The organism is Streptomyces saintjeani, from assembly GCF_055409605.1.
Map to the genome: position 1 here is coordinate 7,024,373 of NZ_CP189624.1, position 57,671 is coordinate 7,082,043.

The 57,671-nt window shown below is 67.8% G+C and carries 46 protein-coding genes and 2 CRISPR repeat arrays (1 of these 48 cut by a window edge); of the genes, 10 read left to right on the forward strand and 36 right to left on the reverse strand.

Annotated features, from left to right (window positions below):
• Positions 1 to 38: 38 nt before the first annotated feature.
• Positions 39 to 485: a hypothetical protein gene (locus ACQCO7_RS31995; RefSeq protein ID WP_464075050.1), complete on the forward strand. Its 447-nt coding sequence runs from the start codon at positions 39 to 41 to the stop codon at positions 483 to 485.
• 651 nt (positions 486 to 1,136) lie between these two features.
• Here ACQCO7_RS31995 and ACQCO7_RS32000 read toward each other — a convergent pair.
• From ACQCO7_RS32000 to ACQCO7_RS32055, 12 genes are all read right to left on the reverse strand, one after another.
• On the reverse strand, positions 1,137 to 1,703 hold the full coding sequence (locus ACQCO7_RS32000; RefSeq protein ID WP_464075051.1) for an ATP-binding protein: 567 nt from the start codon (positions 1,701 to 1,703) through the stop codon (positions 1,137 to 1,139).
• Between the two features lie 202 nt (positions 1,704 to 1,905).
• Positions 1,906 to 2,367, reverse strand: a complete 462-nt coding sequence (locus ACQCO7_RS32005) for a hypothetical protein (RefSeq protein ID WP_464075052.1) — start codon at positions 2,365 to 2,367, stop codon at positions 1,906 to 1,908.
• The gene (locus ACQCO7_RS32010; protein WP_464075053.1) at positions 2,364 to 3,803 is read right to left on the reverse strand and encodes a type IV secretory system conjugative DNA transfer family protein; all 1,440 of its coding nucleotides are present in this window, start codon (positions 3,801 to 3,803) and stop codon (positions 2,364 to 2,366) included. The genes ACQCO7_RS32005 and ACQCO7_RS32010 overlap by 4 nt, the downstream gene beginning before the upstream one ends.
• 19 nt (positions 3,804 to 3,822) lie before the next feature.
• Entirely contained in the window at positions 3,823 to 4,017 is a 195-nt protein-coding gene (locus ACQCO7_RS32015) for a hypothetical protein (protein ID WP_464075054.1), read from the reverse strand.
• A complete protein-coding gene (locus tag ACQCO7_RS32020) occupies positions 4,014 to 4,289 on the reverse strand; it encodes a DUF6238 family protein (RefSeq protein WP_464075055.1) in 276 nt (91 codons plus the stop codon). Before ACQCO7_RS32020 ends, ACQCO7_RS32015 begins: the two co-directional genes overlap by 4 nt.
• Entirely contained in the window at positions 4,286 to 5,695 is a 1,410-nt protein-coding gene (locus ACQCO7_RS32025) for an ATP/GTP-binding protein (RefSeq protein WP_464075056.1), read from the reverse strand. The genes ACQCO7_RS32020 and ACQCO7_RS32025 overlap by 4 nt, the downstream gene beginning before the upstream one ends.
• On the reverse strand, positions 5,692 to 7,215 hold the full coding sequence (locus ACQCO7_RS32030; RefSeq protein WP_464075057.1) for an SCO6880 family protein: 1,524 nt from the start codon (positions 7,213 to 7,215) through the stop codon (positions 5,692 to 5,694). The genes ACQCO7_RS32025 and ACQCO7_RS32030 overlap by 4 nt, the downstream gene beginning before the upstream one ends.
• Before the next feature lie 3 nt (positions 7,216 to 7,218).
• Positions 7,219 to 8,652 (reverse strand): hypothetical protein, encoded by a 1,434-nt coding sequence (locus ACQCO7_RS32035; protein WP_464075058.1) that lies wholly within the window; start codon positions 8,650 to 8,652, stop codon positions 7,219 to 7,221.
• A 79-nt stretch (positions 8,653 to 8,731) separates the two neighbouring features.
• Positions 8,732 to 9,985 carry a DUF8175 domain-containg protein gene (locus tag ACQCO7_RS32040; RefSeq protein ID WP_464075059.1) on the reverse strand — a complete coding sequence of 418 codons (1,254 nt, stop codon included), beginning with the start codon at positions 9,983 to 9,985 and terminating at the stop codon, positions 8,732 to 8,734.
• A complete protein-coding gene (locus ACQCO7_RS32045) occupies positions 9,982 to 10,323 on the reverse strand; it encodes a hypothetical protein (RefSeq protein WP_464075060.1) in 342 nt (113 codons plus the stop codon). The genes ACQCO7_RS32040 and ACQCO7_RS32045 overlap by 4 nt, the downstream gene beginning before the upstream one ends.
• A 51-nt stretch (positions 10,324 to 10,374) precedes the next feature.
• Positions 10,375 to 11,352, reverse strand: coding sequence for a C40 family peptidase (locus ACQCO7_RS32050; RefSeq protein ID WP_464075061.1), 978 nt, complete (start codon positions 11,350 to 11,352; stop codon positions 10,375 to 10,377).
• Between the two features lie 6 nt (positions 11,353 to 11,358).
• Positions 11,359 to 11,946, reverse strand: coding sequence for a hypothetical protein (locus tag ACQCO7_RS32055; protein ID WP_464075062.1), 588 nt, complete (start codon positions 11,944 to 11,946; stop codon positions 11,359 to 11,361).
• A 1,452-nt stretch (positions 11,947 to 13,398) separates the two neighbouring features.
• On the opposite strand from ACQCO7_RS32055, the gene ACQCO7_RS32060 reads away from it, so the two are divergent.
• Positions 13,399 to 18,186 (forward strand): DUF6531 domain-containing protein, encoded by a 4,788-nt coding sequence (locus ACQCO7_RS32060; RefSeq protein WP_464077336.1) that lies wholly within the window; start codon positions 13,399 to 13,401, stop codon positions 18,184 to 18,186.
• An 84-nt stretch (positions 18,187 to 18,270) separates the two neighbouring features.
• On the forward strand, positions 18,271 to 18,570 hold the full coding sequence (locus ACQCO7_RS32065; protein ID WP_464075063.1) for a hypothetical protein: 300 nt from the start codon (positions 18,271 to 18,273) through the stop codon (positions 18,568 to 18,570).
• Between the two features lie 106 nt (positions 18,571 to 18,676).
• Here the strand turns inward: ACQCO7_RS32065 and ACQCO7_RS32070 are convergent, their stop codons facing one another.
• From ACQCO7_RS32070 to ACQCO7_RS32110, 9 genes are read right to left on the reverse strand one after another with little or no spacing between them, the layout of a single operon-like run.
• Entirely contained in the window at positions 18,677 to 19,234 is a 558-nt protein-coding gene (locus ACQCO7_RS32070) for a hypothetical protein (RefSeq protein WP_464075064.1), read from the reverse strand.
• A gap of 49 nt (positions 19,235 to 19,283) precedes the next feature.
• Positions 19,284 to 20,378: a DUF2637 domain-containing protein gene (locus tag ACQCO7_RS32075; RefSeq protein WP_464075065.1), complete on the reverse strand. Its 1,095-nt coding sequence runs from the start codon at positions 20,376 to 20,378 to the stop codon at positions 19,284 to 19,286.
• Positions 20,375 to 20,788, reverse strand: a complete 414-nt coding sequence (locus ACQCO7_RS32080) for a DUF6195 family protein (protein WP_464075066.1) — start codon at positions 20,786 to 20,788, stop codon at positions 20,375 to 20,377. Before ACQCO7_RS32080 ends, ACQCO7_RS32075 begins: the two co-directional genes overlap by 4 nt.
• A 35-nt stretch (positions 20,789 to 20,823) precedes the next feature.
• The gene (locus ACQCO7_RS32085; protein ID WP_464075067.1) at positions 20,824 to 21,549 is read right to left on the reverse strand and encodes an ATP-binding protein; all 726 of its coding nucleotides are present in this window, start codon (positions 21,547 to 21,549) and stop codon (positions 20,824 to 20,826) included.
• A gap of 2 nt (positions 21,550 to 21,551) precedes the next feature.
• Positions 21,552 to 22,340 (reverse strand): hypothetical protein, encoded by a 789-nt coding sequence (locus ACQCO7_RS32090; protein WP_464075068.1) that lies wholly within the window; start codon positions 22,338 to 22,340, stop codon positions 21,552 to 21,554.
• 8 nt (positions 22,341 to 22,348) lie between these two features.
• Complete coding sequence (locus ACQCO7_RS32095) at positions 22,349 to 22,684, reverse strand: hypothetical protein (RefSeq protein WP_464075069.1); 336 nt, start codon at positions 22,682 to 22,684, stop codon at positions 22,349 to 22,351.
• Positions 22,685 to 22,722: 38 nt separating this feature from the next.
• Positions 22,723 to 23,295, reverse strand: coding sequence for a WhiB family transcriptional regulator (locus tag ACQCO7_RS32100; protein WP_464075070.1), 573 nt, complete (start codon positions 23,293 to 23,295; stop codon positions 22,723 to 22,725).
• Positions 23,296 to 23,314: 19 nt separating this feature from the next.
• Entirely contained in the window at positions 23,315 to 23,647 is a 333-nt protein-coding gene (locus ACQCO7_RS32105) for a hypothetical protein (protein WP_464075071.1), read from the reverse strand.
• Positions 23,644 to 23,961 carry a transcriptional regulator gene (locus ACQCO7_RS32110; RefSeq protein WP_464075072.1) on the reverse strand — a complete coding sequence of 106 codons (318 nt, stop codon included), beginning with the start codon at positions 23,959 to 23,961 and terminating at the stop codon, positions 23,644 to 23,646. Before ACQCO7_RS32110 ends, ACQCO7_RS32105 begins: the two co-directional genes overlap by 4 nt.
• Before the next feature lie 324 nt (positions 23,962 to 24,285).
• Here ACQCO7_RS32110 and ACQCO7_RS32115 point away from each other — a divergent pair, with 324 nt between their 5' ends.
• The gene (locus ACQCO7_RS32115) at positions 24,286 to 25,179 is read left to right on the forward strand and encodes a helix-turn-helix domain-containing protein (protein WP_464075073.1); all 894 of its coding nucleotides are present in this window, start codon (positions 24,286 to 24,288) and stop codon (positions 25,177 to 25,179) included.
• Positions 25,180 to 25,186: 7 nt separating this feature from the next.
• On the opposite strand, the gene ACQCO7_RS32120 is transcribed toward ACQCO7_RS32115, so the two are convergent.
• From ACQCO7_RS32120 to ACQCO7_RS32130, 3 genes are read right to left on the reverse strand one after another with little or no spacing between them, the layout of a single operon-like run.
• The gene (locus ACQCO7_RS32120) at positions 25,187 to 25,633 is read right to left on the reverse strand and encodes an NUDIX domain-containing protein (RefSeq protein WP_464075074.1); all 447 of its coding nucleotides are present in this window, start codon (positions 25,631 to 25,633) and stop codon (positions 25,187 to 25,189) included.
• A gap of 5 nt (positions 25,634 to 25,638) precedes the next feature.
• Positions 25,639 to 26,892: an MAB_1171c family putative transporter gene (locus tag ACQCO7_RS32125; protein ID WP_464075075.1), complete on the reverse strand. Its 1,254-nt coding sequence runs from the start codon at positions 26,890 to 26,892 to the stop codon at positions 25,639 to 25,641.
• Positions 26,879 to 27,538: a hypothetical protein gene (locus ACQCO7_RS32130; protein WP_464075076.1), complete on the reverse strand. Its 660-nt coding sequence runs from the start codon at positions 27,536 to 27,538 to the stop codon at positions 26,879 to 26,881. Before ACQCO7_RS32130 ends, ACQCO7_RS32125 begins: the two co-directional genes overlap by 14 nt.
• Positions 27,539 to 27,963: 425 nt before the next feature.
• On the opposite strand from ACQCO7_RS32130, the gene ACQCO7_RS32135 reads away from it, so the two are divergent.
• Positions 27,964 to 28,788, forward strand: coding sequence for an MmyB family transcriptional regulator (locus ACQCO7_RS32135; RefSeq protein ID WP_464075077.1), 825 nt, complete (start codon positions 27,964 to 27,966; stop codon positions 28,786 to 28,788).
• Positions 28,789 to 28,858: 70 nt separating this feature from the next.
• A CRISPR array of direct repeats spans positions 28,859 to 31,332; the repeat unit is 29 nt; unit sequence GGGAACACCCCCGCGTGCGCGGGGACCAC.
• A gap of 104 nt (positions 31,333 to 31,436) precedes the next feature.
• Here ACQCO7_RS32135 and cas2e read toward each other — a convergent pair.
• From cas2e to ACQCO7_RS32190, 11 genes are all read right to left on the reverse strand, one after another.
• Positions 31,437 to 31,799: a type I-E CRISPR-associated endoribonuclease Cas2e gene (gene cas2e / locus ACQCO7_RS32140; RefSeq protein ID WP_464075078.1), complete on the reverse strand. Its 363-nt coding sequence runs from the start codon at positions 31,797 to 31,799 to the stop codon at positions 31,437 to 31,439.
• The gene (gene cas1e / locus ACQCO7_RS32145) at positions 31,796 to 32,800 is read right to left on the reverse strand and encodes a type I-E CRISPR-associated endonuclease Cas1e (RefSeq protein ID WP_464075079.1); all 1,005 of its coding nucleotides are present in this window, start codon (positions 32,798 to 32,800) and stop codon (positions 31,796 to 31,798) included. The genes cas2e and cas1e overlap by 4 nt, the downstream gene beginning before the upstream one ends.
• On the reverse strand, positions 32,797 to 33,519 hold the full coding sequence (gene cas6e, locus ACQCO7_RS32150; RefSeq protein WP_464075080.1) for a type I-E CRISPR-associated protein Cas6/Cse3/CasE: 723 nt from the start codon (positions 33,517 to 33,519) through the stop codon (positions 32,797 to 32,799). Before cas6e ends, cas1e begins: the two co-directional genes overlap by 4 nt.
• Positions 33,519 to 34,241 (reverse strand): type I-E CRISPR-associated protein Cas5/CasD, encoded by a 723-nt coding sequence (cas5e, locus tag ACQCO7_RS32155; RefSeq protein WP_464075081.1) that lies wholly within the window; start codon positions 34,239 to 34,241, stop codon positions 33,519 to 33,521. Before cas5e ends, cas6e begins: the two co-directional genes overlap by 1 nt.
• Complete coding sequence (cas7e, locus tag ACQCO7_RS32160) at positions 34,238 to 35,434, reverse strand: type I-E CRISPR-associated protein Cas7/Cse4/CasC (RefSeq protein ID WP_464075082.1); 1,197 nt, start codon at positions 35,432 to 35,434, stop codon at positions 34,238 to 34,240. The genes cas5e and cas7e overlap by 4 nt, the downstream gene beginning before the upstream one ends.
• Before the next feature lie 32 nt (positions 35,435 to 35,466).
• Positions 35,467 to 36,249, reverse strand: a complete 783-nt coding sequence (gene casB, locus ACQCO7_RS32165) for a type I-E CRISPR-associated protein Cse2/CasB (protein ID WP_464075083.1) — start codon at positions 36,247 to 36,249, stop codon at positions 35,467 to 35,469.
• Positions 36,246 to 40,925, reverse strand: coding sequence for a type I-E CRISPR-associated protein Cse1/CasA (gene casA / locus ACQCO7_RS32170; RefSeq protein WP_464075084.1), 4,680 nt, complete (start codon positions 40,923 to 40,925; stop codon positions 36,246 to 36,248). Before casA ends, casB begins: the two co-directional genes overlap by 4 nt.
• A 1,519-nt stretch (positions 40,926 to 42,444) precedes the next feature.
• Complete coding sequence (locus tag ACQCO7_RS32175) at positions 42,445 to 43,203, reverse strand: hypothetical protein (RefSeq protein ID WP_464075085.1); 759 nt, start codon at positions 43,201 to 43,203, stop codon at positions 42,445 to 42,447.
• A gap of 7 nt (positions 43,204 to 43,210) precedes the next feature.
• Positions 43,211 to 47,971 carry a putative T7SS-secreted protein gene (locus tag ACQCO7_RS32180; RefSeq protein ID WP_464075086.1) on the reverse strand — a complete coding sequence of 1,587 codons (4,761 nt, stop codon included), beginning with the start codon at positions 47,969 to 47,971 and terminating at the stop codon, positions 43,211 to 43,213.
• 2 nt (positions 47,972 to 47,973) lie between these two features.
• Positions 47,974 to 48,636: a hypothetical protein gene (locus ACQCO7_RS32185; protein ID WP_464075087.1), complete on the reverse strand. Its 663-nt coding sequence runs from the start codon at positions 48,634 to 48,636 to the stop codon at positions 47,974 to 47,976.
• Positions 48,633 to 48,965 (reverse strand): SseB family protein, encoded by a 333-nt coding sequence (locus ACQCO7_RS32190; RefSeq protein ID WP_464075088.1) that lies wholly within the window; start codon positions 48,963 to 48,965, stop codon positions 48,633 to 48,635. The genes ACQCO7_RS32185 and ACQCO7_RS32190 overlap by 4 nt, the downstream gene beginning before the upstream one ends.
• Before the next feature lie 332 nt (positions 48,966 to 49,297).
• Positions 49,298 to 51,157: a CRISPR direct-repeat array (repeat unit 29 nt; unit sequence GGGAACACCCCCGCGTGCGCGGGGACCAC).
• 767 nt (positions 51,158 to 51,924) lie between these two features.
• Between ACQCO7_RS32190 and ACQCO7_RS32195 the strand changes: the two genes are divergently transcribed.
• On the forward strand, positions 51,925 to 52,458 hold the full coding sequence (locus ACQCO7_RS32195) for a hypothetical protein (protein ID WP_464075089.1): 534 nt from the start codon (positions 51,925 to 51,927) through the stop codon (positions 52,456 to 52,458).
• Between the two features lie 448 nt (positions 52,459 to 52,906).
• On the opposite strand, the gene ACQCO7_RS32200 is transcribed toward ACQCO7_RS32195, so the two are convergent.
• On the reverse strand, positions 52,907 to 53,191 hold the full coding sequence (locus ACQCO7_RS32200) for a helix-turn-helix transcriptional regulator (RefSeq protein ID WP_464075090.1): 285 nt from the start codon (positions 53,189 to 53,191) through the stop codon (positions 52,907 to 52,909).
• 271 nt (positions 53,192 to 53,462) lie between these two features.
• On the opposite strand from ACQCO7_RS32200, the gene ACQCO7_RS32205 reads away from it, so the two are divergent.
• The 4 genes from ACQCO7_RS32205 to recA all read left to right on the forward strand — a co-directional run.
• Positions 53,463 to 54,716 (forward strand): tyrosine-type recombinase/integrase, encoded by a 1,254-nt coding sequence (locus ACQCO7_RS32205; protein WP_464075091.1) that lies wholly within the window; start codon positions 53,463 to 53,465, stop codon positions 54,714 to 54,716.
• A 63-nt stretch (positions 54,717 to 54,779) separates the two neighbouring features.
• Positions 54,780 to 54,974, forward strand: coding sequence for a DUF3046 domain-containing protein (locus ACQCO7_RS32210; RefSeq protein ID WP_055725352.1), 195 nt, complete (start codon positions 54,780 to 54,782; stop codon positions 54,972 to 54,974).
• A gap of 60 nt (positions 54,975 to 55,034) precedes the next feature.
• Entirely contained in the window at positions 55,035 to 56,288 is a 1,254-nt protein-coding gene (locus ACQCO7_RS32215) for an AI-2E family transporter (RefSeq protein ID WP_464075092.1), read from the forward strand.
• 324 nt (positions 56,289 to 56,612) lie between these two features.
• Positions 56,613 to 57,671, forward strand: the 5' portion of a protein-coding gene (gene recA, locus ACQCO7_RS32220) for a recombinase RecA (protein ID WP_464075093.1). 78 nt of this gene lie beyond the right edge of the window; the window shows 1,059 of its 1,137 coding nt (coding positions 1-1,059); it begins with the start codon at positions 56,613 to 56,615; its stop codon lies off the right edge, out of view.

Sequence of the window (57,671 nt, forward strand, 5' to 3'; positions counted from 1 at the left end):
GGAGCGCTACAGCGACGGCGTGGCGGTTGTCCTCCGGGATGACCGAGGACCTCAACCGTGCCAAGGGTGTCACCAGCGACCCGGCGATCGGCGTGGCGGTCATCCTGCGCGGCGACCGAGGTTCGCAACGAGTCGATCGTGCTGCACGGTGTGGCCTACACCCCGGGTGGCGGTCGCTCTTCGGGGTGACCGAGGATCGCAACTACGAACACGGCTACCACCAGCAGCAGGACTGGTACGAGTGGCGGTCGTCCTCCGGGGTGCCCGAGGATCGCAACGACGCGTCCTGGATCCTGTGCATGGGTGCCGAGTGGTGGCGGTCGTCCTTCAGGACTGCCGAGGATCGCAACTCCAGGAACTCCTTGTATGCCTTGGTACACCACACGGCGTGGCGGTCGTCCTCTGGGACGACCGAGGATCGCAACGCGTCTGACTTGTTGACGCTGCGGGGATTGCCCCCGCGTGGCGGTCGTCCTTCGGGGTGACCGAGGATCGCAACGCCTGAGCTATCAGGAGAAACAGCCGTGGAACACGGGTGGCGGTCGTCCTCTAGGACGACCAAGGATCGCAACCCGACGTCCGGCGCCGTGACCCGCGCGACGACCTGGTGGCGGTTGTCCTCCAAGCCGATCGAGGATCGCAACCTGGAGGCGGAGTGCCTAGCGCCACAAGCTACGCGCGTGGTGGTCGTCCTCTGGGACGACCGAGGATCGCAACGGCACGTACGCTTTGCTCGAACACGGTGGCGACCACGGTGGCGGTCGTCTTCCGGGATGACCGAGGATCGCAACGGGCGCTGCCAGTTCGCGACGCGCAGCTCGTCGATCGGTGGCGGTCGTCCTTCGGGACGATCGAGGATCGCAACATCGTCGGCACCGTCTACAACCGCGGCATTGTCGGCGGTGGCGGTTGTCCTTCGGGACGACCGAGGATCGCAACTACTGCACCGCCAGGGAACCGGACAGCCAACTCAGCGGTGGCGGTCGTCCTCCGGGACGATCGAGGATCGCAACGATGTGGAACTGTGCGCCAACCTGTCCGGCGGCCACATGCAGCAGTCGGCTTCTGAGTGATCGATCTACTGGCGATCGGAAATAAGCCGCACCGGCAGCATATTCGTTGTCCGGAGGTGAATATCAGGCGGATTGTTTCTGCTCTTTTGCGGTTCTTGGCAGCGGCGATCGCCGCACGCTTGCTGGTGATGTTGTGTTGCCCTGTGGGTTGGAGCGTTTCGCTAGATGCGTGCACGGAGACGTGGTGGGTGCTGTGTCGGGGGAACTGTCCCCCGTTGAGATGAGCGGAGCCGGTGGCAGGATTTCGAACCACGTCGTCTTTCCCGGTGGGTTCGTCTGAGTTCCCCAGATGTCGGCAAGTGTGTCTACGAGGAGGAGGCCGCGGCCTCCTTCGTCATCCGGTCCGGCTTCAGTGACGGTTGGCAACAAGGGGATCGTGTCGGTGACTTCGACACGGAGAGCCTTCGGAGTGCGTGTCACGGCGATGCCGCACGGGGCGCCCGAGTAGAGGACGGCGTTGGCGATGACCTCACTGGCCAGCAGTTCGACGGTGTCCAGGAGGTCGTCCGACAGAGCGAGGCCGAACTGTCTGGTCAGTGCGACGACGCGGCGGCGTGCAGCCGGGACCGCTTCGATGGTGGCCGGGATCGTGAATTCGTACGTCGGATGTTCGGGATCGCGACGTGTCATGACGGCATCCTCACCTCGGGGGCGGCTTTGGAGGAAAGAAGAATTCCACCGGGCAAGGGTTGTGTGAGGACAGATTGTCCACAGACAGTCGGTCCGAACTCCCTTGACCACCAGGCGAGATGTGGTACAGGTACCGGCCTTCCGCTGTTCGGATGGCAGCGGGACTACGTACTTTCTGAACCGTACCCCGCGAGTTGGCGGATCACGTCGGCTCACCGGCTCTGTTCTCCGTGGGCCAGGCGGAGAGCGCGAAGCGTGCCGGGCGTGGTTCGTGGCGTCCTACGCGGCAGTCGTCGCCAGCCTTGCCGAGGGTGTTGTTCATCCGGGTGGTGAAGCGGTCGTACTGCTCGTGCCAGATGATCGCCGCGCCGGGGTCGGTGGTGGTGTCGATGCGGGTGAAGGCGAACGCGGCGATCTCGTACGCCAGTTGTTCGTGCTGTTGCCAGCAGGGTGGGAGGACCTGGTGGGGTTGCCAGGCGTACGTGTGGTTCAGCCACCGGCAGACCGCTCCCAGCCAGTCCAGGACCGGATCGAGCACTTCGGCGGGGAGTGCGCCGAGATTCCACGGCGCCGGATTGCTCAGGGAGTTGATGTCGGCGGTCCGCTCGGCGGCGTACTCGGCGACGGTCGCGGGGAGTTCGGGAAACGGCGGGAACGCGCTCACGCGGCCGTGTCCTGCCGGTGCCGCCACGCCTTGGCGTATGCCGCCGCCTGGCGTCCCTTCTCCACCGCTTGCTTCAGCCGCTCGTCCTCGTTCGCGCGCCTCAACTCCTGGACGTGGTCCTGGATCTCGTCCCAGGTGTCCCAGGTCCACATGCCGTCGAGGCGGGTGATGACCGGGGGGAGGTTGTCGGCGAGGAGGAGGGCGTGGCCCTCGGGGAGGGCCTTGATCTGGTCGCCGCGCAGGACGGCTTCGAGGGCGGTGTGGGTGGCGGTGGATTCGCCGCCGCGGTCGCCGGTCGTGGTGGTGCGGGTGGTGCGGACGCGTTCGACCTGGCCGCACAGCTCGGACATGTCCTTGAGGAAGCCGGGGTCCTTGGCGCCGCCGAAGACGAGGACGTGGTTGGTGAAGCTCGCGAGTTCGTCGGCGGTGTCGTCGCCGAAGCGGGCGCGGGCGCTGGCCCAGCCCTGGAGGCCGTAGACGACGGTGATGCCGCGTCCGCGGCCGTCGGCGACGCGTTGGCGCAGGGAGGGGATCGGCGCGATGTTCGGCGCTTCGTCGAGCGCGCCGAGCAGCGGGGGGTCGAGGCGGCCTGCCGGGGAGGCGACGGCGTGGGCTTCGGCGATGTCCAGCAGGTCTTCCGTGAGCGCCGTGGTGAGCGGGGCGATGGAGTTCGCCTCGGAGTCCTTGCCGAGCAGGTACACGGTGCCGCCTGCGTCGAGGATCTCCCGGAAGTCCGTCGGCGCCTCCCCCTTCCCGCCCCGGAGCGCGTCGAGGACGCTCTCGTGCACCAGGGGCTCCAGCGCCGCTTCGAGCGTCACTGCGGTGTTGCCCACCGTGCGGCTGTCGCCGGTGGTGGAAGTGCGGAGCATGTCCGCCCAGCCGGGTCCCGCGCCCGGGTGCGCGGTGAGGATGCCCAGTGGAGCCGGGTCGGTGAGTTTGCGGGCCCAGCGCAGGACGTGGTCCAGGTCGGCGCCGTCGAGGGCGGCGGCGTGCAGGAGCGCGGCTAGGACCTTGGCGGCCTGGCCTCGGTAGAAGGCGCTGCCCTCGGACGACTGCCGCGCCGAGCCCGGCGTACGGGAGCCCGCCACCAGCGCCTTGGCGCGCATCATCGCGGTCTGCGTGTCGTCGGCGCCGTCGATCGGTTGCCACCGGAACCGGGGGAGCGAGGGCGCGATGTTCTGCGGGTCGAAGACGAACACCGGACGCCCCCCGGCACTGCGGGCGTCGAGCGTGTACTCCACGAGGTCCGGCTTCGTCGACGTCGCCAGGACCGGACCCCTCCACTCGCGGATCAGCGGCGCGAACAGCCGCAGCGTCTTCCCGCTCCCCATCGGGCCGATGACCCGGCACGCCTTGTCGGCCCGCGACCACAACGGGACGCCCTTGGGGCGTTGGGAGATGCCGAGCGAGTATCCGAAGTCGTACGGGTGGTGCATGAGGTGGTGCTCCAGACGGTCAGGGACGGCGAGTGAGGGAGGGGCGGATCTCGGCGGCACGTACGACGGCTTTGGCGGACAACTGCCGTCTGAGCTGGGCCTTGGACGCGAACCCGGCGTTGCGTCGGCTGCGCACCGAGGAGACCCACAGAGCCAGGAGGGCGAGCGCGCACAGCGCGGCCAGGCCGTACAGCGCGACCGAGACGGCGTTCACCGGGACCTCCTTCGGGCTGCGCGGGCGGCGAGGTAGCGCATCCGCCGCCCGCACATCCGCGCGATCGACGGACCGTCGGACGGCGCGTGATGGAACGCGGCGTGCAGCAACTCGGACGCCTGCCAGATCTCCCGCACCGCCCCGTACAGCCGCCCCGCCGTCGCCGCGTGCACCCCGCGGTCGAGGTCGGCGGCGAGACGGGCGGTGCGCCGGGCGAGCGCGAGGCACTCGGAGTGCAGGAGGTCGATGTCCTCGCGGACGGCGGTGCTCATGCCGGCTCCGGTGCGGTCGTGGCCAGGTCGGTCATCGAGCCGCTGGAGAAGCACAGGTGCTGTTCGGCCTCGGTCAGTAGGTGTTGTACGCCGGGGTAGATGACCTCCCCGACCTTCCACAGCGCGACCCCGCGCCGAAGCCGCATGATGTGCTCCGCCGTCCAGGACGGGAACCCGAGCCGCTTGACGGTGTCCTCGGCCTCGGACTTCTTCATCGAGTACACGACGACGGTGTCCGCCATCTTCAGCGCGGCCTGCGTCTCGGGACTGTCGTCGATGTCGCTGAGGTGATGGACGATGAAGATGCACGAAAGCCCGTACCCGCGCGCGAACTTGAGGAACTTCTCCAGCAGCGCGGCGAGTTGAGGCGTCCCCAGGATGTGCCACGCCTCCTCGCAGACGAGGATGCGCTTGCGCTGCGTGTACCTAAAACACCCGGTCGTCGGGCACGAACCTAGCTCCCACGCACCGGAGTTGGCGTCCACGACCCGGCGTTCGTGCAGCCCCGGTTCGGCGCCGCACTCGCATACCGCCCGCAGCCACACTTCCTCCATGAACACGGAGATCACCGCGACGAGGATCGTCATCGCGACACCGCCAGAGGGAACCTTGGTGAGGTCGAAGACGACCATGTCGGCGTCGAGGTCGATGCTCAGGCCGGTGGGACCGTCGAGCATCCCGACCAGATCCCCGGTTTCGGTGCCGCACAGCCGGTCCAAGACGTACGACGCCTCCAGCCCGTCCCCGAGCAGCTCCTCGCGGGAACGCTTCTTCGCCGAGGCATCAGCGATATCCGGGGAGCGCAGCGCGGCGGCGACGTCCGCGAGGACCGGCGTACGGCCCTCCAGAGCGGCCCGCTCGTGCGCGCGCCGGATCGCGAGCCGCAGCGCGGACCCGGCGAACTCGTCCAGCGGCCGTCCCAGGCCGATTTCGACGATCGTCCGGACCAGCTCGACCTGCCGCTTCCCCGCGATCGCAGGGTCCATCGGGTTGATGCACGAGGACCCCGCACCCCCGCCGGGCGCGAACCGCACCGGCGCCGACCCCGTGAGCGAGCGCCCCAGCGCCGCCCACTCCCCCTCCTCGCGCTCCTTCTGCTCCTTCGTGTCGAGGACGACGACCTTGTGGCCCAGCCGGATCTGCCGCGCCGCGTACGTCTTGGTCAGGGCGCTCTTGCCGCGCCCGGTGTCGCCGAGGACGATCATGTTGCCGCCGGGCAGGCCGTCGCCGAACGCGCTGAACGGGCAGTACACGAAGGCTTTCCCGGAGTACAGCTCCCGGCCGACGATCGCGCCCGCGGTCCCCAGGGTCGGGGGTGCGATCGGCAGGTAGAGGGCCTGGCTGGTCGTCGTCTCCGTGTGCAGGGGACGCCGTACGGTCTCGTACGAGGGGGTCAGCAGGGTCACTTGATGCCTCCGGCGAACGGCAGGGTCGTGGTGAACGCGCGGGCGTGCTCCAGGTCGAGCCACTCAATCCGCAGGTGCGCGTTGCGGGCGCGGGACGCGGTGGTGCGCTTGGTCTTCTCCAGCTCGGCAGCGCTGCGGGCGGAGACGGTGACGTAGCCGACGACGGAGGCGCCGGCCGCGCCCGAGGCGGCCAGGGCCATGCCCCGCGAACCGGTCGCGTCGGCTGCGATCACGTCGCGCGGGTCGATGTTCTTGCCGCGCTGGCGGTCCCGGTGCATCTCGGCCTGGTTGTTGGTGTCCTCGGCGAGCATCCGGTCCACGGCCTTGTCGTTGGGTTCGAGGTCCTGCGTGATCGCGATCGTGCGGATCACGTCCGGCATCCCGATCAGCAGCGGCGAGAGGAAGTCCGGTCCGACGGGGGTGGTGGGCCAACTCGTCACGGCCGCCGTCGCGTGGAACCAACTCGTTGTCGAGCCCGCCGCTCGGGTGGCGACGTGGGTTCCGCTGCGGACGTCCACGTTGCGCGGGAAGGCGTGCGGCTGCGGGAGTTGGGTGTCCCAGATCGGGTGGTCGGGGTCGTAGCTGTTACGGATGAACGCCGTCATCCGGCCCTCGTCGAGCGGCGCGACCACCGACAGGTCGGCGTCCTCGCACCGCGCCCACAGCTCCTCCAGGCACGCGGCCATCGAGGCGGCGATCCCCTCGTCCCCCTCACCGCGGGATGCGCCGTCGGCCGCGAGGTCGCGGGTGAAACGGGCGTGCGCGGTGACGTAGTAGCGGTGTTCCTCCGCCGAGGTCGACACGGCGTCGGCGAGGGTGTCGTACGACTCCTTCAGCCACTGCGGGACGCCGGCGGTCGCGCGGGAGGCGTCCCGCTGGGAGACGAACCGCTGGTGCGCGTGCGGGTCGCTCTTCATCTGCCGCGCGAGGACCTGGATGCGCTTGACGGGGTGTTCCTCGGTGTTGCCGAACGCGTCGAGGAGTTCGCCCCAGCGCTCCAGGGCCACGACCTGCTCCCCGACTTCCTTGCCGCCCAGCCCCGGCGAGGCGACTTCGAGGGTCCCGGTGACGCACCCGGCCTCCGGCTGGAGAACGACCACCGCCCGCTGCCCGCGCACGGTCGCCGCCACCCACGTCATTCCGGCGACACCCTCCGGGCTCACCAGGGCCGCGTCCGGCGGCGTCCCGTCGCGTCGTACGCCGGACTCGACCGCCGGGGAGATCCACACGCCGCCGGTACGGGCGAGCGCCTTGCGGTGGTAGCGGCTGATCCGCCACCAGCGGTAGACGGTCCGGCGCTGCGCGGTGCCCTTGGGCCGGTACGGCAGGTAGACGAGCAGGGCCGCCGTCAGGATCGGGACGACGAGGGCGATCCCGGCGAGGACCGGGACGCCGTTGACGAGGAAGCCGCCCAGGACGCCGATTGCGGCGCCGCCGCCCAGGACGGCCTGTTCGCCGAGGTCGCGGCGGCCTACCAGGCCGGTGGGGCGGTGCTTTCCGAACTGATACGTACGCGCCATGGATCAGGTGTCCTTGCTGGTCGGAGGGGTGACGGGCGGCCTCGGCGCCCAGAAAGGGAACGCCGGAGGCGGCGGTGCTCCCGGGGAGGGCGTAGGGCCGGGAGGGTTCGGGGGACGGCGTACGGCGGCGGCCGGTGAGCTGCCGTCGGACGGCGTCCGTCCGCCGACGATCGAGCTGGAACCGGTGCCCTGCGGACGAGCAGCAGCCGGAGTCTCGCCGCCACGCGAGCCGTCAGGCCCCTGGGCGCCCGGCGAACTCGCCGCCTTGTTCTTCGCGGCGTCGGCACCGGCCTTGGCGACCATGACCCCGACCCCCACCGGACCGGCAGCGCTCGCACCGGAAGCGGAACCGGTCATAGCCTTGGCACTGGCTGTCCCTGCCCGACCACCCGCAGCGGCCGACGGCACAGCTCGGCCACCGCTCATGCCGTACCGCCCACCGACCATGGAGTCTTGGAGGTGCATCCCCATCGCCCGGTTAGCGTGCTGCGCGGGACCATCAACAGCGGCAGCCGGACCCGAGGACTGCATCGACTTCCGGTCGTGGTGCAACTGCGCCATCTCGTCCCCGAAGGCGGGCAGCCACTTGTAGAGCGTGGCGCTCGCGAACACCGCCGCGAGGAGAATCAGCGCACCCACCAGCGTCTTGGACGCCGTGTCGGACAGGCTCCCCGTCGAATCGCTGAGGATCGCGCCGCCGAGCCCGAGCAGCGCGAACAGGATCGGCTTCGACAGCCCGATCGCGAACACCGCGCCGAACCACTTCTTGCTCTTGCCCCACAGATCCCGGTCCACAAGACCGGCGTTCACCACCGGCCCCAGCGCGACCGCGACGTAGATGGCGGCGCCCCGCACCAGCAGCTCGACCCACATCAACAGAGCGCCGCACAGCATGATCAGGTTGACGACGATCAGCACGCCGACACCCTCGTTGGGCTCCGCAGTCACGCTCTTGAGGATGTTCTCCAGGAAGGGCTTGAAGTTGGCCGTCGCGGACGGCTCGAAGACCGCCGTCACCTCGTCGATCGCCTTCATGAGCAGCGCCATGAACGCCGGCGTCAGCGCGTTGACGAAGAACTGGAGGACCAGAAAGCCCACCGCCTCACCGACGGCGGTGGTGAGCCCGACACCCCGCACGGCACGCTTCCCGACCGCGATCAGCCACAGCGCGACCGTGATCAGCGAGCTGAACGCGAAGATGACGGCGTACTGCTTCAGGAAGGCCGCCGACGTCAGGTCGACCTTGGTCGTGTTCTGGATCAGCTCCAGCATCTTCTGGAGGAACCAGACGTTCGCCTCTGTCAGCTTCTGGAGCAGGAACCCCAGCGGGTCCCGCACGAAGTCGACGGCCGCCTTCACCTCGCAGACCATCGGGATGTAGCAGAACGGGTTCGCCACCGCCGCCGGCACGAACAGGAACGCGACGACGACGTTCACGGCGGCAAGCGTCTGAAGTCGCCGTCCCCACCTGCCTGTTGACCCGGTATGTACGACGGTCAGCAGCCCCGGCGCGTCCTCACGCAGTCGCAGGCGCATCGTCCACACCTCCGACCTCGGCGAACCGCTCCGCCGCCGACGCCGCTTCGGTCGCCGAGAACGACGGCACGAGCGGCTCCCCCGGCGTCACCGCCGTCGTTCGCCAACTCCCCCCGCTCCACACCAGATCCACCGTCATCCGCAGGAACGCGATCCGGGGACGCTGCGTCTCGTCGTCCCCGGCGATCCCGCCCACCGACGCCGTCCACAACTCGACGCTCGCGGCCTGCTCCGAGTACGACACCGGCCGCACACCGAGCACCGCCGTCCGCGTGACCAGCACCGACCCGTCCGACGTCTTCCCGTCGGCACCGAGACCCCGGTTGTCCACAACCAGCCGCGCGGTTGCGTCCGCGTCGGTTTCGGTCGAGGGGAGGGTGTCCGGGGAGGCCGTCGTGGCAAGCATCCGGTGACGCCACGAGGTGTCCGTGAAGAAACGTGGATCGCCGTACAACTGGACCGCGCTGGTCGCCGCAGCACGCGAACCGGCTGCCGTACGGGGGTACGGCGCCGGGAAGCCGTCGCCACCGACTACGCCGCTGACCAGGGGATCTACGGCCTCACCTGCGGCGTAGTCCGCGAAGTCCCCGGCGACACTCACCGTCTGCTGAACGTCCACCGGCGCCACCAGGCCCGGCCCGGACGTACTGCTCGACACCTTCCAGTCGCCGCGCTCCCAGACGAGCCCGACCGTGACCGAACGGAACGCGAGTTGGGGCGACGCGGCTCCGACTGCGCTTCCACGCACGGTAGTTGTCCACAGGCGGACCGTCGCCTTGTGGATATCGAAACCGAGGATGCGGGCGGCGAGGACACCGGTCCGCGCGACGGCATGATGCTTGAGGGAGGGGTCCGCCGAACGGTCCGCCTCTTCGGTGGCGGCTGCCGTCGTACGCGCGGAGGACAGGGCCCGGATCGTGCGATGCCGTACGGCCTGGTCGGTCAGGAACGAGGAACTGCCGCTGACAGTCGTGTAGTTGGAGGCGGCGGCCTTCACGCCGGCCTCCGTGCGCGGGTACCCGACTGGCACGCCACCGTTGTCCTGGACCCGGGTCCCGTCACTCGACGGCGCGATGATGACCGGTGCTGAACTCGGCGATTCGGTGGGCGGGTTGGAGTTGGTGAGGGCGGTCAGGGTGAGGCCGCAGACGGTGAGCGCCGCGACGACCCCGGCGCCGACCGTCCACAGCTTGGCGCTCTTCCTGCGGATTGGACGAGAGGAACCCACGGTCACACACCCATCCCGTACGTGATGGTGACGAGGGTGCCCAGGGATGCGACGAGGAAGACGCAGACCAAACCGCCGACCATCATCCCCTTGCCCCGCGAACTGTCCATGGTCGAGTGGCCCTCGCCCACCCACCCCTTGGACTTCCCGAGCCCGACGAGAAACGCACCGACCCCCGCGGCGAGCACGACGGCGGCGATGACACCGAGGATCACCTTCGCGATGGTCCCGAGCGACGAGAACGGCCCCCAGTCCGGCTTCACACCGGACACCGTGTCGATCCCGGCCGCGAGCACGGGGTGGAACGACGACGGTTCGGAGACCGCAGAGAGGAGGGCATACATAGGAAACCCCTTGTGATGTAAGTGAGTTGAGATATGTGAGGTGCTGAGAAGTCAGCCGATGTGCCGCATGGCGATCACCTGCGGCGCCCAGAAACTGAGGGGCTTGATCCGCACCCGCGCACCGGTGTGCGGCGCCTCGATGACCTGGTCGTCACCGATGTACATGCCGACGTGCTCCGGCCCCGAAGCGCCGGGAACGCTGAACAGCAGGTCTCCCGGCTGGAGTTGGGAGATGCTCTTGACCGCCGTCCCCGCGCGGACCTGGTCGTAGGTGACCCGCGGGAGGTTCACCCCGGCGTGGCTCCACGCCATCTTGGTCAGCGACGAGCAGTCGCAGCCGTTCTGCCCGGTGTACGGCGGGGCGCAGTCACCGCCCCACTGGTACCAGCTCCCCAGCGCGGTCTTGGCGGCAGCGATGGCCGCAGCCGCACCCTTTCCCGCGGGTGAACTCGCGCTGCTGACGGCCCACTTCGCGGCCAGGTCCCGGATCGTCGTCACGTAGTTTCGGGTCTCCGAGTACGGCGGGACACCCTGGTACTTCAGGACCGCACCGGCGCCCGCGTTGTACGCCGCGAGCATGTTGTCCGTCGAGTCCCCCGGCACGGACTCGACCGTCTTCGCGAGGACGCAGTCGTAGGCGGCCTGCGCGGCGACGGCATCCGCCGGGTTGAACACGTCCTTCACCCCGTCGCCGTCCCCGTCCACGCCGTACACCGACCACGTCCCCGGCATGAACTGCGCGATCCCCAGCGCGCCCACCGGGCTCTTCGCCTTCACGTCGAAGTGCGACTCGGTGTAGAGCTGGGCAGCCAGCAACGACGCGGTGACCTGGGGGCACTTCCCCGCGTACTTGCCGACGAGGGTCCGCACCCACGCCGGGACACCGGCGTTCGCGGCGACCTCGCCACCGGGGCCGGTCTCCTGTGCGGACGCGCTGTCCGCACCGCCGAAGGTCGCCAGCAGGGTGACCCCCGAGAGGGCCATCGCGACGACCAGGCCGAGCATCAACTGCACGGTCTTCTTCGCCATCCGCCGTCACGCCCACGGCAACGCGATGACCCGCCAACCGGCGGGGGTACGTTCCAGACGCAGCGCGAGTTGCTCGCTGCTGCGCCGGGGAGCACCGGACTTCGGGGTCGTCGTCAGGACGTAACTGACCCGGACGAGCGCGCTCGACGAGGTGACGGCGGGGGCACCGTTCGGGACCTCCACCGAGGTCACCGAGACGGACTGCCAGGCCCGTTCGGCACGCAGGGCCGTCCACGGAGCGTCTTGTCCCGGGCGCTTCTGGGCGAGAACCTCCGCCAGATCACCGGCCGCGAACCTCGACGCGCGCTCGCCAGCATCGGCGTACGACAGATCACCACCGGCACGGGCATCGTGCCCGGCATACGCCTTGATGAACTCTCGGGTCGTGTCCGCTGCATCGGTGGGTACGGCAGGGCTGGGAGCGTCTTCGTTGGAGGAGGGAGAAACGGACTCGGCTTGTGGGGCGGTTGGTTGGGATAGGGGTGGTGCGTGTTCGGCGATGGAGGCTGCGGAGCAGCCGGTGGAGAGGATGCTGACCGCGAGAGCAATGGATATATCGCAGAAGATGTGAATAAAAGGGGTGAAATATGGCATGGGGGAATCAGGACCTTGATGCGCTGAAGGAAGGAAGAGGGAGGCGGGCGTTGCGACCCTGAGGGGGAGCAGGTCGCAACGCCCCTTCGCAGGGGTCAGGCCAAAGGCCCTGCTCCTGCGGGCTGTTCCTGAATCCTGGCAGGAGGGGAGGGAAGAAGGCACACGAGAGTCGGCCGGCTACCCAGTTGGGCTTCTAGTGATCACCTTAAGATCACTCCTCAGGGCCCAGTGGCTATCGACTGCTGTGATCAACTTATGCAGCAAGTTTCGGAGTGTAAATAAGTATTGACGCTGTGGTGGGTGAGGCGATAGCTTCTTCTGGCGTCAGTAGGGCTAGGTCCGTATCTGGTGACATCTCCGCGCACTGACCATGCGAGGAGCGGAACGAGGGGGTTCCCACACTAATGACCTGCGCATATGCATGCGAGTAAACGGCGGCGACACTGAGGCTTTTCTTTGTCCTGTCCTGTATCGTCCGCGATATTCTTCCTGCGGGATCTTTCGATGAGAATCCCTCGCGCGTGCACACTCCATTTTGGAAAGGCGTCTGGCCGCGCGGTCGCTTTTTATGCCGATAGAACGGCATAACTTTGGCGCGTCTATGCCATTTCATTCATCTCGCCTGAAATCGCGGGGAACCATCCCGTGTGCGCAGCATTCTTCTGAGATCCCTTCTTGCCTTTGAATCGAAGAGGAGAATCCTTGAAAAGACGATGGCTTGCCCCGACGCGACTGGCACTTCCAGTAGCGATCTCGTTGAGCGTCATGATAGCGGGCGTCACGCAAGCGGCTCCAGCAGTCTCGAAGGCATCTCAAGGGGTTGAACAACCAGATAGCAGCAACGGCTCGAAGTCGGCTAAGCCGCAGGTGCCGATGAGCCTGGAACAACGGCGAGCGCAGGTTCTTCGCGATACCAAGAACTTACAGGCGGGGATTCCGCAAAAGGAAATTTCGAACAACGGTAAGCCGAGATCTGGCACTGCTTCGGTTGTGCCCTATCAGCTTTCAGTGGATGACTCGCAGACGCTCGATTCCAGCGGTAATGAGGTGGCTAATTATCATTACACAATCAGCGGAGATCCGCCCTTTACCGAGTTGCGAGGATTTGTTCCAAAAATCGGCGATACATTCACTTATAAAACATGGATATATTATAATTGGGAGGGTTCAGAAACCGGGATAGAGGAAAATAGAGGCCTGCAATCAATTGTTGTAAGGCCAGAAGTTTTATGTGGTAGCACACCTGGCGTCTGGTTTGGAGATCCTGTAACGGTCAAGGCGCCCCCTTGGGTAGCGTCCAAACGATATCCGCGAGGATGGCCGGATGATCCAGGATACTCGATTGGAGCGCCTGTCTCATTCACCTATAAATTCGATCCTCAATTGTGTAGCGATGGAAGTGCCCTTGGCGGCGAAAACCCCTCCATCTTTCACATGACCTTCGTCGCCCAGATGTCAGATGGGACATGGCCAAGGGGGGAGCAAAACTCGTACGGAGCCTGGGGTCTCGGGCTCGCTGGAGTTCCTGAGGAGCAGACATTTGGTTCCTCATGTGACAGCAATTCTGCTGGCGCAGCACATTGTCAGTCTTTTCGTGGCGCAGGCGTTAATACTGCAACAGGATCCTTCAGCCAGCAAGTTTCTGATGGCACGTTACCGGGGTCTGTCCCGTTGGATCTGCGTCGCAGCTATGCATCTAACAATCGAGCTCCGAGCGACTTGACGGTAACGGACAGTTCGGGTCCGATGCTAGGTGAGGGATGGTCGACACCTTGGGAGACTTCTCTTGAGAAGCAAAGCAGCGGGGATATTATTTTTCATGCCGAAGATGGCTCTCGGTATCCTTACGCCAAGAGTGGTGACGGTTACATATCCCCCCCTACGGCTCATTCTCAGTTAACCTCCACGTCTGGCGGGTTCCAGCTTAAGTCGCATGATGCAGTGCAGACGTTGAGTTTCGACGAAGATGGAAATCTCGTCGCCAGTACCGACAAACAGCGGCGTTCGTTCACGTACAAGCGTGACAGTTCTGGTCTCATATCCTCAGTTGTGACTCCCTCGGGGCAGCAAGCGTATTTCTCGTATGCTGACTCTCGATTGTCCGGCATCAAACTGTCAGATGGGCGGACCATATCCTATTCCTATGCTGGCGGCCGGCTCTCGCAAGTCATTAAGCCTGACGGTAGGAAAGTCGGCTACAAATATGACACGGCAGGACGGCTGGCAACCGTAGTCGATGGGAACGAGAAAGATTCCCTAGCGAACTCATATGACTCTTCTGGGCGGGTTATCAGTCAGACGGATGCCGTCGGTAGTAAGACCATTTTCTCGTATGCAGGAAAGGAGGTGGATGTCACTTATCCAAACGGTGGTATTTGGACTGACATCTACGAGCAGAACGTACTGATGGTCCAGTACGATCCGTTCGGAAATAAAACATCCTATGGCTACACGTATCACCTCGACCCGGTGCAGGTTACTGATGCCATCGGAAATACATTCAACCAGAGGGTGGACGGTTCGGGGCGTCTTGTGGGCGTCAGGTCTCTAGTTTCTAAGCGGTCCTGGAGCTATGACTCGTCGGGCAATATGTGGATGTACACCGATGGTAACCAGAAAAGGAGCATGTACTCCTATGACGAGAAAAGTCGGCTGACTTCTGCGAATAATCCGCTGGGCAAGAAAACCATTTTCACGCACACGGATAGCGGTCAGATGGAATCTATTACCGACCCTCTTGGGAAGGTGACGAGGTACGGCTACGACTCAGCAGCCAACCCAGTGTCTGTCGAATATCCCGATCACACAGTTGAGACGAGAAAGTTTGACGCCGCTGGCCGGATGGCAAGCGTGACCGACCCGCGGGGCAACCTGCCTGGCGCATCTCCCGACGACTTCACGACGACCTTTTGGTACGACGATGCGGGCCGGATTACGTCGACCAAGGACACAAGAGGGAACACCACCCGAAACGATTATGACCTTGTCGGCAACCTCAGCTCGGTGACAGACGCCTCTGGCAAGGCCACGGCCTACAGCTATGACGCGGCCAACAGGCTGACCGAGGTGAAGGATGCCATCGGCCGCACATCGAAGATCACCTATGACGTCATGGGAAATGTAACCTCACGTACAGATGCGTCAGGTGCGAAGACGATCTACACATATGACAAGGCCGACCGTCTGCTGACGATGACCACGGCACGCGGGAACGTGGCGGGAGCGGACCCGTCGAAGTTCACCTGGAAGTACGGCTACGACAAGGTCGGCAACCGGGTCACGGTCACCGATCCCCTCGGGAACACTATGAAGACGGACTATGACGCCGAGTACCGTCCGGTCACGGTCACCGATCCGCTCGGAAGGGTCCGCAAGACCCAGTACGACGACGAAGGCAACATCACCAAGACCACCGACACGCTCGGCAAGACCACCGTCAGTTCCTACGACGCCAACAATCAGCTGCTCGCCAGCACGGACCGCGGCGGCAAGACCGTCACCTATACCTACGACAACGCAGGCAACCTTGCCTCCGAGACGACGCCGTTGGGCGGCAAGACCACCTACGGCTACGACGACAACGGGCGCCTGACCACCATGGTGGAGCCGCGCGGCAACGTCGCCAGTGCCGACCCGGCCCAGTACACCTGGTCCACCGCCTACGACGCGGCCGGCAACGTCCTCAGCCAGAGCGACCCCTACGGAACCAAGACTGTCACCAACGCCTACGACGGTGACGGACGCCTGACCGGGCAGACGGACGCACTGGGCAACAAGGCGTCCTACGAGTACGACGCGCTGAGCCGCCTCACTAAGGTCACCGCGGCGGACAGCGGCGTCACCAGCCTCAGCTACGACATGGTCGGCAACCTGACCTCCCGCAAGAACGCCAACGGCCACACCACCGCCTACGCCTACGACAACACCGGCCGTCTCACCACCGTCACGGACCCGCTCGGCCGGGCCACCTCCTACGGCTACGACGCGGACGGCAACCGCACGACCGTCACCAACACCCGCGGCCAGAAGGCCACCAGCACCTACGACGCCCGCAACCTGCTGGCCCAGACTGTCTACTCCGACGGCACACCGACCGCCGCCTACACCTACGACGCGGCTGGACAGCCCAAGACCGTCAAGGACGGCACCGGCACCCGCACCGTCACCTACGACACGGAGGGACGGCCGCTGACCATCACCTCCCCGGGCGCCACCAACCCGTTCACCTACGCCTACAACGACAACGGCACCATCAAGAGCCGCACCTACCCCGACGGCCGCGCCACCACCTACAGCTACGACAACGACGGCCGCGTCCTCGGCCAGACCTCCGGCGGCAAGACCACCTCTTACACCTGGGACCCCGCCGGTAATCTCCTCACCACCCAGCTGCCCACCACCACCGCTGTTGCTGAAGCTCGCACCTACGACAGAGCCGGATACCTGGCCTCCCTCGCCTACTCGACTGGCGGAACAAGCCGCGGCCTGCGCGCCTTCGAACGTGATGCCGCAGGCCGCTTGGTCAAGGACTACGCCAAGGACGCCGCCACCACCGGTCTCGCAGACCGCTACGCATATGACACGGCAGGCCGGATGACCCGCGCCTGCACCGACACCTCCGCCAGCACGTCCTGCCTGGCGGGCAGCAGCGGCAACACCTACACCTACGACCAGGCTGGCAACCTCATCACCTCGGTGACCGCCACCGGCAGCCGGACCAGCACCTACGATGCCGCCGACCAGCTCACCAAGACGGTGGAAGGCACCACCACAGCCAACTTCACCTACGACGCCGACGGCAACCTCGCCAAGGATGCCAAGGGGACCTACACATACGACCCGCTGGGCCGTCTGAAGTCCGCCGTCATCGGCGCCGACACCTACACGTTCGTCAACGATGCCGACGGCAACCGCACCACCACCAGCAAGAACGGCACCCTCACTCGTACTTCACGGTGGGACGTCGTCAACCCCCTGCCACAGATAGCCACCGAAACCGACGCCACCGGCGCCCTCATCGCTGACTACCACTACAACCCCGATGGCATTGCCGAATCCCAGAACCGCACCACCGGCGTCTTCTACATGCGCCACGACCGGCAGAACTCCGTCAACGCGGTCTACGACGCATCGGGCAAAGAGACCTACACCTACACCTACAGTGCCTGGGGCGTTTCGACCGGGAAGGCCAGCACTACCGGAGGCCAGAACAGCGTCTTCGGCTATACCGGCCAGTACACCGATCCCACCCTGGCCGGGCGGCTCTACCTGCGAGACCGCAGTTACGACCCCGCCGCCCAGCGCTTCACCACCCCCGACCCCCAGCCCGCGCCCGACGGCAGCTCCAACTCCTCCCCGTACAGCTACGCCGACAACGACCCAGCCAACCAGTCCGACCCGTCGGGCCGCTGCCCGTTGTGCATCAGCGCAGGCATCGGCGCCGTCCTCGGCGCCGCGGTCGAGGGCGGTATCTACGGCTGGCAGCACCGCGACAGCGGGTTCAGCTGGGGCGGACTTGCCAAAGCCAGCGGGCAAGGAGCCCTCACCGGAGGCATAGCTGGCGCTCTAATGCCCGGCACCGGCAACGCCGCGGCCCGCGCCCTTGGACTCACCGGAGGCCGTTCCCTGGCCACCTCCACCGCCGTCAACGCTGCTGCGGGCGCCGGCTTCTCCTGGGCCGTCAACGAGGCTCGCTGCCAGCCCACCACACCCTCGGACCTGATGTTCGGTGCGGTGGGCGGCGGCTCCAGCAGCCTCGTGGGGCCTGCTTTCAGCTGGCTCAAGAACCGTTACGTCGCCCCGTCGGTGACGGTTTCGGCGCACAGCAACCGGCTCAGCGGATATGCCTACCGAGGCTTGCGTTCGGACGAAGACCCCGCACAGGGGCTCAGAGCACCGGGCAACAACCCCGATGTTCAGGCTTGGCAGCACGTCGTCCAGGACAACGACTCGCCGTGGATCTCCTTGAGCCGCGATCCCGAGATCGCCTGGAAAAAGTACGCTGACAGAGGAAACAGGCCGATGGTCGCTGTCGACCTCTCCAAAGTGGACTCAGAAACGCTCGATGCAGCCGCGAATCTCCACGTCCCCCACGAGTTCTATAACTTCGCAAAAGATGCTTCATTCCGCGACAAGGAAATCCTGGTCAAGTTCTTCATCCCGTCCCAGGCGATCGTCAAGCGCTGGCCGGCCGGAACAAGCTTTGAACAAGTCCTGAGGGACATAGCGGAAATGAACTAGACTGAACGATCGAAAGGGGGCGAGTTCGGGGAGCGGTCCCCGAACTCGCTCTGTTCTTTTCGGCAGCACAGGGAGTGACTTACAGTGCTTTCGCGCTCATGGGAGCTGAAGGTTGAGGAATCATTCATCGGAACTCTCTCGCTTTCCGATATCGATCAGCCTTGGTACCGCTGCGAATTTTCCCCCGGCGGGACATGGAATCGAGTCGAGCATCTATTTCGGGAGCAGGCTTCCGCTGTTGACAGCGGAGATCAGGAACGAATGATGTCGGCCATCCGTGCGGTCCGTGAACTGCAACTCAGGCTGTACCCGGAAGGCGGCGGTGAGGTCATCACTCCCGTGATGGTCCAAATCCGTGGGAAAAAAGCGAGCTTCCGAACGTGAAAACGCCGTCTCAGGAGGCTAACCGCTGGTCTTGAGGCGCCGCACCCAACGCTCAGCGAAGCTCACGGACAGCCAGCGAAGTCTTGCTGGAGTAGCAGGGCATTCACTATGGCTCGGTCGTGGCCAACCAGGCTGAGGCGACTGCCAACCAGGGCACTACCGAGCCTGCGAGAAGGAGTGGGGCGCACACGCTGTACGACAGCACCAGTTCCTGACGATCGGGTTCGGCTGTCAGGCTGGTGAGGAGGCCGTGGTCGAACGGGAGCCATGTGGCCGGTGAGGTCGGCGGGTTGATGCGGATGCCCTCGGAGGTGAGGAGCACCCGCGCCCACTCGTGGTCCCGCCACTGCTGCTGGGCCTCAGCTTCCGCCTGGTGGAGCCGTTGGGCGTCCAGCCGCCGGTTGGTCACCCAACGGCGGCCCAGGGACGGGTGGTTCTCGAAGTAGCCGGCGCGCGGCGGGAGTACGGGATCAGTGGCGTAGAAGCGGGCCGTTGTGCACATCACGTCGGCGTACGTCGTTTCTCCGGGGTCCGGGGAGTATCCGGGGGTAGAGACCGGTATCAGGGTTCCGCCCGCGCGGAGGTGGGCGTCGAGCTGGGCCGCAGCTTGGGCGGCGTGCTGGTGGGCTGCTTCGTCACCGGCGCCGAGCAGGTGTCGCCGCATGGTTGTTCTTCCTTCCCGCTGATGAGGACATTCTCTCCGGAAGCGCTGGTCACCAGAGCGGCCGGGACGAGTCTGGGGGAGCCAGGCGTTGGGCGGCGGCTTCCTCGTCCTTGAGGGTGGCGACCAGCTCGCCGAGCTTGTCGTTGCCGACGGCTTGGTGGGCGCGGACCGCGTCCTTGATGGCGTCGCGGCTGATCCGTCCGGCGGTCCGGGCGGCGTCCCGTGCGATGGGAAGGAGGTCCCTCATCCAGTCGTCCTCTGGTTCGCGGTCCTGCGGAGGCTCGTCTTCGTCCGGGACGGGGACCGGTTCGTCGTCGGAATGAAGGCCGGTGTCCTGTTGCGCCGCCGGTTCCTGGTCGACCGCGCGGGTCGGATCCGTTGGGTCGGAGGGCGGTGCTTTCCCGTCCGGGACGGGTGACTCCTGTGGTCCGGACTCTGGCTGCGCTTCGTGTTCCCGGGCTGCGCAGGGGGCGGTCTCCCGGTCGGCCGGGTGGTGCACAATCGCAGGTCCAGCGCTGGACGGCGGCGTTGGGGCGCTGTCCGTCCGCTCGTGGGCGGGAGGCAGAACGGGCGGGATCGCGGAGCGTTCCCCGGCGTCCTGGCCGTGTGGACGGCCTGCCGTTTCCGTGACGCCGAACTCCACCTTCACGCAGTTGCGGACCGGTCCCGGACGGTTTCCCGTTCGGTCCGGGACGGACGACTCCGCCGTCCGCGCCATGATGATGTAGAGGTGGACGGACCCGGCGAGCGCGAGCGGCGCGAGCGTGGAGAGGACGCCGACGACGTTGTCCCCGAGGTGGAGTGGGGACGGTCCGGACGGGCCGGTCTGCGGGGTGCGGTTGAGGGTGATCGCGTGGAGCGCGTTGGCCCACAGGCTCGATCCGGTGGCCGCGAGGAAGAGCACCCACGTGTACAGCCGCGCGCCGAATCCGCTGTTGCGCAGCAGCACGAGGGCGCGGACGCCGTACGCGATGAACCCGTCGACGAAGACCGGGAAGAGGTAGGACAGCATCAGCCGCGCGTGGATCGCGAGGGCGACCTGCCGGAGCGCGTCGTAGGAGAAGGCGAAGCCGGCCGCGCCGAGCAGGACGATCGCCGCGCGGTCCCAGGCGGACATCGTGCGCGGGCTGTCGGGGGTGTTCACGCCTGCTCCTTGAGGGACGGCCACGCGGGGGTCCGGGCGAGCAGCCGGCCGAGGTGTTCGAGCGAGTCGACGTCGTCGAGGTGTTGGGCGGGGCACGTCGTGCACGAGCGCCGCAGCGCGAGCCGTTCGCCCTGCTTGTCGTCGCCGCTGTAGTGGAGTTCGAGGTGCTGCCCGGCGACCGTGCCCAGCGGCGCGATCGCCTGGAGCAGGTCGTCCAGGCGCAGGACGCCCAGGGCCTCCCACTTCAGCGTCACGGCCTCGTCGCCGAGGAGCTGCCGGGCGTGCTTCGATGCCGCCGTGGCCGCGCGTGCGCCCCAGGTGTGGAACGCCTGCGTCCGGGCCGCGGAGCGCAGTTGCTCCGCTCTGACGAGCTTTGAGGCGGCGGCGAGCATGAGGGGGTGGTGGGGCATGGGAGGGGAGGTCTTTCCGGGGGAGGTGGGGTGGTTCATGCCGCCCCTCGTGTCCGGCGCCGGTCGTCGCCGATCATCGGGACGAGGGTGGTGACCATCTCGGCGAGGCGGCTCGCGACCCGGTCGCCCACGAAGTCGGTCAGGTCGGGGCCGTCGGCGTCACGGGCCGGGAGGTTGGACGTGATGACGGTCGGGAGGCAGTGGTTGTAGCGGTGGTTGATCAGCCGGTAGGTGATTTCCTCCGTCCACTCCGACGTCTTCGACGTCCCGAAGTCGTCGAGGAACAGGTACTGCACCGTCGACAGCCGCCTGAGCTCCTGCTCCGAGGCGCCCATCACCGCGCTGGGACGCAGCCGGCCGTACATGTCGGCCGAGTTCACCGCCAGCACCTCGAACCGGTCGGGACCGCCGCTCGCGACGTGCCGCAGCGCGCCGTACGCCTGATGCGTCTTGCCCGTGCCGGTCAGGCCGGTGAGGAGAAGCGTTCCTGCGCGGGACGGGTCGTCGAGCGCTCGGTCCGCCCAGGCCCGTACCTCCGGGAGCGTCGCCTGCGCGTCGCGGAACCGGGGCGGGGTCGCCGACTCCCAGCGGGTGAGCGCGTACTCGACCCGGGCGTCGTGGTGCCAGCGTGGGTTGCCCGGACCGGAATCGGCGGACGGCGAGGAGTCGCCGTCGGGCATCAGAGAGATCCCCTTCGCGGCGAGGATCTGCTCCATCCGGCGCACCGACCGTGCCTGGAAGGCGAGTTGAGGCTCGGGCATGGTCAGAATCCGTTCTGGTAGGCGCTGGCCCTGGCGGGGTTGCGGTACGGCTTCCAGCCGCCGGACTCGCGCCGCAGGGGGACGACGTTGTGGGCCGGGACCTGACTCGGGAGGTCGTCCCAGATGCGCAGCAGATAGCGCGCGGACTGCGGGGGACGGCCGGGGTCCCAGCGACGGGAGATGACCTCCACCAGCCGCTCGGCACCCCACCGCGCCGACAAGGCTGTTACCCGCGCCCACTCGTCCTCGGTGAGCCGCCAGCCGACGACCATCCCGGCGTTCGTGAGAGCGGCGACGAGATCCCGGGCACCTGCCGGGACGGAGTCCGCTCGCGTCGGCGCCGTACGGGGAGGAAGCAAGCCAGCTTGCTGTTCTGAAGAGGTAGTACTCCCTACGGGAGTACTACCAGCACCGCGATGCACGGAAGAAACTTCCCGGCTTCCTGGCAGGGACTTCGGGGTTTCCGGCTCAGACTTCCTGGTTTCGGTAATGCCTTCTGGGAAGCCACTTCCTGGTTCCCGCTCCTGGTCAGGGGCGTCCGACGTGCCGAGCAGCAGGGAGTACCGGTTGGTGACGGCCCGGCCCGAACCCGGCGTGTAGCTCAGCTCCCCGAGCGCCGACAGCTCGGGGAGGCAGTTGGTGACCGCCCGCGCCGACAGCCGGGCGAGCTTGGCGATCTGCTCCAGGGACAGGGAGACCCACCCCCTGTCGTCCGCCTCACGGGCCAGGGCGAGCATCACGAGGAGCGACCCCCGCTTGGCCTGCGAGCGGCTCCACACCAGCTCCGTCATGGCGGCGCTCACCGGTCGCCGCCGTGCGCCATGGCGACGTACCGCTCGTCCCGCATCCCGAACGACCGGTCGTCCTCCGGGACGTACCCCACGCGGTCGGGGTGCGGGGTGAGGTAGAGGCGGCCCGTGGGCACGTGGAAGTCGTGAGGGAGCCGCCAGTCGACGGTGTCGCCGAAGTGCTGACGTACGAGCCGCGCGGCTTGGTCTTCGACGTCCTGAGAGAACAGGAGCATGAAGAAGTCCGCTCCGTAGAGGTGGACCATTCCTTGCCGCTTGGGGAATACGCGTATCAAGACGGCGTCCGGCGCCAACGCGCGCAGAGCCCGGCTGAGTCTGTTGGGCATGGGGAAGCTCTCGTGAAAGGGGATTCGATGAAGCGTGTCTATGCCGCTTCAGGAAGGGGGGAATTGACGGAGCGCTTCTTTTGCTCGCGTACCAATTGCCACAGGTACTTGATCGGAATCCCTAGACCTCGCGCGGCGAGATGGGCGTTGACTTCAGGATCTTCAGCCACTTGCGCGATCACTGCTGCGCGTTCTGCTGAGTTGAGCAGGGTGGTAACACCCTGAAGCACTGCCGCAACCGCTTCGGCGTTGACGCGGGTTTTCCACAGGCTGAGGAGATCTTCGCGTTCCGGAGCCAGCAGACCGGCTCGGATGCCGTACCGGTCCTCATACCGCAGCGCGTCCACCAGGCAGCGTGCGGCGACGGACAAGGGGCAGGCGGAGCACAGGGCGAGCGGCAGCCTCAGGGTGTCCGCGTGGGACTCCCGTATCTGGTCGGGGTCGCTCCATGGGTGTTCCGACTCCGGGAAGAAGTCGTCTTCGAAGTCGAGTCCGGAGCAGAGAGCCTTCTCGGGCCAGTTCTTTCCCGGAACTTCGCGGGCGGTTTCGAGCAGGGGTGCCCACTCACCCTGCCGAGCCGATTCGATCAGGGCGTTTATCGTGCTGTTCATTTCGTCTGTGTCCAGGTGATCAGGTGCGTCGGCGGGAGCGTGCGGAGGGCCGTATGGCCAATAGGTCCGGACTCTCTTCCCGCGTCGCGCGCTGATGCGGCTGGACGAAATGCATTTCAGATATGGATCGGAGGTCTTCCTCGGTGAACTGGACGAACTTTCCGAGCTTCCGGTGAGGAAGGCTGGAAATCCGCTCACGCAGCCACTTTTCGGGGATGTTCAGGCGCTTGGCGGCTTCGTCGTACCCCAGGTGGAGCCTGGTCTCGGCGACGTCGTCGGTGCGGGCGAGCATCCGTACGACGGCCGCGAGCCCGTGGAGCGCGGCCAGCTCGGTGGTGTCCGCCGTCGTCATCGCGCGTCCCGTCCGCTCAGCACGGCCGTACGCAGGTCGAAGCGCATGGGCTGGGTCGCCCAGCCGGCCTGAGGGAAGGACCTGATGAGCCAGCGGGCGATGGTGAGCGCCTTGGCGCGGGGGACGTGTACGGCCCTCTGCTGCTCGTCGACGGCGGTGAACCGCAGGTGCGGCCACGGCGTACGGGGGTCCTGGAGGCGTACGTCCACGGCGGCGACCCCGGGCAGCAGGGCCGACAACTGGCCGGCCAGCCGGTTCGCGATGGTGGGGTCGGGCGTCGAGATGCCCGACTTGCAGCCCATGGCGGAAGCCATGCGACACTCCTTCACGTGGTAGCCGTCCCGGTGGTGCCGTGCGAGGGACACGGGGCGGCCTTCTCGGTGACCTGGACCGTGCGAAGGCCCAGGTCATTGCGTCCGGCGTCTGGGAGGTGCGAACTCCCGGACGCCGGTGTTGTTTTGGGAGGACGGCGCGATGCGCGCGACGTCCGGTCCGGCTCCGTGGCCTGCGGGCACACGTGAGTCGGGCGAGGCCGGGGTGTGCGAAACCCCGGTTTTTCGCTAAGCTGAAGCTATCCCAGTTTCCGAGGAATATCAACAAGCAGATGGTTCCTCTGCTTGGATAAAAAACGAGGTCCGATGGCTGCTCGACACTTCGACAGGGGTCGCGTGCGCGCGGTGCGGCGAGCCGCCGACATTCCGCAGAGCGCCGTGGCCGCCTCCGTCGGCGTCGCGGACTCGACGGTGGCCGGCTGGGAGACCGGGCTCACGGCCCCCGACCCCGAGAAGCTGCCGGCTCTCGCCCGCGCACTCGGCCGTCCCCTCGACGAACTCTTCCCGCGCACGGGACTGCCCGACCTCACGGACCTCCGCTGCGACGCCGGCCTCTTCCAGTACGAGACGCCCGCGATCATCGGGATGAAGAGTGCCGGGCCGGTGGCGGGAGCCGAGCGGGGGGAGCGGCGGCTCAAGGAGAAGTACGTCCAGGCCCTGGCCGCGCGGTACGGAGTGACCGTGGAGGAGCTGCGGAAGGCGGAGGACCGCTCCATCGCCAAGGCGAACGGGCAGGTTCTTGAGGAGAGCATGGAGGAAGGGGCCGACGCCTCCCCTCTCTTGGGGAGCGTTCCCGCGGAGCTGCCGGAAACCCTGGCCGAGAAGATCACCTATCTCGTCGAACGTCTCCCAACTCCCCTGTCAGACGCGGAGGTTGCGGCCGAAGGCAACAGCCGGACCGGCACTCAGGTTCTGACGGAGGAGTCGGTACGTCAGTTGCGTACCGGCGAGGTGACCACCGCGTCGGAGGACGTGCTCGGCGCGCTCGCCGAGGCGCTGGACACGACGCCGCTGATCTGGTCCGACGATGCCAACGTGCAGCGGATCATCGCGGGGACGTGGCTGCTGAAGAGCGAGTTCGCGGCGATCGCCGCTCGCGGTGGGGAGAAGGAAGGGCTCTCGGCGGATCTGCTGTCGTTCATCCGCAAGGAGGTCGAGCAGGCCCGCGCGGAGGCGAAGGCACAGCCCGACCGTCCATAGGTGTTGTTTAGAGACGTACGGTCACGTCTACGAGGCGGCGTTCCGCGTGGGCCGTGATGACGGCCTGCCACACCGTGTCGAGGTGCGGGGGGATCAGGTCCGGTCCCAGGTCGCGCGGTGCGCAGAAGCGGTACTCGCTCAGTTCCGATTCCTGGAGGGTGATCGCGGCCTGCTGCTCGGCGTTGAGGATGCCGCCGTCGTACACGTAGAGGACCTGGGCGCCGACGCCGGGGATGGTGATCCAGGCGTGCACCAGGAGGCGGCCGATGGGCGGGGCGATGCCGAGTTCCTCCCGCACCTCGCGGACGGCGGCGTCGTACGGCGGTTCGTCCTGGTCGATGTCGACCGCGCCGCCGGGGAGGTTCCAGTACCTCTTGTAGGTCGGGTTGACGATCAGGACCTCGCCGTCGCGGTTGAAGAACACGGCGGCGGCGGAGGCGGTCAGAGTGCTCATGGTCATCACTTTGCGGGGTCGGGGAGCGGGACGAGGGTGAAGTCGGTGCGGCGGTACGCGCGGGCTACCTGCATCAGCCAGGAGACCTCGGTGTCGAAGCCGTCGCCAGCTGTCCGGAAGGTGGTCGGTGCTCCGGCCGGTTGCCGGGCGGCAGGGAGCGCAGCCTTGAGCCAGTACGCCTCGGCCGTCGCGTCGGCGTCGGCGCCGCGATGCCCCTGGGCCTCGGCGAAGCGGACGGCGCGTTCATACAGGTCGGCGGGGGCACGACGCCGCAGTTCGTGCGTGGCGTCGCGGATCTCGGTGACGTAGCGGCCCAGGCGGACCTGCGGGGTGGCGCCGTGGGACAGGACGTCGCGCAGGGTGCTCAGCGGGGCGGCGGCGCGGTGACCGCGGAGCAGGGCGGCGGGTTGGTACAGAGCGATGCCGTCGACCGCGAGGGCCAGGTCGCGCCAGAGGGGGTGGAGCCTGACGATCGCCTGGGTGCTGCGGACGCGGGTCAGGAGGGCTCGGAGTGCGGGGACGATCGAGCCGAGGAGCCACAGCAGGAAACCTGCGTACAGGACGGTGTCGGTGATGTGCTCCTGGTCGGCCAGGTCGCGGGCCGGGAGCGGGTGCAGGGTCGCAACGCTCAGGAAGACCGTACGCATGACGGCGTACACGACGATCAGCGTCATGCCCGCCGCCATCATCGTGAGGCCGGTGCGCAGGGACCAATGGCCGGCGCGGCGTGCGGCGCGGCCCCACTGGTAGGCGCAGACGAGCGCGGCTGCGACGACGTACGCGTAGAAGAGGCCCATGTAGAGCGCGAGGCCGGGGTCTCCCATGTGGCGGCCGATGAAGTACGGGCTGTCCTTGCCGGTCTTCGAGCGGTCGAGGACGAGGAAGAAGACAGCCGTCATACACACCATCGTGGCCACCGAGGCGTACGCGGTCGCGCGCTGGACCAGCGCGGAGATCCTGATGTGACGCGCGGAGGCGTCCTCCTCGGCGTACACGTCGCAGACGTACATCAGCAGGACGCAGATCCCCGCGATCGCTAGGACGTGCTTGAGCAGAGTCGGCAGGTCGTTGACGCCGAGCGGGTCGACGACGGTGCGGCCGAGGTCGGTGCGCAGCCACCAGGCGATCGCGAAGGCGATGAAGGCGCCGGAGAGGGAGCGGCTGCGGCGCCGGCCGCGCAGGGCGCCGGGGAGGCGGACGGCGGCCTGGAGGAGCAGCAGCGCGAGGATGAAGGTGGCGATCGAGTCAGAAACGGACACGGTGCTTCCGGGAAGTGTGGGGGGTGAGGTCTTCGGCGAGGTGGCGCAGGGTGGGGTCGTCGATGTGGTCGGTGGCGTACGCCTCGTGGTGCAGGAGGTCGGCCAGCATCTCGGCGCGGCGTTCGGCCGGGGAGTCGTAGCGGTGGCGGGCCATCACCCGGCCCCTCGTCAGGAGGCGGCGCAGCGTGGCGGGCGGGAAGTCTGGGAGCAGGCGGGCCAGTTCCTCGAAGTTCGCCTCGGTGGTGTCGTCGCACCAGATGTGGGCCAGCTCGTGGAGGATGATCCGCTGGCGGTGGAAGGGTGTGGTGCCTTCCAGGTGCAGGATCAGGTCCACCGGGACGTCGTCGAGCTGGAGCCACAGGCCGCAGACGTCCGTGTTGGCCAGCAGGTGGTCCGGGACCGGGACCAGCTTGATGCGGCGTCCCCGCTCGGCTTCGATACCCGCGATCAGGCCGTCCAGGGTGAACGGCTTCGGGATCGGCATACCGGCGAGCCGGGAGCGGCACTCCTCACGGAGTTCACGCCGGGCCGCTGACGCCGCGCGGTGCCTGCGCACGGACTCGGCCGCTCGTTTCCACCACCGGCCGTCGGAACGCAGGGTCTGGCGCTTGGGACTGTCCGGGCCGGGCGTGCTGAATTTCTCCATGGGTGACTCAGAACGAGGAGATAAAGCCGTTGGGAGAACTTCTGCGGTATGCGCTGACTTCGAGGATAATGGAGGACGGTATTCCTCTGAAGCCTGTGACGGCCGGAACGGAGCGCGACATGAGGATCCTTTGCGTGCGCGAGCCGAGCAGGACGGGGCCGTAGTGGGGGTTTGCCCGGCATCGGTGAGACTACGACCGGATCAGGAACAGCACAGGATTCACAGCATCCGCTTATCCTGGAGAGGGGAACTGGTAGTTCCCATAATCGGGTAATTTCCGATTCAACTCTTTTCTGGGCGGCCCTGGCGGTGCTTCAACTCACCCAAAAGTAGAGGGTGGTGCGCTGCATCTCGACGGCGGCCGACGATGTTGACCAGCGGGAATCTGTGACGCACACCCTAGCCCTGGATGTTATATGAACGTTATGGAAGGTGGAGGGAAGGGGCGGCTCCTCATCACGCGCATCCTGCGCCAGGCCCGCGCACGCCGCGACACTGCCGACGTACCGGGGTTCAGCGCCCTGTTCGGCGTGAAGTTAACCCGCGGCATCACCCAGGAGCAGACGGCGAAGTTGGCGGGCGTCAGCCGGCGCTGGTACGGCAACCTCGAAGCGGGACGCCCGGGGAACTACAGCGACCCCTTCCTGTACGCCGTGCGCCACGTCCTCGACCTGGACGCCGACGAATGGGACATCGTCTACAACACCGTCCGAGGCCGGGCGCCGAACGTCACGCACTTCGGACCGCCGGCTCCCAAGCTGTCCCCGGACCTCCTGTCCCTCGTCGAGCAGAGCCCGACGTGGGGGATCTACCTCAGCAACCACCGCTGGGACCTCCTCGCCTGCAACAGGAAGATCCAGGAGTACTTCCCCTGGATGGCGGATGGGGCCAACGTCGTGGAATGGGTCCTGACCTCCCCGGAGGCGCGCACCCAGCTCATCGACTGGCGGGAATCCTGGGCGCTGCCCTCGATGGCGGCACTTCGGGTTCATGCGGAGAAGTGGCCGTATGACGAACGGCTTCAGGAAATCATCGAGAAGGTGCGGCTCGATCCGACCGCCCGCAAAATGTGGAACGACGCCGACCTGCCGACCATGACGTACCCGGTATCCAGCTCGCCTCGGCGCCTTCACCTGCCGCTATATGGGGGCAAAGAGTTCACTGTGCGGATTCTTGTGTTGGAGCCTTTGGAGTTGCCGAACCACCGACTGGTGGCGCTGACGCCTGCGGAACTGGTGCCTTTGGAGTGAGGCGAGCTTCGACTGCTTTGTGGTCCGATGCGGAGGGTTTGCGCCTGATTCCCCTCAGATTCTGACCCCCTGCAACACCCCCGCGTGCGCGGGGACCACCCCGGGCCGAAGTCCTCAAGGCCGAAGCGGGCGGGAACACCCCCGCGTGCGCGGGGACCACCGCCGGGTGAACCGGACAACGGATCAGACGCCGGGAACACCCCCGCGTGCGCGGGGACCACCCGAACGCGAAGCGCCTTGAGAGGGCGGCTTCGGGAACACCCCCGCGTGCGCGGGGACCACCCCACGCTGGACAGCGACGTCAGCTCCCACCCGGGAACACCCCCGCGTGCGCGGGGACCACGAAACCGAAACGGGGACGCATCGTCGAGGTCATGGAACACCCCCGCGTGCGCGGGGACCACCACGACTTCGGCTCCGCGAAGCACGACGGGCGGGGAACACCCCCGCGTACGCGGGGACCACTGTCGGTCACGGCGTCGCGTTCGCGCGCGCTGGGGAACACCCCCGCGTGCGCGGGGACCACTGCGATGTCCGTGCCGGAGAAGCGCGCTGTGAGGGAACACCCCCGCGTGCGCGGGGACCACACGGCCGCCATCAGCGACGGAATCGCCGGACTGGGAACACCCCCGCGTGCGCGGGGACCACCCGAAGCTGCGCCTGGTCGCGGTCAGCGGCGAGGGAACACCCCCGCGTGCGCGGGGACCACGTTGCGGAGGTCTCGCCACGGGGGGTCTCAGAGGGAACACCCCCCGCGTGCGCGGGGACCACCCGGTCCGCCAGCTCCTGCTCCAGCAGCTCCAGGGAACACCCCCGCGTGCGCGGGGACCACCCGCCGGGCAGTACGCGATGTCCGAGACGAGCGGGAACACCCCCGCGTGCGCGGGGACCACACGGGGTGGGTGGGCCCGGGGCAGGCGGTCGGGGGAACACCCCCGCGTGCGCGGGGACCACACGGTCGGGGTGGGATGTGCACGGGTGTCGTCGGGAACACCCCCGCGTGCGCGGGGACCACGGTTTGCGCTGCGCGAGGTCCAGCAGTTCGCGGGGAACACCCCCGCGTGCGCGGGGACCACTACAGGACCGAGGCCCAGCACATCGATGCACTGGGAACACCCCCGCGTGCGCGGGGACCACCCGACCAGGTAGTACCCGGTGATCTCGTCGATCGGAACACCCCCGCGTGCGCGGGGACCACGGCCTCAAGGACGGCCGCGCGTTCCTGCTCGCCGGAACACCCCCGCGTGCGCGGGGACCACTTCGGTCGTTTGTTCGCAAGCCTCTGACCTGCGGGGAACACCCCCGCGTGCGCGGGGACCACCATGCCCCTTCAACCCCCGCCCGGCGCGCACGGGGAACACCCCCGCGTGCGCGGGGACCACCGAAGAATCTGGGCTGGCAGAGCGTCTGGGAGAGGGAACACCCCCGCGTGCGCGGGGACCACCTGCCTCTTCTCGTTCATGCAGTCAATCGTACGGGAACACCCCCGCGTGCGCGGGGACCACGGGAGGACGGCCGGTTTGGGAACGACGGCACCGGGAACACCCCCGCGTGCGCGGGGACCACCGCGAAGCACAGCGCGACTGCGGCGGGCATCAGGGAACACCCCCGCGTGCGCGGGGACCACGGATCGGCGGTGCCGCGAACAAGTACACCAAGGGGAACACCCCCGCGTGCGCGGGGACCACGACCTCCGGACACCTCCCCGGGGGGAAGAGCAGGGAACACCCCCGCGTGCGCGGGGACCACCGGACCGAGGTGAACACCCAGACGAAGGGCATGGGAACACCCCCGCGTGCGCGGGGACCACCCACAGGAGGAACCCATCATGACCGCCACCACGGGAACACCCCCGCGTGCGCGGGGACCACTGTACGTCGTCCGTCGCGTATGTCTCCGCCCCGGGAACACCCCCGCGTGCGCGGGGACCACGAACTGAAGTCGCCGCATGGCTGTCCCCTCCGGGGAACACCCCCGCGTGCGCGGGGACCACCCTCCAGCTCCGGCATCTTCGACTACCGGACGGGGAACACCCCCGCGTGCGCGGGGACCACTCAGGCCGACGATCTCTCCCCAGCGCATGCCCGGGAACACCCCCGCGTGCGCGGGGACCACTTCAAGCGGGGGCTTCAGCAGGGTTTCGTCGAGGGAACACCCCCGCGTGCGCGGGGACCACTCCAGGAAGGAGGACCCGGCGACGCCGACCGGGGGAACACCCCCGCGTGCGCGGGGACCACCTACGCGGATCCCCCGGTGATCAGCGCGACCGCGGGAACACCCCCGCGTGCGCGGGGACCACCCGATCGGGACCTTCCAGTCCATCGGCTGGTCGGGAACACCCCCGCGTGCGCGGGGACCACGCCTTGGTGAGGCCGAATCGCTTCATGACCCGGGGAACACCCCCGCGTGCGCGGGGACCACGATGTCGGGGTCGTCACAGACCCAGTTCTGGAGGGAACACCCCCGCGTGCGCGGGGACCACCCGGGGCCACGGCCGCGTAGGACGCCACGCCCCGGGAACACCCCCGCGTGCGCGGGGACCACAGTTCGCGACCTGGGGTTTTATCTGGAGCGGAGGCGGATTTTGCTTACTTCTTGAGAAACGGACATATCGCCTCTCGGGGTGGTGGGTTGAGGGGGGATTGCCTTTACCGGTTCCCGAAGTTTCGTCTCTTGGCCGCCTTGCTCCAGCCCTGGCGTGGTGGGCCAGGAGGGGTGGGGTTGGTGGTGGGTGGTTGTTGGGTGGGGCGGTGGAGGAGGGTGAGGCCCTCGTGGTCGGTGGGGTGCCAGGCGTGTTCGTGGGTGGCGAAGGTGAAGCCTTGTTCGTTGTTGGTTTGGTAGGCGAGCAGGGCGCGGCCTTTTCCGCGGTATTGGCGGACTTCTTCCCAGAGGATGTCGCGGACGCGGGCGGAGGGGGCGCCGAGGAAGACGCCGGGGGAGATTTCGAGGAGCCAGCGGGTGAGGAAGCCGCGCAGGCCGGCGGGGCAGTTGGCGAGGACGATGACGGTCACCAGATGGGGTCTTCCCAGGTGGGGTCCTGCGTGGTGAAGGTTTCCGGGGCGGGGTTGTGTGCTGAAGCGCGGTCGTGGTTCTGGCCGCCGGGGATCAGGAGGCCGCCGTCCGACTGGAGGGTCACGCGGTCGGTCGTGTCGTCCGGTGGCGGGGCGGTGTGGTGGGGGAGGAGGGATTTGATGTCGCGGACGCAGCGGTCCAGGAGGCCAGTGGTGTTGATGCGGTCCCGCAGGGCGCGCCGGGTGCGGGTGGCGACGTCCTGTTCGCCGTGGGCCGCCGCGTCGAAGGCTGCCGGGATGCCGATGTCGGTCTTGTAGAGGTCGGCGATGTCCAGGACGAAGGAGCGTTCGTGTCCGGAGTGGACGAAGCCGAGGCCGGGTGAGCAGCCGAGTGCCGCGACCACGGCGTGGGCGATGCCGTACATGCACTGGGCGGCGGCGGTCACCGCCTGGTTGGGGGCGTCGCCGGCGCTGAAGTCGCCGTGGTGGTACTCGCGTCGGACCCAGGGAACCCCGGTACGCGCGGCCTCGCGGTGGTAGCAGTCCCTGACCCGTCGGCCTTCCATGCTGAGGAGCTGCTGGCGGGTTTTCGTCGAGGGGTCTTCGTCGGGGAAGCGCAGGCGGTACATGGCGCGGGCGACGTCGAGGCGGGTGCGTCGGTTGGCCCAGGCGGTGGCCTGTGCTTCGACGAGGTGGCTGGAGCGGGTGAGGGCGCGGCCGGCGGCGTAGAAGCGGACGCCTTGTTCGCCGACCCAGGCGACGCCCGCGCCGCACTCGCCGAGGACGGACATCGCCTGGTGGGTGACGCGGGTGCCGGGGCCCAGGAGGAGGGTGCCGATGGTCGCGGACGGGATGTGGGTGACCCCGTCCGCGTCCGTGGCGGTGATCGCGTTGTCGTCACGGTGGACGGTGCAGCGTTCCAGGTAGAGGAAGGAGACCCTGTCGCCGACCCTGGTGAGTTCGCGGGGAGTCGAGGCGCCGCGCCGGCCGACGGTGCTCATGACGGCTGGAGGGGAGCGAGGGTCATCAGGCCGCAGCCGTACGCCTTCGCCTTGCCCAGCCCGTTTGTGAGGGTGCGGCGGAAGGCATCGGCGTCGGTGACGCGCAGACGGCCGTCGAAGGTGACCCGGGTGAAGCGGACCTGTGGGCGGCCGTTCGCCGTACCGGCCTTGGCGAACTGCAACGGCATCCGGTCGTGGACGATCACCTCGTGCTGGTGGCCGTGTTCGGTAAGACGGCGCTCGGCGGGGGTCTCTATGACCTCGAAGCCGGCGTTCTCCTGGCGTTTGAGCAGCCAGCCGATCTGCTGGCGGGGGGTGACGTGCGCGGCGCGCTTCGTCGGAGCCTCCCGGGAGTCCACATCGCGGCGGATGTTGTGCACGGGGTTGGCGGTGAGACGGAATCCCCAGGTGCTGCCCTTGGTGAGGCGGTCGAGGAATTCGTCGTAGGCGAAGGTGGTCCAGCCGGGTTCCGGCAGTCCGGGCCAGCCCGCCTCCTCGACGAGGTGGGTCAGGTCGGGGCGGCCGGGGCTGACGATGAACAGGTCGGCGCGGCCCGCTGCGGCCGGGTCCACCCGCCACAGGACGCGCGGCCCGGTCCCGTCGCGGGGCGGCGGGTCGGGGAAGGCCATGTTGACGGCGCCGTGCATGAAGTTCGGCGAGCCGAGGAGGCGGCGCGCGCCGGAGCGTGCGGTGTTGATGCGGAAGCGGGTCAGGTACATCAGGGGGTCCTCGGGGCGGGCAGGGGGCGCAGGTTGGTGGTCGGGTCGTGGGACACGGGTACGTCGACATGGCTGGTGACGACGCCGCGCAGCGCGTACTGCCGGTGGCGGGGGTCGAAGCTGACCGGTGTGTCCCGCAGGGACAGATGAGGGACGTCGGCGGGCGGGCAGTCGATCAGCAGGTCCAGTGCGGTGACGCTCCGGGCACGCCGCCGGTACCAGGCGGACGCTTGCCAGGGAGCCGCGCCGAGGGCCGTACGCAGGTCCGTGTCCGGGAGCGGCTCCCCCAGGTCGAGAGGGTGAGAAGGGGGACAGGAGCGTCGGCCGAGGTAGGGGAGGAAGCGTGGTGCGCGTACGGCGTCGTAAAGGTGTCGCAGCAGTGATGGATCCCCCTCGACCCCCGCCACGAACACGGCGTCGGAGAGGTAGAACCGCTCGGACAGCGGCATGGACTTGCCCGTGTCGGCGTGGTGCGCGGTGTGGAAGTCCCGTAGCCGGGAGCCGGGTTGGTCGATCCGTACGCCGAACCGCAGCGCGGCCAGGTCGGTGAGGTCCGCACCGCGCGGGCGGCCCTCGGCGGAGGCGAGCAGGCCGAGCACGCCGCTCTTGGTGGGCGCGTTCTCGGTGCCCCGGCGGGCGAAGCGGGCCGACGAACCCCAGGACTGCAAGGGACCGGCGAGCCGCAGCAGCAGCACCGCCGTACCGGCCGGGCGACTCGTCATGCCCCGGACCCCAGCCGCTGCGCCACCGCCGCACGCACTTCCTCCAGCAGGGTTTTCAAGGAGACGGGCCTGCCCAGCGGGGCGAGTGCCTCGGTCTCGTTGCCGACGCGGAAGACCCAACTGTGGTCGTGTGCCGTCTCGATGCCGTACTGCTTCTCGAAGTTCGGTACGTACTCGGCGAGTTGCTGGCAGCTCTGCCGGAGGTACCCGCCCTTCGCGCCCTGCGGCACGGGTTCCTCGAAGGCGCTGACGAAGCTGACCGGCCGCCGGTCGCGCAGCTTCACGATCACGGCGGAGGGGAGGGTGTGGTTGCCGAAGGTGTTGATCTTCCCGGTCGGCAGGGAGGTGATGAACGCCTCCAGGAACGCGGTGACCGCCTTCTCCGCCGGGGTGCTCGGAGGTTCGTCCGCCTGGAGGCCGAGACCGAGGTTGTGGTGCAGGTCGTCGACGTCCACGGCCGCGTAGCGGTAGAGGGTCGCGGAGTTGAAGTCGACGGTGCCGATCATTCCGGCGCCGGGTTCGTGATCCTTGCTGAGGTCGTCCACCGCCGTGTAGTAGTCCGACTCGATGTCCGACTTGTGCACGCTGATGGCGTGGGCCACCTGCGTTGCGGCCTCCACGTTGAGGTCGGAGGAGTCGGCGACCATCCGCCCGAAGAGCGCGATGTCCACCGAGTGCCGGGCGTCCACGGCGTTCTTCGCCTCGGCCTTGTTCTTCTTCAGCCAGTCCGTGAGCAGCTTGACGTCCCCCTCCGGGCCGCCGTGCTCGATCGCGAGGTCGGCGAGGGCGTCCAACTGGCGCCTGCTCAGGAACATCAGGTACGAGGAGACGGGCGTCGTGTTCGCGTCCTCGCCATCCTTCGCCTTCCGCTTCGCAGGCTCGATCTTGGAACCGGTCGCCGTCTTCAGCATCTCGACGGCCAAGGGGACGGCTACGGACTCAAGCAACTTGCTCTTGGCGGTGATACGGTCCGCCAGCTCCTCGGCGAGCTTCTTGGAACGCACACCGAGTTCTCCGGGCGGCAGTAGTTCCTCAAATGCCTTCCGGGTCGCGCGCTTCCACGCCTGGCTGGACACCCGCGCCCGCCGGACCCCGCCGTAGTACGCCGACTTCGGCGTTCCCGTGTCGTCGCGGTTGAGGTTGCTGGGCGGGACCACCTGGAGGATGTGGACGTCGAGGATCGTGCGGGTCACCGGAATTCCGTTTCTTCTCGGTCGGCTGGGGGTCATTCGCCCGCGTCGTCGGTCACGAAGTCGACGTCAGGGGAGGGCGGTTGCTGGGCTTCCTCGTCGTCATCGGCGGCGGCCGTCCGGTACACGCGGTGGAACTCGCGGCCCCAGGCGCGGCGGACGTCGGCCTGCCGCTCGCCGTCCTGCCAGCGGTCGAGTTCGTCGGCCAGCCGTCCGTAGTCCAGCGGGATGCGGGATTCGCGCAGCAGCAGCACGATCTCCCGCAGGCGGCGGCCCAGGACGTCGATGTCGGAGGAGGTCCCCAGGCGTACGAAGCGTTTACGCAGGGCGGAGTTGGCGTTCTCCACGGCATCCTGAACGTCGTCCGTCGCGGGGGCCTCCGTGCCCTTCTCCTGGGCGAGCCGCCGTACCGCACGGCCCAGGGACCAGCCGCGGACGTGCATCGCCTCGTCGCGCACCGACTGCTGGTGAAGCGCCCACAGGGTCACGGCCAGGTGCACCGCCCGGTCCTCGCGCTCCTCCTGCATCTCGCGCTCGTGGCGCTTTCGCGAGACGAACCAGTGCGCGGTGTCGTCGCTCTCCTCCCGCTTTTCCGCGCGGAGTTCGGTGAGGACTTCCAGGTCGTCGAGTCCCCAGCTGGTCGGGGAGGCGTGGGGTTCGCGGCCTGCTTCCCGCCGCAGCCTTGCCACGGCTGCCACGGCTGCCGCGTTGTTCTCGCGGTAGCCGTATTGCAACCACTCCACGGTCTTCCGGGCGGCCTTTTCGGTGAGGGAAAGGAGCTCGTCCTTGGCTTTGGCCGTCCTGGTTGTCGTGCTCATGAATCGCTCTCCGTGCGTTCGGAGGAAAGGGGGCCCAGGACCTTGTGGAGGCGCAGGCGGAAGAACTGATCGGCGCGGCTGGCATCCAACAGCCGGATACCGAGGCCGGGTACGTCGGTGAGGCGGCCCTCGTCGGCGGCGGGGCCGGCGGAGTCGAGGAGTTGCCGGCCGAGGCGCAGCAGGTGGCGGTGGACGGTGGTCTTCCACTCCCGGCGTGCCGTCTCCAGGTCGGGGAAGGCGAGCAGATTCTTCAGCCAGGCCCGGTACGGCCCGTCCAGGGTGCCGAAACCCAGGTCGCGGGCGCTTGCTTGGGGAGTCGCCGGGTCGGTGCCCGCGGCACGGGCCAGGTTTGCCGCGAGATGCCCCAGGGCGACCACGGCCAGCTCCGCGTCGCTCACGGCGTCGACCGCAGCCGCGCCGTAGAACCGGTTCGTCTCGTGCAGGGTGACCACGGGCAGCACCACGGAGTCGTCCGTGATCTCGTCCACCACCGACTGCTGCGTCCCGTACACCGCGCCCACCAGTCGCAGCCGCACCAGCGTGCCCGCCGGGATCTCGCTCGCGGTGATCACCTTCGTGAACCAGCGGGCCACTCCAGCGCGCAGGACGCGGTCGGGTTCACCGCGCCGGCCGTCGTCGGCAGCCTGACGGCGCGCCGGAAGCAGTGCCTCCAGACCACGCCAGGCCGCCCGGCTCGGGTCGTGCCGCAACGGCGTGTAGACCGGCGTACGGCCCTGCTTCTTCTCCTGGATCACGCTGCGCCGCCAGCTCGACATCGGCTCGCACGTCCACGGCGCCGCGAGCGTGAGGGGGTCGCCGTAGCCGAGGACCACTCCGGTTACGGCGCCGGCCTCTGCGTGCAGACGGATGCGGCGGGACTGCCACGTGTAGAGGTCCCGCAGGCCGGTGGGAGCGGCATGCTCGCGTTCGCCGGGGCCCAAGGGCTCCGGCCGCTGCCAGACCGGCAGATCCTTCACCGTCCGGTCGTTGAAACCGGATTCCGGCTCCTCCAGGGCGATCAGGTTGAGCAGCAGCGTCTCCCGGAAGGTGGCGCCCTCGGCGAAGACCCCGCCGAGGTGGCCCAGCGAACCGACTCCGAGCGGGTAGACCTTGCCCGCCTTGGCCCTGTCGTCGCCGGCCATCGCGGACTTGATACCGGACGTGTCGAAGGCGTGCGCGTGCACCAGCCAGCGGGCCGCCTCCGCGTACGACAATGTCTCGATACCCGGACGGCGCATGGTGAAAAACGCCTCGCCCACCGGGACGTCCGCGACGATCCGGCTGAGCGGCGCGACCTCGTGCTTCGCCGTGTGCAGACCGGCGACCTGGTAGAAGGGGCGCTTGCCGTCGAACAGGTCGAAGAGGTCCTGGTGTTGGGCGAGATAGTCCGTGACGGCCGCGAACGGGTCCGCCGACAGCCACAGGTCTTCCCAGTCCTCGATCTCCGCCGGACCGTCCAGCGCGTCGTACAGGACGGCGAGCAGGAGCCTCAGCAGGGCGATCTCCTGCGTCGGGACATCACCCACCAAGCGGCGTACGGAATCGGCCTGTTGGAAGAGTTCGAGGAGCGAGAGCTGCGCGGTCGTGCCGTCCGTGCGCTGAACCGGCAGCCATGGCTCGACGGCCAGGTTGAAGGAGAGCGGCCCCGGCGGCGCGGGTGGTTCCTCGCTCACCGTGACCCTCTCGGGTTCCTGGCTAAGCCGTCGGTCGTCCGGCACTTGCTCGTCGTCCCCACCCTCTTCCTCCGTTTCTGTTTGTCCGTCCGCGGCAATCGCGTCAGCGGACGTCACCCGCAGGCCGTCCGTGCGGCTGTAGGTGAGAACGAAGCCTGCCAGAGAGGTCTGACAATCCGGGTCCAGAACGAGAATCAACTCCCCTGCCAGCCAAGGGCATTCCTTGACCTGCCAGGCGGGGACCAGGAAACGCTCAAGCTCTGCAATGGTTCGGTCGATTATGTACGGCTTGCTGAAACGGCCCGGCAGCGTGAGCGCACTGGCCGCAACTGCCTTGCAGGCACGCGGACTCGGCATGAAGTCTTCCGGCAGCTCCAGACCGCCCCGTTTCCCGTCCCTGTCATCGGACAGCCACGGTACGGTCGTCAGCCTTCCGTCGGCCTGCCGCTGCACGACCAGGACCTCCAACGTCTCGTCGCTGTCCCGGACTTGGGCACGGCCCTTAGGGCTGTCGTCCGCGTCGCCAGCCGAGGCCGCCAGCCACCCGTACACGGGGCGGCCAGGTCGTCGCGCCGAGTCCAGCAGAAAGGCGCCGGCCTTCTCCCTCTTCTCGACCAGCAACTCCTGGTGAGAGAGGTAGGCATCCTCTAGTCGCTGCTGCTCCTCAGGCGAGGGATCACCATAGGCGGCCTGCACCAACGGGCTGATGTCGGTGGGTAGTTCGAGTGACTGGCCGTCGAGGAACGGGCCGAGCACGGCAAGCGAACGCAACAGGATGAACTCGGTGCGGTAGACGGCGATCGTCCCCGCCACCGGCTGCGGGGGAGCGGCTTCCCAGTCCACGCCGGTGATCAGGCAGTGCGCCTGAGCCAGACGGGTCGGCCGGTTGCGGATATGCCGGTGCAGGCGGCCCATTCGCTGCAACACCAGGTCCACCGGCGCCAGATCGGTGACCAGCAGATCGAAGTCCACGTCGAGGGACTGTTCCGCGACCTGGCTGGCAACCACGACATGCCGGTACGGCCGTTGACCGCCGTCCGGGCCGAAACGTCGCAGCAGGTCGGCGTCGTTGGCCGCTCGGTCTGCCGCGAGGAAACGGGAATGGGCTACGGTGACCGCCTCGTCCCCCAGCCGCGCCCGCAACACGGCGGCGGTCTCCAGGACCCGGTCCACCGTGTTCCGTACAACCAACACGCAGCCGCCGTCGGAGAGTTCACGTTCCAGACGGTCCGCCAACGAGGCCAGGTCGTCGTCCGTGCGTTCCACGACGACGGTAGTTTTCCTCCCGGAGGCCGCCGGGGGACGCGCGGTCAGTACCGGGTGGCCCGGGGAAGCTGCGGTGACCAACGGGTAAGCATCGGGAGCCGTTTCCACGCCGCTGCTGTCCGGGGAACCGGTGTACGCGGCCACCAGCGCACGCCTGCGATCCGACGGCAGCGTCGCCGAGAGCACGACGACCGGTACCCGGTAAGCCGCCAGCCACTCCAGAACCCGGTCCAGATAGCGGCCCATGTAGGCGTCGTACGCGTGTGCTTCGTCGATCACCACCACCTTGCCCGCCACCGCCAGATGCCGCAGCACCAGATGACGGCTCTTCAGCCCGGCAAACAGCACCTGGTCGATGGTTCCCACCGCGAATGAGGCCAGCAGCTGCTTCTTACGGCCCCGCAGCCACTGATGAGCGTGAAACCCGGCAGGCTTCGCGTGCCGGGACCGGGAGTCGAGTTCCTCCCTCTCCTGGTCGTTCGGGTCGACCGCGACGATCATCCGCCGTCCTTGGCGCAGAAGGCCCGCCCACACATCGTTGAGAGCAGCCTTCGCATGGGCTAGCACGACGGAATGCCCGGCCCTGCCGATGTCTGGGAGGTTCTCCAGCCACTCCAGCAGACGGGGGAACATCGCGTCCCCCGTCGCACGCGTCGGCAACGCCACCAGCACTCCGCCCGCACCCGACCGCGCCGCCAGGATCTCCACCGTCGCGAGCGCCGCCTCCGTCTTCCCCTCACCCATCGGCGCCTCGATCACCAGCATCCCCGGCGCGGGCATCTCCCTGGCCATCCGGACGGCCTCTGTCTGAACCGGCCGAACGGCCATGTCCTTCAACCGGTCAAACCGCAGCCCGAACAACTCATCGGCTGGCTGACTGGGTTCCTCCGGCGCCCACGGCGGAAGAAGATCCAACCCCGCCCAGGCGGCAGCAAGCCGACGCCGCTCACTCACCGGCCCCACCGGCGTCCACGTCTCAGGGTCGTAGGGAAACAGCTCAGGTGAACTCGCGATCCAGTCCGCGAGGATCACCACAGCCGTCAGCACCACCTGCGCGGGCTGCGACAGCCGTACCTCTCCCCACTCCGGCAACCGGTTCGTCACGTCCGCCGCGACCGCACACGCGTCCATCAACTCGAACTGGGCTCGCCGCCACACCTCCTCACTCGGTCCGGGGTGCCGGATCAGATGAGGACGGAGCTGGAGGTCGTGGATCTGCTCATGATCGGGAAACGTGCCGTGGTGGCCTCCGATCACCACCGCGAACTGCCCCGACACCCGTCCGCGCAGGCCGAAGCGTTCGGCCATCCACTCCTGGAGCAGCAACTGCCCAGCCAGACCATGAGGCGCTATCCCGCGATCCAGCCCGAAATCCTTGGCGAGCGGCATTTCAAGTCCGGAGTCACGCATCGAGCCGGCCAAAGAATCGACTTGGCAGGCGAAAGCGGGGGTGGATTTCCCCACGTCATGAACACTGGCCAGGAATCGGACGAGCCTACGAGCGTCGTCCTCTCCGTCCGGGAACTCCTCTGTCACCAATTCCTTGATCGAACGGGGCAGCCATTCCGACCATAGACGACTACTTACCGCGCCAGAATCGGACATGTGGCGCCAAAGAGGTAGCCAGCTGACCGACTTGATGTCGGACTTTGCCCAAACCGACCGGGCGGCAGCGGACAAACCCTCCCAAGGGAACAGGACATCCGAAGAGTCTGCATTCGTAGCTGCTTCAGGCATGGCTCCCATTTCCTGTACGCCGGGGTGGAGGTCCCCCTCGGATGAGAAGGGGACCTCCGAGACGGGAAAGGGGCGACCGGTTCGACCGCGGCTGAACGGCCGCCCCAAGGGTGACTGGATTCAGGCGAGGTGCCGCTTCAACGTCTTCGAGCGGAGCGACAGGACCACGATGATCACGACAGTCACCCAGACCCACGGGGCGTGCGGGGACGGGGTTGTGGGGCAGGCGGCGATCACGGCTGCACCTAGACCGGCTGTGACGGATAACGGGGCCGGGCTGGATGGTTCGGCTGCTGCTTCGTTCGAGCTCATCAGTAAACTTCCCTTGTCTCGATTGCGATCAATCGGGCGGGCCGGACCTGTGCTGATCCTTTGGCGGGCATGCACAGGCCGGCCCATCTTTGCGTTGAGCCCCGGCTTGCCGGGGCGCGTGAGGGGTACGCTACCCGCGCCAGAGTGATGACGGGAACGTTTCCCAGAAAGCACTGTTGCAAGAGAAGTTCCCCAGTTGAGTTTGGTCTGGTGAAGCGTGACGGGACTGGGATCTCTCCAACCCCGCGTATGCGGGGACCACGTTGACAGAGAAGTTCCCCAGGGGGCACCCCCGCGTGCGCGGGGACCAGAAGGTCGCGGTGCAGAGCCGTGAGGCGGTGCCTGGAACACCCCCGCATGTGCGGGGACCACAGTACGCCGACTCTGGAGCCGGCTGCTGAAGAGAAACATCCCCGCGTGCGCGGGGACAGCTACGGCGATGAGTACACCGCCATGGTCAACACGGGACCACCCCCTCGCCGGCACGGGGACCACAGGGTCTTCGCGTTGAGTGCGAAGTAACCGCCGGGAACACCTCCGCGTGCGCGGGGACCACTCGGCAGCCGCCCGGCTTGGCGTGACCAGCGGGGGAACACCCCCGCGTGGGTGGGGACCACGAATCGCGGGGAACCGACTTCGGCTCGACCCCGGGAACACCTCCGCGTGCGTGGGGACCACCCGTCGGCCGTTCGCGGAGCGCCACCGTCGAGAGGAACACCCCCGCGTGCGTGGGGACCACCAGTGCGTGAGCTGGGGCTTTATCGGGGCGGTAGGTCGTTTTTCGCTACTTCTAAAGAAATGGGCATTATGGTCAATTGGTTTAAATCTGCTAAAATGAGGTCATGGAGTGCTCGTGTCAGTTGTGTGGCATCGTGCATCGCGTTTCAGTGCGGTTGTTGATCAAGGGTGTATTGGTGCATTGATCTTCTGGCGTCAGGCTATCGATCGTATCGATTGCCGCTGACTGCCAGGGGCCATCTCGCGCGCGGCGGGATGAGTGGCTGTTGCTGGTGTCGGGGCTCACTGGCGGGACTTTCTGAACTGTCTACCCGGCCTGCGTGGACGGGGTTTCTGCCCGCCCGCTGGAGTCAGGGCTGCTCTTGTTCTGAACTGCGGAAACGCGGTTTCAGGGGACATTTTTCGTGAACGGTCTCGTGGAGGTCGGAACCTGCGGCGCCGAGTGCACTATCGGCTTCTCTGGCGTGCTTCACCCTTTTCCGTAGTCCTCGACATAGGTGGCGATCAGTGAGAGAAGCGCGTCGGCGCGGTGCCGGTCCTCTTGCTGGGTGCGTAGGGTCTTGTCGGCGGCCAGGAGGCGGGCCAGGGCGGCTGGTTCGCCGTCCACCAGGTCGTCGACCACTGGCGTGACGATCAGGTCGAGGCATTCGGTGAGCAGCCGGCGCGTGGTGTCGGACGGTGGGGTGGGATCGGGGTCGGTGAAGCCGGTGGTCAGGTAGCGCGCGGGGTCGGTGAGGCTCCAGCCGACGGCGGTGCCGTGCTGGACGAGGAGCGCTACATCGGGGGCGATGCCGATACGGGCCTCCAACGGCTCGTCGAGGACGTCCAGGTCGCGCAGGCAGGTCAGCACAGCATCACCAGGAGCGCGGCACAGCACCGTGCACATCTCATGCCGGAAGTCTCTGACCTCGTCCGCGCGCAGTCCGCCCGGGCGTACTTCGGGAGTGACGGGAAGGCGGGCCGAGTCCTCCGCCGAGGCGGACTCCTCCGGAATCCGGAGTTCGATCCCGGCCAGCCGTCGGTCGTTCGGGGTGAAGCGGAAGACGTCGGGGAGGTCCCACAGCAGGTCCTGGCTGCCGAACGTGTCCGCGAGGAACTTCTCCCGTTCCACCCGGTCCCCATAGGGGGAGACGATCAGGGAAGTACCGAGGAGACGGGGAACGAGGTCGAGTGGTTCGCCCGTCACCGTCGCGGACCAGCCGCCGTCGAACTTCAGTTTCGTCGTCATCACTGCCTCATCTGATCTGTACCGCCGGAGGCTGGAAGCGGCCGTTCTTGGCGGGAACCCTGCCGTTCACGATGTCCTCGTGCGTCACCGGTGCACCGGTGTCCGTGATGTTCCCGCCGAGCGCTTCGACTCCGGATTCACCCTTGATTCCTGACGGCCCGTACGCCGTGATGGCCTGGCCTTGGACGTTGCCAGGACCTTCGGTCACCACGATGTCGTCACCCTGTCTGAAGGTGAGTGTTCCGGACGTGCCTGTCGAGCGGTACACGGCGTCAGGGTTTTTGAGGATCTCGACGACCCGTTCATCGCTGAAGGCGTGCCGGGTGTCCCCGTGGTAGTCATGGCGCTTCCTGAACCCGCCCTCCTGCGCTTTTTCGACGACGTCGTCCACGATCTTGTTGATCCGCTTCTGAGCCCGTTCCTCCTTCGTGTACTTGGGCATGAGCCCGAGTGGGTCGCATGCGCTGTGTGGGTTGTCGACGTAGGAGAGGGGGTTGGGGGCGGGGGCGAGGCCGAGGGGGTCGGGGGAGGTGTAGCGGGCGGTTTCGGGGTCGTAGTGGCGGAAGTGGTTGTAGTGGAGGCCGGTTTCGGGGTCGTAGTACTGGCCGGGGAAGCGGAGGGGGGTGTAGGTGCTGCTGTTGCGGGACCAGGCTGTGGTGCCCCAGAGGGTGGTGCGGGTGTGCCAGGCGATGGTGCCGGTCTCGTCGATGAGTTCGGTGGGGGTGCCGATGAGGTCGGTGGTGATGGCGAAGAAGCGGCGGTCGATCTCGTCCTGGCGGTCGTCGGCCGTGAGGATGCGTTCGGTCTGGGCCAGGGGGACGACGTCGTGGTGGTCCCAGGTGAGGGCGATCGTGTTCGGGGTGTCGGGCTGGTGGCTGGTCTGTTCGCAGAGGGTGAGGCCGTCCCAGGTGAAGCGGGTCTCCTCCGCCACGTGTTCGCCGTCGGCCGTCAGGCGTTGTTTCGCGGTGCGGCGGCCGAGGGGGTCGTAGTGGTATCTCCAGTGGGTTCCGTCGGGGGTGGTGACGGAGGTGAGGCGGTTTTCCGTGTCCCACTGGTAGCGCCAGGTGTCGGGCTTGCGGGAGAGGCGGGTCTTCTGGCGCAGGGTGATCCGGCCGAGGGCGTCGTGTTCGAGACGGACGTCTCCGGCGCGGGTGAGGGTGGTGCCGGTGTAGGTGCGGGGGCCGGTGGCTTCGCCGCCGGGGTGGTGCGGGGGCCAGGAGGCGGAGGTCTGGTTGCCGGCGTCGTCGTAGGCGTACCGCTCCGTCCAGTTCCGGGCGTGGACGGCGGTGACGCGGCCCACCGGATCGAGGTCGAAGGTGCGGGTGCCCGACAACTGGTCGGTGATCGAGGTCAGATGGCCGTCGGCGCGGTAGGTGTAGGCGCGGTGGTTGACGGTTCGGGCTCCGGCGGTGACGTGGTGTCCGGTGAGCCGTCCGGCTTCGTCCCGGGCGGAGGCCATGGTGATCGTGTCGTCGAAGACGCGGGTGAGTTCGCGGCCGGCGGTGTCGTGGGTGAAGTCGATCCGGTGGTTGCCGGTGGTGAGGCGCTGGGGGCGTCCGTCGGTGCCGTAGGTGTAGGAGGTGACGTGGCCGGTGGGGGTGGTGCGGCGGGTTCGGCGGCCCAGGGCGTCGTAGGCGTAGGAGACGGGACGGCCGTCCACCAGTTCGGTCTTGACGTTCCCTCGGCGGTCGTACTGGTAGCGGAGTTCGCTGTCCGGTCCTGCGGCCTCCAGCAGGCGTCCTGCTCTGTCGTGGACGTAGGCCGTCGTCCGGCCGTCGGCGTTCTTGCGGACGACCTGGCCGAGTGCGTCGCGTTCGAAGGAGACGGTCCCGCCGAGCGCGTCGGTGCGGGCGGTGAGCTGGCCTGCGGCGTCCGTGCGGTAGGTGAGGGTGCGGCCGTCGAAGTCGGTCTCGGAGACGACGTTGCCGGCGGCGTCGTACGTGTAGGTCCAGGCCAGTCCCTGGGGGTCGGTGACGCGGGTGAGGCGGAGTTCGGCGTCGTGCTCGAACTCGTAGCGGGCGCCGTCGGGTCGGGTACGGGCGGACGGCAGGTCGAAGTGGGTGTACTCGAAGCGGGAGACGCCGCCGGACGGGTCGGTGTGGGTGAGGCAGTTGCCCTCGCCGTCGTAGGTCCATGACTCGGTGGCGCCGTCGGGGCCGGTGCGCCGGGCGAGGTGGCCGTCCGGGTGCCACTCGAAGCGGGTGACACCGCCGGTCGGGTCGGTGATGCGGACCGGTCGGCCGAGGGCGTCGCGTTCCGTTCGGGTGACGGCGCCGCCGGGACCGGTCACCTCCACGGGGAGTCCTGCCGCGTCGCACACCACGTGGGTGGTGGCCCCGAGGGCGTCGGTGAGCGAGGTGAGCCGGCCGGCGTGGTCGTAGGTGTAGTGGGTGGTGGAACCGGCCTGGTCGGTGACCGCTGTGCGGTTGCCGTGTTCGTCGTAGGCGTGGACGACGCGGGTGCCGTCCGGGGCGATGACCTCCACCGGCAGGCCGAACGGGCCGCGCACGGTGCGCAGTTCGCTTCCGTCGGGGCGGGTGGCCGAGACGGCCCTGCCGTCCTCGTCGTAGGAGAAGGCGGTGGTGTGGCCCAGAGGGTCGGTGCGGGTGCGGAGGTTGCCGCGCGGGTCGTGGGTGAAGCGGGTGGTGTGGCCGAGGGGGTCGGTGGTGGACAGGAGGCGGCAGCCGGGGCCGAAGACGTGGCGGGTCGTGTGACCTGCGGCGGTGGTGAGGGTGGTGGTGCGGTGGCCCGTCTCGGGGTGGGGGTCGGTGTACGTCAGGGTGATCTGTACGTGACCTGCCTCGCCGCCCTCGGTGACGACGCGGTCGTGGTCGTCGTAGAGGTAGTCGTAGCGGCTTCCGTTGGAGTCGGTCCAGGCGATGACGCGGCGGCGGTCGTCGTAGAGGAAGGCGGTGGTGGCGCCGGAGGGTTTGGTGACGGTGGTGAGGTTGCCGTCCTGGTAGCCGTAGCTCATCAGGGGCAGGTCCTCGCCTGCCCTGGCCAGGGACAGGGCGGTGACCAGGCCGTCGGTGGTGGTCAGGTTCAGCCGGTGGCCCGCCGAGTGGACGAGGGCCAGGGGCAGGCCGTTCTCGGTGCGCTCGACGGTGATCGTGTGGCCGCCCCGTTCGGTGACGGCGGACAGCCAGGCGGTGCCGTCGCCTCCGGGTTCGCTGCCGGGTGGGGCGGTGAAGTGGAAGGTCAGGCCGCTGTCGGGGGCGGTGAGCGTGTAGTCCCCGTCGGGGTCGCGGGCCAGCAGGGTGCGGGACCTGCCCGTGTCCGGGGTGGTGGGGGCGCCGGGGGCCGGGTGCGGGTAGGCGATCAGGAGGCCGTCGGCGGTGATGTGGACGACTCCGACGGCGTCGATCTCCAGGCGCTCGTCGACGGTGGAGGTCCAGGCGGGGCCGAGGAAGCGGCCGGCCGTGCAGCCGGACTCGGTGCGGCGGGTGAAGGCCAGCGGGAGGATGCCGGGGAGTTCGACGTCGGTCTGCGGCAGGTACATGCGGCCCGTGGCCAGGTCCACCGGGTCGGTGCCCTCCGCGTGGCGCTCGGCGTCGGGCCGGGTGTGGGTGCCCTCGGGGGTGTCGTCGAGGAGCCGGCGTGCCTTCGCGAGGTCGGACGCCTCCTCGGCGATGCGTACGCCCTTCACCGCCGCGCCGCCTCCGCCGGTGGCCAGCGTCAGCGCGACGTCGGGCAGCAGGCGGCCGAACCCCTCCGTGGGGTCCTTCATGAAGTCGCCGATCATCTGCCTGCCCGTGCCCACGGGGTCGTTGGCGGCGACCAGCAGCCCTGCGGCCAGGCTGTTGAGGGACGTGGCGTACTCGGCCGGGTGGGTCAGGTTGTACGGGTCCATGGGGTTGACCGAGCGGGCGAAGTTCAGGATGCCGGCCGTGCCCTTGATCAGGCCGCCGGCCACGTGGTCGCCCATGATCTGCCACTCGTCGAGACCGTCGGTCACCTGCTCCGCGTACGACGGCTTCTGAGGGGCCGTGTCGCGGGCGGCGCGGATCGCCGTGCGGGTGGTCTCCGCCGCCGCGTTGCGCTGCCTGCGGGCCTCGGCGAGGAGGTCCTGGGCGTCCTGCATCAGCTTCTTGCCGGGGTCGTCGAACGCCGCCGACGGCTTGGCGGGGAGCGAGGCGGGGTCGCGTCTGTCGGCGGGCTGGGCGTTGTAGCGGTCGACGGCACGGTTGTAGTCGTCGACCTTCCTGCGGTGGCCGTCGGCTGCGTCGGCGGAGGCTTTCGTGCCCTCCTTCCACTTGTCGATCGCCGTCTGCGCCTGACCCTGCGCCCAGGTGACGGTGGCCGCGAACGCGTCCAGCGCGCCGAGGGCCTTCGCACAGGCGTCGGCGGCGGTGTACCACTTGGGCGGCTGGGTGCTCACCGCGGTGCGCAGCGCGTCGGCGGCCTCGCCCTTGAGGCGGGAGGAGTCGAGGCCTTTCAGGCCGTCGCCGGTGGTGTCGAAGGCCGTCTGGAAGGCCCGGAGTTTCGCGGCGGTGGCGTCGAGTTTGCCGGGGCTGCCGTAGATCAGCCTGGTCTTGTCCTCGGTCTGCCCGAGGTCCAGCTCGTCGACCTCGGCGCCCATCCGGTTGGCGACCGAACGGGACTGCTCGCGCACCCAGTCCGCGCCCGACTCCCAGCCGGCGTCGTCCAGCCGGTCGGCGGTCCAGTTGCCCGCGTCCTCGACCCGGTTGCCGACCCACTCGACGCCGCCCTCGACCGCGTCCTCGACCGAGTCGGGCGTGAGGTCGCTGATGAAGTCACCGATACCCACGCTCAGTTACCCCCGGACTCACCCTGTGGCGCCTGCTGTTTCTGCTGGGCGCGTTCCTGCGGGGACGGTCCGAAGGTGTCGTCCAGAGCCTGGTTCCACTCGCCGTCGGAAATACCGAGCGCGTCCTTGAGGACCTCCGACCGCTGGCCGCCCTGGCCCTCGGTGAGCAGCGTGCGGCCCGTGTCCTTCCAGGTCTGCCCCATCTCCTGGCCGGCCTTGTCGAACGACTCGGCGCTCCAGTCCGGGTTCAGGTAGTCCGGCGTGAACACGTCGCCCCAGTTCTGCCGGGCGATCTCCTCCTCGCTGGCGTGCGGATTACCGCCCATCAGGGCGCTGGCGCCGACCTTCAGCGAGCCCGCCACGTACTGGTCGTTCTCCCACTGGGTACCCGCCGCAAGTCCCAGACGGTTCGCGAGCGCGCTGGCGTCGCCCACCAGGGCCCGTACACCCCACTCCCAGCGCTCGCAGAAGTCCTCGAAGTCCACCGAGAGGCCGTGGTGTCCGGCCTCCATCCCCGTCATCGACAGCTCCGAGAAGCCCTTGCCCAGCACCGAACCGGTGGGGCCGCCCAGATCACCGAGCGCGTCGATCGTCGCGCCCACACCCTGCGTGAACCTCGCGACGGCTTCCCTGCCGAGCTGGACGTCCATCCCGTCACCACTCACGGCCGCGCCCCCTCCTGCGCCCCGCCGCCGTCGACGGCGACGCCGTCGGGGACGATGCCGGCGACCGGCGGGAAGAACATCGACCCGTCCTCGGTGGCGATGTCCACAGCCAGACCGGCGGGTTCGTCCAGGGACGGCACGATCTCGTCGACGATGCGCGCGCCCAGCAACGCCGCGTACTCCATGGGCTGATCGCCGGAGCCGTGGTGCAGGGCGAAGCGGGCCAGCGCGGGCTCGTCCGTGAAACCGCAGATCCACCGCACACCGCCCGACCACGCCGACCAGAAGCCGCCGGCGGACGTCGGCACCAGGAGAACCGAGCGCCGCATCTCACCGACCAGGGCACGAGGGTCACCGACACCCCTTCTCCGCTCGGCAATCCGCTCGGCGAGCGCTGACCTTGCCTGCTCCACGGCCCTTTCCCCCTCAGCGACGACTGACGACACCGTAGATCAGGACGCTTGGCTCGACAGGGGCGGTTCTCGTGAAGGTTTTCGGGACCGGCGAGCCTCAAGGCACGGAAACCGCCTGCTGACCCCCGGTCCTTGCGGGCGGGACGCATCGGACCGGGTGTCCAGAAAGGGGTGGATGAGTACGTCGGCTGTCGACGGTCCTGTGCGCGGGGACCCTACCCACCTCGCGTTCGTCAACGGCCGCGCCTGGGAACATCCCCGCGTGGGCGGGGACCACGGTGTCCATGCCCTCCCACACGGTGTCCCTCAGGGAACACCCCCGCCTGCGCGGGGACCACCCCCACCCGGCACGGAAGACGTCGAGGTGAATGGGAACACCCCCGCGTGCGCGGGGACCACCGTAGGAGGGTGAGGGCATCTCACTCGCTCCAGGGAACACCCCCGCGTGCGCGGGGACCACTTCGCTTCGACGTCGTGGCACGCGTCGTCCAGGGGAACACCCCCGCGTGCGCGGGGACCACCGCCGTTCCCGCTCCTGCGGAGTCCGCGCTCCGGGAACACCCCCGCGTGCGCGGGGACCACACCTCTACGAGGTGCTCCAACATCGTGGTGACGGGAACACCCCCGCGTGCGCGGGGACCACCGCCGTTCCCGCTCCTGCGGAGTCCGCGCTCCGGGAACACCCCCGCGTGCGCGGGGACCACACCTCTACGAGGTGCTCCAACATCGTGGTGACGGGAACACCCCCGCGTGCGCGGGGACCACCACGGCATCCTCGCCTGCCAGACCGGCGTGCCGGGAACACCCCCGCGTGCGCGGGGACCACTCCTCCCAGGCGCGCAGGACCCGGGGGGTGCTGGGAACACCCCCGCGTGCGCGGGGACCACTCCTCCCAGGCGCGCAGGACCCGGGGGGTGCTGGGAACACCCCCGCGTGCGCGGGGACCACCTCGGTCGAGGGTGTCCTGGTCGTAGCGGCCGGGGAACACCCCCGCGTGCGCGGGGACCACTCTCCGCTACCAGCGTCATCGACATGTAGCTGGGGAACACCCCCGCGTGCGCGGGGACCACCTGCTGCTCACGGATCGCTTCCCAGCAGGCGCGGGAACACCCCCGCGTGCGCGGGGACCACGCCCGGGACGCATTCAGCAGATCGGCTACGAGGGGAACACCCCCGCGTGCGCGGGGACCACCAGTGTGTCTCGTAGGTGCTGGCGCACCGCCCGGGAACACCCCCGCGTGCGCGGGGACCACGCACGCCTCGTGGATCGGGGGCGAGGTCGTCAGGGAACACCCCCGCGTGCGCGGGGACCACTTATTGCCGCCGGGCGGGATGCCGTACTTGTCGGGAACACCCCCGCGTGCGCGGGGACCACGTGGGGGTTTGGGGTGAGCTTCGGCATGGCTGGGGAACACCCCCGCGTGCGCGGGGACCACGTACCCATCAGCGCCTGCAACAGCAGACCCATGGGAACACCCCCGCGTGCGCGGGGACCACGAGGTGCCGACTCCGCAGCAGATGTTCGAGCGGGGAACACCCCCGCGTGCGCGGGGACCACTACTTCTGGAGGGAGTCGGCGTCCTGCGACTGGGGAACACCCCCGCGTGCGCGGGGACCACAGGGGCGGCCATCCGATCTGGTCCCCGCGGCCGGGAACACCCCCGCGTGCGCGGGGACCACGCCGTGGTCTACGCCTACCAGAACTTCGGCTGGGGAACACCCCCGCGTGCGCGGGGACCACTCCTTCGCCTTGTCGGAGAGGGACTTGTACTCGGGAACACCCCCGCGTGCGCGGGGACCACTTTCGACGTTTCCGGAAAGCGTTCCGGAGACCGGGAACACCCCCGCGTGCGCGGGGACCACGTACCGCATCAACGGCGGCCCCCTCCAGCTCGGGGAACACCCCCGCGTGCGCGGGGACCACGACTTGAGCTGGTTCGCCGCGCTGCGGTAGAGGGGAACACCCCCGCGTGCGCGGGGACCACCACCGCGCGCGTCACCGCCACGATCAAGTGGTCGGAACACCCCCGCGTGCGCGGGGACCACCAGTCCATCGGCTGGTCGTTGAAAATCGTCCGGTGGAACACCCCCGCGTGCGCGGGGACCACAGTGCGTGAGCTGCGGCTTTATCTGACCGGTGGGCTGTTTTTCGTTACTTCCAAAGAAATGGGCATTAAGGCCAATTTTGTGCAATCTGTCAAAATGGGGTCAAGGGGTGCTCGTGTCAGTTGCGCTGCATCGCACAGAGCGTTTCGGTGCGCTTCTTGATCAAGGGCGTATTGGTGCATCGAGCTTCTGGTGTCAGGCTATCGATCGTATCGATTGCCGTTGACTGCCAGGGGCTGTCCCGCGCGCAGCGGGATGTGTGGTTGCTGCCTGGCGCCGGGGCTTGCTGGTGGGACTCTCTGAACTGTCTCTCGAACTTGCACGGACGGGATCCCTGCTCACCCGTTGGCGTTAGGGCTGGCGGTTTGCTCGGGCGAAGTCCATAGCGCCCACAGTGTCCGTGACATCCATCGGCAAGGTGCTTGCGGGACCCTCAATTTCTGCTGGCAGGTTAACGTTTGAGGCGATTGAGTGTTGCCTGACGTGCGGCCCCCGTGATGAGTACTTAGCGAATGTGAACATGCGGAGAGATGTGCTTTGTTGGCTAAGTCGCAGGTCGGTGCCTTGCCGGTATCGGGTTAGACTCTCTGGGCTCCACGTTTCAGACCCTCTCTGACCTGCGGAAACGTGGGACGGAGGGGTCTTTTCTGTCTCATGTGGGCACACGGGCTCTGATCGGGGACGAAGAGCCTTTGCGCTGCTCCGAGAGTGCGATGAGGGTGTCCAGCACATGTGATCTCTTCCCGGGCGCCTGCTTATCGTCCCGCGCATGGCATACATCGAGGTTCGACAGCTCCCCGACGGAGAGGTCTCCCATGCCGTCCGCTGGCGCGCACGAGGGGCTCGGAGCGGCCGTAGGGAGTCGGAGGTCTTCACCGGTCCGGATACTGCCGAGCGGTTCATGGACCTGGTGAACGGGTTCGGGCAGCAGTGGCCGCCGGGGCGGATGCGGGAGCAGGGGTTCGTTGTTGATCTGCGGTCGCCGGAGGAGATGTTCGAGCCGTTCGCCATGAGGCAGATCGGGTTGTTCACCGGGATCCAGGGGGACATGTGGGCGAAGTATCGGCGGATGGTTGAGCAGAACGCGGTGCCGTGGTTACCGACGTTGCCAGGGCAACCGGTGCTGGAGTTCCGCGGTAACGGCCACCGCGTCTCGATGAACGGCGCCGAGATCAACCATCTGCCGCTCGAACTGGTCGACCTCCCGACCTGGGCCCGAGGCATGGGCCGAGTGCTGGCAAAGGGAACAGCGGGATGGCGGCTGTGGCCGGTCTTCACGAACGAAGATTGGACCTGGATCTGACGGAGTGCGCCCCGGACCGGCCCGGGTAGAGCAGAGTGAGGTCGCCCCCGAGTAAGCGCCATGTGCGATCTGCGCAGCTACAGGTCGGAGGGATGCCTCATCCGGTCGGCGTCCGGTTTCACGCCGCCGTGAAACCGACAACGCAACCCACTCTGTCTCAACGATGACGTCTCATCGCCCGAGAACGTTCAAGCTCGGCGCGGCTTCACCGGCGAGACTGCTCTGGAACTGGCATCGAATTCGTTCCGGAGGCAACCGGAAATCACCTGACGGTGTGCGGGGATGTCGCAAGGTCGTTAGCGTAGGCGATCGAGAGGCCGTTGGCAATAACCCAATCCAATCACTGATTCTTGATGCGGCTTGGCAGGCGAAATCAGGAATAAGTGGTAGTTGCGGGACCGTATAGTTCACCACACTCCCCCCGTAAGATGAATGGAGAGGGGGTGGATCAGGCGGAACCAAGAAGCCTCCTTGGTGTCATCGGGCGCATTTCGTGAGCGCGACGTTCATGCGAGCGGACAGAGACATTGCGTTGCTCATCGAGCCAGGCGTACACGTCGTGCATCGGATAGCGGACGGCGCCGCCGTCGAGCTTGATGTATGCAGGTCCCTTGCCGTCGTTTCGCCAGTTGCGCAGTGTCTTGTCTGACACTGCGAGCAGCTCGGCGAGCTGCGGAGGTGCCAACAACTGCCATATTTGCGTGTGGTCCGTCGTAAGCGTCGAGTCGCCCATTCCAAGACCCTCCAGAGGGTTTCTTCATATCCTTTTGAAGGAAATCGTTGAGTGACTTCCTTCTGGAACAACATAGTGTGTTGTGTCGGTGTGTGCGTGGCACAATCTCCGGACGAGGAAGTCTGATATCCCCGGGACGGTAGGGCTGTATTTGCTTTCCATCCTTCTCGATCCCAGATACGCCCCGCTGCATCCCTACTTGCCAGTAGTCGATGTGGTTGAAGTCACATGAACACAATGTCGGTCTTGCCTGTTAGGAAGTGCCAAGTACGTGCCAGGACATATAGAAGACCGCTGGGTCAGCAAACGAACCAAGAAGAAGACCAACCTCTACGGCCAGGGCAAGCGCTACAAGGTCGCCGGCATCCCCGGCGTCCGTGCCCGCAGCTTCACCAAACTCACCGACGCCAAGCAGTGGCTCGCTCATGCTCAAACCGACGTGACGCGGCAGGAGTTCGTCGATCCGCGTGAAGGAACGATTCTGCTGCGCTCGTACGTGGAGGACCGATGGTGGCCGCACCAGCGGTACGCCGCCACCACCCGGGATGCGGCGCGGCGACGAATTTGGGGGCACGTTCTCCCGACGCTCGGGCCGCTGCCCTTGAACGCCATCACTGCGCCAACCCTCCGGGAATGGGTTGCCAGATTGGAGGAGACTCTGTCGCCCGGGACGATCCGCACCACCTGGGGGCATCTCTCCACGATCCTCCAGGCCGCCGTCGAGGACGGCAGGCTGGTGAAGCATCCGATGAAGGGGAGCCGCACCGCCCGTCCGCCGGCCAAGCCTGCGCAGAAGGCGCGGGCATGGTCGCGCGAGCAGGTTGCGCGAGTACGAGCTGGTCTCCCGGAGCAATGCCGCCTCGCGGTCGACCTGGGGGTGGGGCTCGGCCTGCGCCAGGGTGAGGTGTTCGGACTGTCCCCGGAGGACGTCGACGCGGAGAACGGGGTCGTGCGCATCCGGCGACAGGTCTGCATGATCGACGGCCATCTCTTCTTCGCGCTCCCCAAGGGTGGTAAGACGCGGGAAGTCGATGCGGCACCAGGTGTCCTGGCCGCCGTCAAGCAGTACGCGAAGCGCTGGCAGCCGGTTGCGGTGGAACTCCCGTGGGAGAGCCCCCACGACCCCCAGAACGATCGGCAGCGCGCCGACTGGGCTCCGCGCACCTACCCACTTTTCTTGGTGACCCGGCAGCGGCGTGCGTGGAACCGTGACACATGGAACAGGCGCCTCTGGAAGCCCGCGCTCGCCTCTGCGGGACTCATCGGCAAAGTGGACCCCGATTCCGACGGGAGCAAGTGGGAGCCGTCACGCGAGCTCGGCTTCCATGCTCTGCGCCACACCTACGCCAGTGTTCAGCTCGAAGCCGGTGAGTCGGTCGTCTCCCTCGCCCGCTGGCTCGGACATGCCGATCCTGGCTTTACTCTGCGTACATACACGCACTTCATGCCCGACGCAGGCGCGCGAGGCCGCGCCGCCATGGATGCTTGGTTCAGTGGGGAGGCGAACTCCCTGGAAACCCCCTGACGGTCATGAGGGGGTGAGGGAGGCGGGAAACATGCAGGTCATGGCGGGTATGGAGCGGAACACATGCGGTTGACGGTCTTCTGGGAGCGGATGGCGGAGCACTTCGGTACGGGGTACTCCGAGACCTTCGCGCGTGATCACGTGATGACGGAGCTGGGCGGGCGGACGGTGCACGAGGCGCTGACCGACGGCTGGGAGGCGAAGGACGTGTGGCGGGTGGTGTGCTCGGTGATGAACGTTCCGCACGAGAAGCGGTGATCCTCGGCGAAGATCGCGGGGGAGTGCCGGAATGCCGGTGGTGTGGGCGAGACTTGGGGCGTGGCACCGACTGAGGAGACCGGGCAGCTCGCCCCGCAGACACCATCGTCCGGCGCGGCGGCGCCGCCCGCGTCGCCGCCGGCCGACAGCGCTGGGACGGCCGGGGAGCGCATGCCGCGGTGGCTGCCGCGCGCGATGGTGCTCGCGCTGGCGCTCATCGGCCTGTTCCAGCTCGGGACGTGGGCGTTCCACCAACTCCTCGGGCTGCTGATCAACATCCTCATCGCGTTCTTCCTGGCGCTCGCCGTCGAACCCGCGGTGAGCTGGATGGCGTCCTACGGGATGCGCCGGGGCCTCGCGACCTTCCTGGTCTTCCTCGGGCTGCTGATCGCCGTCGCCGGGTTCATCACGCTCCTCGGGTCGATGCTCGCCGGACAGATCGTCAAGATGGTCGACGGGTTCCCGCAGTACCTCGACTCCGTCATCCACTGGATCAACACCTCGTTCCACACCGAGCTGAAACGGGTCGACATCCAGGAGGGGCTGCTGCACTCCGAGTGGCTGAAGAAGTACGCCCAGAACAGTGCCGCCGGGGTGCTCGACGTCTCCGCGCAGGTGCTCGGCGGGCTCTTCCAGCTGCTGACGATCGCCCTGTTCTCGTTCTACTTCGCCGCCGACGGGCCCCGGCTGCGGCGGGGGCTGTGCTCCGTGCTGCCGCCGGCCAAGCAGGCTGAGGTCCTGCGCGCGTGGGAGATCGCCGTCGACAAGACCGGGGGGTACCTCTACTCGCGCGGGCTGATGGCGCTGATCTCCGGGATCGCGCACTACATCCTGCTCCAGGTCCTGGAGATCCCCTACGCGCCCGTGCTGGGGCTGTGGGTCGGTGTCGTCTCGCAGTTCATCCCCACGCTCGGGACGTACCTCGCGGGCGCGCTGCCCATGCTGATCGCGTTCACCGTCGATCCCTGGTACGCGCTGTGGGTGCTGGTGTTCGTCGTCGTGTACCAGCAGTTCGAGAACTACATGCTCCAGCCGAAGCTGACGTCGCGGACCGTGGACATCCACCCCGCCGTCGCCTTCGGGTCCGTCATCGCCGGGACCGCGCTGCTGGGGGCTGTGGGGGCGCTGATCTCCATCCCCGCTGTCGCCACGCTTCAGGCGTTCCTCGGGGCGTACGTGAAGCGGTACGACGTGACCGACGACCCTCGGGTGCAGGGGCGGCCTCGGCGGGAGGAGCCGCGAGGCGGGGGCGGTGCGGGGCTGCGGGACGTGTGGAGGCGGGTCGGTGCGCGGGCGCGGGGTGGGCGGGGGTAGAGGCTTCGGCCGTCCCGCCGGGGTGTCCGTCCTCGTGCGTCTGTTGTCGTGGGGGACACGCGAGGGTTGGGGCGGCTTGTGGGGATTGGGGGGACGTACGCTCGGGGGGCCGTGTGGTGCGCTTGACACGAAAATCGAACATCCATTCTGATGGAGGCTCCGGCGAAGTCCTCGCTGGGGATTTCTGGGGTTGTTTTGCCCGAGTCTGGGTGGAGAAGTGGCCTAGTTATCCACAGGCTGGACCGGCATCGAGACGCGTTGTCAGTGGCAGGCGTTAGCGTCTTCGACGTGAAGCGATCGACTCAAGCAAACCGGGTGGAACCCATGGCAGGCACGGACCGCGAGAAGGCGTTGGACGCCGCACTCGCACAGATTGAACGGCAGTTCGGCAAGGGCGCGGTCATGCGCATGGGCGAGCGGCCGAACGAACCCATCGAGGTCATCCCCACGGGATCGACCGCGCTGGACGTCGCGCTCGGCGTCGGCGGCATCCCGCGCGGCCGTGTGGTGGAGGTGTACGGCCCGGAGTCCTCCGGCAAGACGACCCTGACACTGCACGCCGTGGCCAACGCGCAGCGGGCCGGCGGCCAGGTGGCCTTCGTGGACGCGGAGCACGCCCTCGACCCCGAGTACGCGCGCAAGCTCGGCGTCGACGTCGACAACCTGATCCTCTCCCAGCCCGACAACGGTGAGCAGGCGCTGGAGATCGTGGACATGCTGGTCCGCTCCGGTGCTCTCGACCTGATCGTCATCGACTCCGTCGCCGCGCTCGTGCCGCGTGCGGAGATCGAGGGCGAGATGGGCGACAGCCACGTCGGCCTCCAGGCCCGGCTGATGAGCCAGGCGCTGCGGAAGATCACCAGCGCGCTCAACCAGTCCAAGACCACCGCCATCTTCATCAACCAGCTCCGCGAGAAGATCGGCGTGATGTTCGGCTCCCCGGAGACCACGACCGGTGGCCGCGCGCTGAAGTTCTACGCCTCGGTGCGGATGGACATCCGCCGGATCGAGACCCTGAAGGACGGCACCGAGGCGGTCGGCAACCGCACCCGCGTCAAGGTCGTCAAGAACAAGGTCGCGCCGCCCTTCAAGCAGGCCGAGTTCGACATCCTCTACGGCCATGGCATCAGCCGCGAGGGCGGTCTGATCGACATGGGCGTGGAGCACGGCTTCGTCCGCAAGGCCGGCGCCTGGTACACGTACGAGGGCGATCAGCTCGGCCAGGGCAAGGAGAACGCCCGCAACTTCCTGAAGGACAACCCCGACCTCGCCGACGAGATCGAGAAGAAGATCAAGGAGAAGCTGGGCGTCGGAGTCCGCCCGGAGCCGGCCGCGACCGAGCCCGCGGCGGATGCCGCGACCCCCGCCCCCGCGACCGGCGGC

Coding starts and splice junctions, on each gene's coding strand:
- ACQCO7_RS31995 (WP_464075050.1), top strand. CDS start 39: ATGACCGAGGACCTCAACCGTGCCAAGGGTGTCACCAGCGACCCGGCG.
- ACQCO7_RS32000 (WP_464075051.1), bottom strand. CDS start 1,703: ATGACACGTCGCGATCCCGAACATCCGACGTACGAATTCACGATCCCG.
- ACQCO7_RS32010 (WP_464075053.1), bottom strand. CDS start 3,803: ATGCACCACCCGTACGACTTCGGATACTCGCTCGGCATCTCCCAACGC.
- ACQCO7_RS32020 (WP_464075055.1), bottom strand. CDS start 4,289: ATGAGCACCGCCGTCCGCGAGGACATCGACCTCCTGCACTCCGAGTGC.
- ACQCO7_RS32030 (WP_464075057.1), bottom strand. CDS start 7,215: ATGGCGCGTACGTATCAGTTCGGAAAGCACCGCCCCACCGGCCTGGTA.
- ACQCO7_RS32045 (WP_464075060.1), bottom strand. CDS start 10,323: ATGTATGCCCTCCTCTCTGCGGTCTCCGAACCGTCGTCGTTCCACCCC.
- ACQCO7_RS32050 (WP_464075061.1), bottom strand. CDS start 11,352: ATGGCGAAGAAGACCGTGCAGTTGATGCTCGGCCTGGTCGTCGCGATG.
- ACQCO7_RS32055 (WP_464075062.1), bottom strand. CDS start 11,946: ATGCCATATTTCACCCCTTTTATTCACATCTTCTGCGATATATCCATT.
- ACQCO7_RS32060 (WP_464077336.1), top strand. CDS start 13,399: ATGTCAGATGGGACATGGCCAAGGGGGGAGCAAAACTCGTACGGAGCC.
- ACQCO7_RS32070 (WP_464075064.1), bottom strand. CDS start 19,234: ATGCGGCGACACCTGCTCGGCGCCGGTGACGAAGCAGCCCACCAGCAC.
- ACQCO7_RS32080 (WP_464075066.1), bottom strand. CDS start 20,788: ATGCCCCACCACCCCCTCATGCTCGCCGCCGCCTCAAAGCTCGTCAGA.
- ACQCO7_RS32085 (WP_464075067.1), bottom strand. CDS start 21,549: ATGCCCGAGCCTCAACTCGCCTTCCAGGCACGGTCGGTGCGCCGGATG.
- ACQCO7_RS32090 (WP_464075068.1), bottom strand. CDS start 22,340: ATGACGGAGCTGGTGTGGAGCCGCTCGCAGGCCAAGCGGGGGTCGCTC.
- ACQCO7_RS32095 (WP_464075069.1), bottom strand. CDS start 22,684: ATGCCCAACAGACTCAGCCGGGCTCTGCGCGCGTTGGCGCCGGACGCC.
- ACQCO7_RS32100 (WP_464075070.1), bottom strand. CDS start 23,295: ATGAACAGCACGATAAACGCCCTGATCGAATCGGCTCGGCAGGGTGAG.
- ACQCO7_RS32105 (WP_464075071.1), bottom strand. CDS start 23,647: ATGACGACGGCGGACACCACCGAGCTGGCCGCGCTCCACGGGCTCGCG.
- ACQCO7_RS32110 (WP_464075072.1), bottom strand. CDS start 23,961: ATGGCTTCCGCCATGGGCTGCAAGTCGGGCATCTCGACGCCCGACCCC.
- ACQCO7_RS32115 (WP_464075073.1), top strand. CDS start 24,286: ATGGCTGCTCGACACTTCGACAGGGGTCGCGTGCGCGCGGTGCGGCGA.
- ACQCO7_RS32120 (WP_464075074.1), bottom strand. CDS start 25,633: ATGAGCACTCTGACCGCCTCCGCCGCCGCCGTGTTCTTCAACCGCGAC.
- ACQCO7_RS32130 (WP_464075076.1), bottom strand. CDS start 27,538: ATGGAGAAATTCAGCACGCCCGGCCCGGACAGTCCCAAGCGCCAGACC.
- ACQCO7_RS32135 (WP_464075077.1), top strand. CDS start 27,964: ATGGAAGGTGGAGGGAAGGGGCGGCTCCTCATCACGCGCATCCTGCGC.
- cas1e (WP_464075079.1), bottom strand. CDS start 32,800: ATGAGCACCGTCGGCCGGCGCGGCGCCTCGACTCCCCGCGAACTCACC.
- cas6e (WP_464075080.1), bottom strand. CDS start 33,519: ATGTACCTGACCCGCTTCCGCATCAACACCGCACGCTCCGGCGCGCGC.
- cas5e (WP_464075081.1), bottom strand. CDS start 34,241: ATGACGAGTCGCCCGGCCGGTACGGCGGTGCTGCTGCTGCGGCTCGCC.
- casB (WP_464075083.1), bottom strand. CDS start 36,249: ATGAGCACGACAACCAGGACGGCCAAAGCCAAGGACGAGCTCCTTTCC.
- casA (WP_464075084.1), bottom strand. CDS start 40,925: ATGCCTGAAGCAGCTACGAATGCAGACTCTTCGGATGTCCTGTTCCCT.
- ACQCO7_RS32175 (WP_464075085.1), bottom strand. CDS start 43,203: ATGACGACGAAACTGAAGTTCGACGGCGGCTGGTCCGCGACGGTGACG.
- ACQCO7_RS32190 (WP_464075088.1), bottom strand. CDS start 48,965: ATGCGGCGCTCGGTTCTCCTGGTGCCGACGTCCGCCGGCGGCTTCTGG.
- ACQCO7_RS32195 (WP_464075089.1), top strand. CDS start 51,925: ATGGCATACATCGAGGTTCGACAGCTCCCCGACGGAGAGGTCTCCCAT.
- ACQCO7_RS32200 (WP_464075090.1), bottom strand. CDS start 53,191: ATGGGCGACTCGACGCTTACGACGGACCACACGCAAATATGGCAGTTG.
- ACQCO7_RS32210 (WP_055725352.1), top strand. CDS start 54,780: ATGCGGTTGACGGTCTTCTGGGAGCGGATGGCGGAGCACTTCGGTACG.